The following is a 57,671-nucleotide window of genomic DNA, read 5'->3' on the forward strand; positions in this document are numbered from 1 at the left end:
ACAGGATGGATGACAGTGATGAGGACTTAGGTTTTGATGAGTTTTTTGAAGGAGAGGGTGTCACTGTTGTTGAATGGGCACATCTTATTCAGGAGCAGCTTCCTCCCGATCGTCTTGGTATTCGTATCCTTCGTGTGGAAGATGAATCCCGTGAAATTATCTTTGAACCTATCGGGGATCACTATTTAGGTATATGTAAGGAGCTTATAGATGAAAGCAATAGCGATTGATACGTCCAATTTGACGCTTGGTGTTGCCATAGTGGATGACATCAAAGTGATTGGAGAATATATAACAAACATTAAGCAGAATCATTCGGTCCGGGCGATGCCGGCTGTTGAATGGCTTATGCAGGAATGCGGGATCAGGCCTGAAGAGCTGGATCGTGTCATTGTTGCTTGCGGGCCTGGATCTTATACCGGCCTCCGAATTGGTGTCAGCATAGCTAAAACGCTTGCATGGACGTTGAATATACCGCTTGCCAGTGTTTCAAGTCTTGAGGTCCTTGCAGCTGGCGGAAGCTATTTTAATGGCTATATCTGCCCAATTTTTGATGCACGGCGCGGTCAGGTGTATACAGGGTTGTATGAGTATGCAGATGGGGAGCTTATTAATAGAAGAAACGATCAAAATCTCCTGCTGTCTGATTGGCTTTCAGAATTAAAAAAGGAAAAGAAGCAAATTCTTTTCATCGGGAATGATGTTAGCTTGCATCAGGAGTTAATCGTTGAAGTCCTGGGGGATCAGGCTGTGATTGCAAGTATGACCGAGCATAATCCAAGACCGGCAATGCTTGGTAAAATCGGTCTGATGAAAGAGCCTGAGGATGTACATACTTTCGTGCCGAACTATATCCGTTTAGCAGAGGCAGAAGTAAAGTGGCTCGAACAACAGAAGTAAGTGGGTGAGAAGGTTGAAGCAGGAACAGGATACAATCAAGATTCGGCTTATGAATGTAGATGATATTGATGATGTTTATGAAATAGAAACGCAATCCTTTGCAACACCTTGGCTGAAGGAATCCTTTCACAATGAATTAACTCAAAATCATTTTGCTAAATATCTTGTTGTAGAATTTGATCAAAAGATTATCGGGTATTGCGGACTTTGGATCATTATGGATGAGGCCCAAGTAACGAATATCGCCGTTTTGCCTGGTTTCAGAGGGAATAAGATTGGTGAGACTTTGCTGAAACAGGCAATCGGAATGGCAAAGGAGTATGGTGCAGGAAAAATTTCTCTTGAAGTAAGAGTCTCAAATCATGTAGCGCAATCTTTGTACACCAAGCTCGGTTTTCAGCCCGGCGGGATTAGAAAACGGTATTATACAGATAACGGGGAAGATGCTTTAGTAATGTGGGTGAATCTAAAATGACAGAAAAAGATCAATATATATTAGGAATAGAGACAAGCTGTGATGAAACGGCCGTATCTATTGTAAAAAACGGGCGGGAAATCATTTCGAATGTTGTCGCTTCTCAAATTGAAAGCCATAAACGTTTTGGCGGTGTTGTACCTGAGATCGCATCGAGACATCATGTTGAACAGCTTACACTTGTGCTTGAAGAAGCGATGGAACAGGCGGAAATGACATTTAAAGACCTGGATGCCATCGCCGTTACTGAGGGACCGGGTCTTGTTGGAGCACTTTTAATTGGAGTCAATGCAGCAAAAGCACTTGCATTTGCCCATCAGCTTCCATTAATAGGCGTTCACCATATTGCAGGGCATATCTACGCAAATCAGCTGATCTCCGAATTGCAGTTTCCTTTGCTGTCGCTTGTGGTATCCGGTGGACATACTGAACTAGTTTATATGAAAGAACATGGATTGTTTGAAGTAATAGGAGAAACGCTTGATGATGCTGCAGGAGAAGCGTATGACAAAGTGGCAAGAACTCTCCATCTGCCTTATCCGGGAGGTCCTCATATAGACCGGATGGCAGCGGAAGGATCTCCAGTCATCAATTTACCTAGAGCCTGGCTAGAGCCTGATTCTTACAACTTTAGCTTCAGCGGTTTAAAATCAGCTGTCATCAATACTCTTCATAATGCAGAGCAGCGAGGTGAAGTGATTGATCCTCATGATTTAGCCGCAAGCTTTCAGGCAAGCGTCATCGATGTTCTTGTCACTAAAACAGCATCTGCAGCTGAGAAATACCAAGTAAAGCAGGTTCTTCTTGCTGGAGGGGTAGCAGCAAATCGCGGTTTAAGAGCAGCTTTAGAAGAAAAGTTTAAAGAATTTAAGGACGTAGAATTACTGATTCCTCCATTATCTCTATGTACAGACAATGCTGCTATGATTGCTGCAGCAGGAAGTGTACTTTATAAAAAGGGCCATAGAGGCAATTTGAGAATGAATGCAAATCCTGGACTGGAATTACCGAGTTAATATGGTGTATTAACATGTTATCCACATGCTGTCTAATAACCTTTTTCAGATTTTAGAAAAGCTTGTTGAATAAGCATTGAATAACCTGTGGACAATGTGGATAAAAAAGCTCTATTTTGTGGATAATGTGAATAAAAGAGTGGAAACCTTATAAAATAAGATTTTTTAGTGTGGATAACTAAAAAACTCAGTGCCATAATAGGCACTGAGTTTTTTAATTTGTGTACAAAGCTGTTAATCCTCCTGAAGCTGTTCCCATTCATTCATTAGATTTTCGAGTTCTTCGTGATAACCGTCGTTTTCTGTGTTTATTTCCTGTACCTTTGTATGATTTTGATAAATCTCTGGATCACATAACAGCTCTTCATTCTTCTCGATCTGCTGTTCAACGAACGAGATTCGCTCTTCTACTTCCTGCAGTCTTCTTTGTTTTTGTCTTGCCAATTTTTTCGCTTCTTTATCTTGTTCATAGGATAGCTTATTTTGATTTTCTTTCGGCTTTAGATCAGGGACTGCATCAAGAGCTGCAAGCTCCAGCTGTTCTGCCTTTTTAGATTGATAGTAATCATAGTCCCCCAGGTATTCATTAACGCCGCTTGCTGAAAGTTCGTATACTTTTGTAGCAATGCGATTAATGAAGTATCTATCGTGGGATACAAATAGTATTGTGCCAGGGTAATCAATCAGGGCATTTTCCAGCACTTCTTTGCTGTCCAGATCTAGATGGTTTGTCGGCTCATCAAGGATAAGCAGATTTGCCTTTTGAAGCATTAGCTTAGCAAGAGCCAATCTTGCCTTTTGCCCGCCGCTTAAAGTAGAAACATTCTTTAAAACATCGTCACCAGAAAAAAGGAAATTGCCGAGCACAGTCCGGATTTCTTTTTCATTCAGCATCGGGTATTCATCCCACAATTCATCAAGCACACGTTTATTCGAAGTTAAATTCGCCTGCTCCTGATCGTAGTATCCAATCTTCACGCCTGAACCTATTTCGAATGATCCTTTTAATGGAGCCATCTTATCAATGATTGTTTTTAGAAGCGTCGATTTGCCGACTCCATTTGGTCCGACAAGAGCAATGCTGTCACCTCTTGATATGGAAAAAGAAACGTTTGAAATGATTGGGTCTGAGCCATTATAGGAAACAGCAATATCCTTCGCTTTCAGTACATCGTTGCCGCTTTGCCTTTCAATATCAAAGCGGAAATGAGCTGATTTCTCGTCGCCCTGCGGCCTGTCCATCAATTCCATGCGGTCCAGTTTTTTTCTCCGGCTTTGAGCGCGTTTTGTAGTTGACGCTCTGGCCATATTTTTCTGAATGAAATCTTTTAATTTGGCCACTTCATCCTGCTGTTTTTCGTACAGCTTTAATTCGCGCTCAAAGTTTTCAGCGCTTTGCTCAAGGTAGCGGCTGTAGTTGCCGATGTATTTGATGCTTGTACTCCTGGAGATTTCGTAGACCTGGTTCACCACTTTATCAAGAAAATAGCGGTCATGGGAAACGATTAAAATCGCTCCGCTGTAGCCTTGAAGATATTGCTCAAGCCAGGACAGCGTTTCAATATCCAGGTGGTTTGTCGGCTCATCCAGAACTAATAAGTCAGGACTCGTCAAAAGCAGCTTTCCAAGGGCAAGGCGCGTTTTCTGGCCTCCGCTCAAACGCTGGATAGGAGAAGAGACATCGAAATCCGCGAATCCCAGACCATGAAGAACAGAACGGATATCTGCCTCATATTGATAGCCGCCTTTTTCTTTAAACTCAATTTGCAGGCGGTCGTATTCTTTTAAATATTGTTCAAATTCCCGCTTTGCGGGATCTGTATTGGCCATTTTTTGTTCAAGATCACGCATGGATTGCTCCATATCTTTTAAAAATTGAAACACAGAAACCATTTCATCCCAAATAGATAGATTAGATTCGAGACCTGTATCCTGCGCAAGGTACCCAATCGTCACATCTTTTGGCTTGATAATCTCTCCGGATTCGTAAGAAAGCTGACCCGCAATAATTTTGAGCAGGGTTGATTTACCGGCCCCGTTCCGTCCGACAAGGGCAATTTTATCCCGTGTTTGAACTTCAAGTTTGATATTCGATAATATAAGATCAGCTGCAAAGTATTTCGTCAGCTGGTTTATTTGTAGCAAAATCATGTATTTTCACCTCAGGCTATGATAATTTAAGTGTAGCTTATAGAAGAGTGAGCCGCAATGATTGTACTTTTCCTGGTGCGAACATTTGTCACAATAAGTAAAAAGACAGATTAGTAAAAATAGTGTATAGTCTAGTATGAGGGGCGTTAAAAGATGTCAAATTTTACTCATTTTAACCAGCAGGGCAGAGCCAAAATGGTTGATATATCGAACAAACATGATTCTGTGCGCACCGCTGTTGCAGTTTCAAGCGTTGTTATGAAGGAACATGTCTATGAACAAATCGTAAATCACAAGCTTCAAAAAGGGGACGTGCTGGGGGTCGCACAGGTGGCCGGCATTATGGCTGCTAAAAACACATGGAATATTATCCCAATGTGTCACCCGATTCCGCTCAAGGGAATCGATATTGAGTTTGAATGGAAAAAAGAAAACGGGCTTTTCCATCTGATGATAGCCGCAGCTGTGAAAACAACAGGAAGTACAGGTGTTGAAATGGAAGCGCTAACCTCCGCTTCTGTCTGCGCCCTGACCGTATATGATATGTGTAAAGCACTTGATAAAGGGTTAATCATCGGACCTGCCTATCTGTCTGTAAAAACAGGCGGAAAAAGCGGGGATTATACACGAGATGAACCTGTAGCTTTGAATGTGGGGGATAGAACGTGAACAACATCGAACAATCGAAAATTCCGCAAGCTACTGCTAAGCGCTTGCCTTTATACTATCGTTTTTTAAAGAATCTGCATGCATCAGGCAAGCAGCGTGTTTCTTCTGCGGAGCTGAGTGATGCTGTGAAAGTGGATTCTGCCACGATCCGCAGGGATTTTTCCTACTTTGGAGCCCTTGGGAAAAAAGGATATGGGTATAATGTTAATTATCTTCTTTCTTTTTTCAGAAAAACGCTCGATCAGGATGAGGTGACGAAGGTTACCTTAATTGGTGTCGGTAATCTCGGCACTGCCTTTTTGCATTATAATTTTACGAAGAACAATAATACGTTAATCTCACTTGCCTTTGATGTCGACGAGAAAAAAATCGGCACTGAAATCGGCGATGTTCCTATTTATAATTTGGCTGATCTTGAAGAACACCTGCCTGATGATGTGACCGTGGCCATTTTAACGGTTCCGGCACAGGCTGCCCAGCCCATTACGGACAGGCTGATTGCAAAGGGAATTAAAGGAATTCTTAATTTTACTCCTGCGAGATTAAATGTACCGGAGGAAATCAGAATTCATCATATTGATTTAGCAGTAGAGCTGCAATCGCTCGTGTACTTTTTGAAGCACTATCCTAACGCTTAAGAATTGAGGTGAATGATATGCCTAATATCGGTTTTGGAAGTTTGCTGCTGATCGTCTTTGCAGCACTATTAATCTTTGGGCCAAAGAAGCTGCCTGAGCTTGGTAAAGCAATTGGCAACTCATTGCGTGAATTTAAGCATGCAACGAAGGGTCTGGCGGACGACGATGAAGATAAAAAGAAAGAAGAGAAGTAAGATAGGATGAAAGCTGTCATGAAACAAAACGAAATGTCGGTTATCGATCACATTGCTGAGCTTCGGAAAAGGCTGATCATTACAGTCTTTTCCCTTTTCCTCTCTGTGATTGCCGGCTTTTTATTAGCAAAGCCGATTATCATCTATTTACAGCATACGAATGAAGCTCAGAGCTTAACGCTGAATTCATTCCGAATGACCGATCCGCTTATGGTCTATATGCAATTCGCGTTTATCATTGCTTTTATTATTACATCGCCTATCATCCTCTATCAGCTATGGGCATTTGTAAGCCCTGGCCTCTACGAAAAGGAAAGAAGGGTCACACTGAGCTATATTCCAATTTCTATTGGACTGTTTCTCGCAGGCATCAGCTTTTCGTATTTTTTGCTCTTTCCATTTGTCGTGGATTTCATGGAGCGTATGTCCAATGATTTAGAGATTAATCAAGTCATTGGAATCAACGAATACTTTCAGTTTTTAATTCAGCTGACAGTGCCATTTGGACTGCTGTTTCAGCTTCCGGTTGTTATTATGTTCTTAACGAGGCTCGGCATTGTCACACCGATGTTCCTCGTGAAAATCCGAAAATATGCGTACTTCATTCTGCTTGTTATTGCAGCGTTAATTACACCGCCGGAGCTTGTCTCGCATCTAATGGTTTCCGTACCGCTGTTTATCCTGTATGAAATAAGCATTGTTGTCTCAAGGTTTGCTTACCGCAAGGCGCAGCGGACTCAGTTTGAAGAAGCAAATAAAGAAGGGTGATCCTGTCTGCAGGACCACCCTTTTTTTTATTTTTTCTTCGCTTTGACTTTGAAAGAGAGATTGAACATTCTAAATGCGACTCCAAGATCAAACGTCGCGATTAACATCAGCAGGATTGTCGGAAACGACCAAATCCCGCTTTCTGAACTGTTTACGGCGAGATAGGTAAACAGAATACCCATCGCCAAGTAAAAGATCCCCATTGAAATTGGGCTTGTTCTCATGCTTACATGCCTCCAAAAATAAATTGCATTTGTTCTGCCTGTTTCAGCATTTCCTCAAGCTGTTCCCGGTTCGATTGCAGAATGACAACAAACGTATTCATCGCAACATGGGCAAAAATAGGAACCAGGAGACGCTTTGTTTTTACATATAGAAAAGCAAACACAAACCCCATTGATCCATAAAGAAGAAGATGCTGAGGTTCACCGTGAACTAGTGCGAATACAATCGAACTGATCAGTGCCGATAAAAAGAAATTGATGCGCTGATACAAAGCGCCGAATAAAATTTTTCTGAAAATAATCTCTTCCAGGATAGGACCTATGATGGAAGTCACGACTATGAGCAAAGGCGTAACCTTCAATACTTCCATGATGACTTTCGTATTTTCAGATTCACCTTCAATGCCAAATACCTGAATCTCAATATTGGCCGCGATCACCTGAACTGAAAGTGCCATAAACACGCCGCCGACAGCCCATAAGACGGATGGACCAGCGGGAGCTGCATCGCCCCTGAGGTCATTGCTTTTAAAATGGCTGCGGAGCAGAAGAAGTACGATTACAAAGGCAGCTGCAAAGCTGAAAACCGTCCAATAGCCTGATGCTGTAATCTGGGCCATGCGGAGCGATTGATCCTCTCCGACGCCAAGTTTAAGCAGAAGCGGAATGCCGAGAATGCCTGAAAACTGCATGACTATATATGTCAAAATAATAAGCCAGTATTCTTTCTTCAATTGAACGACTCCTTTAACTTGCCGGATGATTTAAGTCAATATAAGCAAAATTTCAGCTAGGCATAATTGTACCATAAATCAGGCAAGATGTAGGAAGATAACGCATATAGGGTATGCAGGAATGGCTATAAACATGTGAAATCGGCATAAGGAAAAGGATTTCAATTTTTTTTAACATATTACTTGAATTTGCACGAGAGATTATATAATATAATACTTGTGTTAGCACTCAAGACATATGAGTGCTAATAAAATGAAAATTTAAATTAATGAAATCTTGAGGAGGTTGTTTCACTTGTTAAAGCCATTAGGTGATCGTGTCGTAATTGAGCTTGTACAATCTGAAGAAAAAACTGCTAGTGGGATCGTACTGCCGGATAGTGCCAAAGAAAAACCGCAAGAAGGTAAAGTAGTGGCAGTAGGTACTGGCCGTGTGCTTGACAACGGTGAGCGTGTTGCTCTTGAAGTTGCAGAAGGCGATCGCATCATCTTCTCAAAATACTCTGGTACAGAAGTGAAGTATGAGGGTTCTGAATACTTAATCTTACGCGAAAGCGACATTTTAGCAGTTATCGGCTAATTTATAAAAATTTCCAATATCATAGAACATCATTCTTAGGAGGTAATGGAACATGGCTAAAGACATTAAATTCAGTGAAGACGCTCGCCGCGCAATGCTGCGCGGGGTTGATGCACTCGCTAATGCAGTTAAAGTTACGCTTGGACCAAAAGGACGCAACGTGGTTCTTGAAAAGAAATTCGGTTCTCCGCTTATTACAAATGACGGTGTGACAATTGCAAAAGAAATCGAGCTTGAAGATGCATTCGAAAACATGGGTGCAAAGCTTGTTGCTGAAGTTGCAAGCAAAACAAACGATGTTGCCGGTGACGGAACAACAACTGCAACGGTTCTTGCTCAGGCAATGATCCGCGAAGGTCTTAAAAACGTAACAGCTGGTGCTAACCCAATGGGTATCCGCAAAGGTATTGAAAAAGCTGTTATTGTTGCAACGGAAGAATTAAAAGCTATTTCTAAACCAATCGAAAGCAAAGAATCCATTGCTCAAGTAGCTGCGATTTCTGCTGCTGATGATGAAGTTGGCCAATTGATTGCTGAAGCTATGGAGCGCGTTGGAAACGACGGCGTTATCACAATCGAAGAATCAAAAGGCTTCACTACTGAGCTTGAAGTAGTTGAAGGTATGCAATTCGACCGCGGATATGCATCTCCTTACATGGTAACTGATTCAGATAAAATGGAAGCTGTCCTTGACAACCCATACATCTTAATCACAGACAAAAAAATCACTAACATCCAAGAGATCCTGCCTGTATTAGAACAAGTTGTTCAACAAGGCAAGCCTCTATTATTGATTGCTGAAGATGTTGAAGGTGAAGCACTTGCTACTCTAGTAGTAAATAAACTTCGCGGAACATTCAATGCAGTAGCTGTTAAAGCTCCTGGATTCGGCGACCGCCGCAAAGCAATGCTTGAAGATATTTCAGTTCTTACTGGCGGAGAAGTGATCACTGAAGATTTAGGCTTAGATCTTAAATCTGCAAACATCACTCAACTTGGCCGCGCTTCTAAAGTTGTTGTAACAAAAGAAAACACAACAATTGTTGAAGGTGCTGGAGAGTCTGACAAAATTGCAGGCCGCGTAAAACAAATCCGTGCTCAATTAGAAGAAACAACTTCTGAGTTCGATAAAGAAAAATTACAAGAGCGTCTAGCGAAATTAGCTGGCGGTGTAGCAGTCATCAAAGTTGGTGCTGCAACTGAAACAGAATTAAAAGAGCGCAAACTTCGCATTGAAGATGCATTGAACTCTACTCGCGCTGCAGTAGAAGAAGGCATCGTATCAGGCGGTGGTACTGCCCTTGTAAATGTATACAACAAAGTTGCATCAGTAGAAGGCGAAGGCGATTTCGCAACAGGCGTAAACATTGTATTACGTGCTCTTGAAGAGCCAGTACGCCAAATCGCACACAACGCTGGTCTTGAAGGCTCAGTTATCGTTGAGCGTCTAAAGCATGCTGAAGTAGGAACTGGCTTCAACGCTGCAACTGGAGCTTGGGTAAACATGATCGAAGCTGGTATCGTTGACCCAACTAAAGTAACGCGTTCAGCTCTTCAAAACGCTGCATCTGTAGCGGCTATGTTCTTAACAACTGAAGCAGTTGTTGCTGACAAGCCTGAAGAAAATGCTCCTGCAATGCCTGATATGGGCGGCATGGGCGGTATGGGCGGCATGATGTAAGGCTTTCCTGAGCCAAACATATGAGAAATAGTTAATCCTATTTTTCGACCAATTTCACTTAATTTGTGAAGTAGTCATGTGAAAAACTTATATCAATAGCAATAACCACTTCCTATTAAAATTAGGGAGTGGTTTTTTGTGTTATTAAAATTTACATATCAAGACACGACGAAGCCAAAATGATCTGATCTCATTTCAATTACCCGGAAATCCAATTACAAGGGTTATGAAATCTAGCGAATAAGTGAGAATTCGAGAGATATTCGTACCAAACTGAGGGAGTTTAGAAGGAAAAAAAAATACCAGCGTTTAAAAAACGGTCGTGCATTTATTAAAATGCACGATTTAGTCTTCCGAAATCATCTCGATAAATTTGTCCAACAAATTGGGGGTCCAATTGCTTATCCAAACAATCTCATAAATCTTCAATGGCTTCAGCGTGTTTTTGTTTTGATAAGTTCTTTTGGTAGTAATGCATCGAAGGTATTAAATCGAATTTATAGTTTTGAATCACGGAATAATTTCAAAAACAGTGCCTTGGTTAAAATCAGTCACTTTCATAGCGCCATATACCCCTAAATATAATCTGGTTTGATTCAGATTCGTTCCTAAACTAACATAATAGGCTGATTGAGACCCAAAATCATAATCGGTTTGTATCACACTAAAATCATTTTGTTTACCATTTGGTCTTACGAAGGTATAAGCTAAACCCCCTCTAACCTGAGGTTGAGATTCTTTCTGGGCAAGATCGGTAAACACAACTCTTCCTGTTAAACCAGGGATTCTGTTCCCCATATATGGCTGGACACCTGTAAGTGCGGTTCCCGCAAACTTATCGGGTCTGGCATCTTTATGAAAATAACTAGTTAAAGGCTGAAGACGACTCCCTGAAAGTGTTATTGCTTCATTGTAATAAGCGATTGTTTTCTCATCCAAAGTTGGATTTATAGTGCAGCCTCTCATAATTGAAGCAGGAAAAGCACCTTCCCAACCTCGCCAGCCAAAGTTAATAATTCCTTTTTTGTCAGGTTCAGAATCCATGAAAGAAGCTTGAATAAGCTGAGTAACCGGTATTGGTTTATAATGAACGAATGAAAAAATTGACTCGACCAAAGCCTGGCCGACATTTCCTGCATATTTAATATACTGATTATAAAATTTTTGAAATGAAATGCCTGGTATATTGCGAACCCCTTTGGCCATCACCATGAGTGTTTCCTGAATAGTTGTGGGAAGTTCATTAAAACGTGTGACAATGGGTGGGTTATTGATGTATGTATTCTTGCCTACATCAATTTCAATTATTTTACCTGCAATTTCTAGATCGTCCTGGCTTAAGTTAAATGGATCATAGGCAGATCCTCCATCTCCGGTTGTTAAAACAAGTTTTCTTGTTTCAGGTGAAAAGTTTAAACTATTGAACCCATTATGAGTTGAAAATGGTCTTCTTAAGTTCAGTAATGCCCGGCGTTTTTTGGGTTGACCATTCGATTGTAAAATCCATTCTTCAATTGTATCAATATGATCATATTGAGTTTCTCTATTTATCCACCTTAGGTTTAAAGTTTTAGGATCACACGGGTTAGGCCTAAAAGATTCAGGAAGAGCACCTGGACCTTGTGTTCCAGCTACTGAATAATGAAGATAAAACAGACCGTTATAATAAAATTCTGGATGAAACGCTAGCCCTAGCAACCCCCGTTCATCATATCCACCACCAGAAGCACCTAGTTTTACGATTCGCGGGCGAATATCTAAAAAAGTCCGTATAACTCCGTCTCTTACGTAAAAAATCTCTCCTACCTGGGTTGCAATAAATAATGTTTCTTTTGAGTCACCCGGAAGTATCGCTGTTTTCAAAACAGTCGGTAAATTCACCTTGCTTACAATAGGCCGTAAACTAACCTTAACTTTTATCAATAAATTTTACACTCCTTCTAAGTTTTCTTTTATAAGAATATGATTAGAGCTGTTTTATTAATACCGAATTAGGGCCGATGAATCTAACAAGGAATAGACCATTTTTCACAACAGCGTTGGAGGAATCGAGGCGGCCATAAAAAGGACTATAATTTCATAAATCAATTATCTAAATAGTTGATAAACATACAGTGATTTTTACTTAAAACAGTGAATAGCATAAGGTTAGTTTAGTATTGTTGGAGGTGGGATTCATGAAAAGGATAAAAAGGAAAGCCGTACAGTATTGGCAGCAGCCTTTCTTTGGAATCAAACACGATTTTATGGAATTGTTGCCTACCACCAAACTAATACTTACCGCGATAATAAGCTCGTTTGCAGCCATATTCCAGTCAGCTGGGGGATATATGCCCGGCATCGGTTTTTTTGTAAGTGCCATGACGACTTTACCAATATTTTTAGCAACGATTGTTTCCGTCAGGCACGGATTCCTTTCCTATTTTGTTACGATCCTCCTTTTATTGTTTATCCAGCCTAGCGAACTAATTATTTTTTCCTTCACAACGGGTATTCTAGGATTGGTACTTGGTGTTTCCTTCTATAAGTCGAAAACAAGATTTTTGGTTGTTTTCTTGGCGGGAGCTGCCTTATTTATGGGAATCATTACGATTCTTTTTATTTTCCGCTTTCCTGTGTTAGGACCAGGTGTTGGTGCGTCTTTTCATTTTCATTCTTTATTGCTCGTAGCGATATTCAGTATTCCATATGCATGGATAGCAGCAGAAGCTTGTTCGTTTACTCTGAAACGATTGGCTCACACCCTGCCGGATAGAGTAATCAAGCCGGTATCTGACCAGCAGGAATTGAACCATCTTAAGGATGGTAAAGAAAATGTCGAAGCGAAGAAATAGATCCGAAGCGGATCTGCTTGGGCTCTATTTCCTGTGATACTATAAGTTAAATGGTTGGTTATAAAGAATCGAAATAGGGTTGTTCGAGCATATATACTCCTGGAGCACCAGTTGATTCAGCTTCTTTTCATAAAGAATGGGGACAGCAATCTGTATTCATGTTTAACTAAACCTCTAGGCACTGGGATTAGAGAAAGCGTAAAGATTCTGTGAGAAGGATCTTTACCTTTTTTTTGTCTAATTAATGAAGTTTGTTACCGTTTCCTAAACGATAAGGAAATTTATTAATTTTTATTTTGGCTTTAAACTAGGTAAAATTCAAAGTGTAGAAGATAACGTTATCTATTGTAAGGGTTTTCATAAAGAAACTTTTGATTAGAAAAAATTCAACTAGATGGAAGGTGAAGTGTTGGAAATCAAATCATTGATTAATGAAGACTTGATTGAGTTAAACTTGGTTGCTGTAACCCAGAAAGAAGTGATTTCTCAATTAACTTCGTTGCTAGCAAAACAAGGAAGAATTGATTCAGAGTCTGTATTTTTCCAAGGTGTACTTGAAAGAGAAGCAGAATTTACGACTGGTTTTGGCAATGGATTTGCCATCCCGCATTGTAAAAGTGATACCGTTAAAACAGCAAGTATCATTATCGGGAAAACTACAAATGAAATTGACTGGAATTCCTTAGATGATAAACCTGTAACTATGATTATCATGCTGGCAATACCAGCAATAGAAGGTGACACGACTCATCTGCAAATTTTAGCAGCATTGTCAGGCAAATTAATGGATGATGAGTTCCGTTATCAGCTGATGCATGCAACGCAGCCCAAACAAGTTCTAGAACTAATGGATGAATTAGTTACTCAAAAATCAAACTAAGAAAAGGTGGATATAATTATGAAAATTATCGCAATTACGGCTTGCCCAGCAGGAGTAGCACATACAAATATGGCCGCAGCGGCTTTAGAAATGACAGCAAAAAAGATGGGACTTCAAATCAAAGTTGAAAAACAAGGTGCAATGGGATTGGAAAATTCGATTTCAGCGAAAGAAGTTGCGGATGCGAATGTTCTGATTTTAGCTGTCGATACAGCGATTGCAAAAGCAGATCGTTTTAATGATATTCCAACTGTAAAGGTTCCGGTTGCGGAAGCAGTTAAAAATCCGCAGGGACTTATCAACAAAGCTCTTGAGCTAGTAAAGTAAAAAGGGGGAGAATTCGACAATGAAAAAGATCCTTGAAGAAGCTAAAACACATTTAATGACTGGTGTTTCCTATATGCTGCCATTTGTTGTTGCGGGAGGTCTTCTTCTAACAATTGGTTTACTTTTAGGCGGCGGCGAACAAGAAGCAGGTTTTGCTAAACAAACTGTTGAAGTCGGGGTATTGATTTTCTCCTTAATGGTTCCCGTAATGGCAGGTTATATGGCTTATTCTATCGCAGACCGTCCGGGTATTGCTCCAGGTATGGTTGGTGGATTGATTGCTCATGAAATCGGCGCAGGATTTTTTGGTGGTATTGTTGCAGGTTTCCTTGCAGGCTATATTGTTAATTTTATTAAAAAGCTTCCTATGCACTCATATATTGCTGCACTAAAACCAATTATTGTTATTCCGTTATTAGGTGTTGGAGCTGTTTCCTTATTAATGTATATCATTGGTCAGCCAATCGCGTTAGCTTCTAAAGGTTTAGAAGGCTGGTTATCATCAATGAGCGGTGGAAATCTAGCGTTACTTGGATTGATTATTGGCGCGATGATAGCGTTTGATATGGGAGGCCCTATTAATAAAGTAGCGTTTGCCTTCTGTGTTGGTATGTTAAATGAAGGAGTTTATGGTCCAATGGCAGCATGCTGGATTGGAATTATGACACCACCGATTGGGCTTGCCCTTGCAACAAGACTTGCTCCTAAGAAATTTACGGCAGCAGAAAGACAAAGTGCTCTTCCTACAACAATCATGGGGGCTACTGGGATTACTGAAGGTGCGATTCCATTTGCGGTAGGTGCACCGCTACAAGTTATTCCTGCGATTGTCGTTGGTTCAGCTGTAGGTGGCGCATTGGCAATGGCACTGGGTTCAGCAGCTCCTGTACCTAGTGGTGGTATCTTTGTAGTTGCATTCTTTGAAAAACCAGTTATGTTCTTGATTGCTTTTGCAGCTGGTATCCTTACAACAGCATTAATGACAATACTCTTAAAGAAGAATATCGAAGAAGAAGTAGCTTACACTCAAGAAGCAGTATAAAGATAATAGCTTGAATTTCACTGAGGGGACTGTTACAGGACCCTCATTCTCTTTATAAACATCAAAAACTAATGGTTATGGAGGCTTTTATTATGAATTTTCATGTCATCTCCCATACACATTGGGATCGAGAGTGGCACCAAACCTATCAGGAATATCGTGTGAAGTTAATTCGCTTTATGGATGAATTGCTTGATCTTTTAGAAACAAGTCCAGCCTATACTTCCTTTTTACTCGATGGACAAACAATTGTATTAGAGGATTATTTAGAAATTAAACCGAACAACCGCGATCGAATAGGGTTGCTTGTGAAAGAAGGCCGTCTGATTATCGGTCCTTGGTATATCCAGCCGGATGAGTTTATCCCAAGTGGAGAGTCGCTTGTTCGAAATTTATTAATTGGTCAGCAAATTGGCGATGAGTTTGGCCCTTCGATGCAAATTGGTTATTTGCCAGATTCCTTTGGCCAAGCTGAGCAAATTCCTCAAGTGTTAAAGGGGTTTGGAATCAATCATGCGCTGTTTTGGAGAGGGATTACCGATGAAGAAACAGAAAAAACGGATTTTTGGTGGGTAGGTCCGGATGGTTCGAAAGTGCTGACCACTCATCTTCCATTAGGTTATGGAAATGGACGCATGCTTTCAAAGGATTTCGAACAGAATTTAGAAATCATTAATGAGAATAACAGCAATTTAAAAGATATGGCTACTACTTCCAATATGTTATTGATGAGTGGCTTTGATCAAAGAAGCGCTAACAAAGATCTGCCAGAAATCATTGATGAGCTAAATCAATATTATGCTGAACAAGGAAGCGATTTTCATGTAAGACTCAGTCGCTTACAAGATTATTTTGAAGCGATTTCGTTGGAATCAGAAAAATTAGAGAACCTTTCTGGTGAATTTAGAAAAGGTAAAAATATGCGGGTACATGTCAGTATCGCTTCTACTCGTTTGGATTTGAAGAAGAAAAATTTTGAGGTTCAAAATCTATATGAAAAATATGTGGAGCCTATCAACTCAGTGTCATACTTATTCGGCAATCATTATGATAATGATATCATAAATAGAGGCTGGAAATACATGATGCAAAATCATGCTCATGATTCCATTTGTAATGTTTGTACAGATGACACTCATCAAGAAATGAATATGAGATATGAATTCGCCAAGCAAATTGGCGAGTCTGTACAGAAAACAGCTGTCGGAGACTTGCTTGGCAACATTAAGTTCGATGAGAACAAGGGCATGCCTTTGGTGGTCGTGAATACACTTGGAGAAAAAAGGGAAAATATCGCAGAAGTAACCTTGCATTTAAGTTTTAAAGAGTTTACCCTTGCTGATAGAAATGGCAATGAGGTTCCTTATCAGGTTGTTGAAACGAAAGAAGAAAATTTAAATGATAAACAAATTGAAATTGGTGTAAAAAATGACGATCAGTTTGTATTTACCACTACAATCAAATTTGCTGCGGAAGTAGATGGATTTGGGTTCAGCACGTATTACGTCAAAGAACAAGCTCCAATGACTAATGCATTTGCCGATGTGTATCAAAATGGCGCCTTCGAAAATGAGTTCATCAAAGTGAACATTGAAAAGAATGGTTCATTATCGATAAAGGAACAAACAACGGGAACTATTTTTAAAGGGTTAAATGTGTTTGAAGAAGGTGGAAATGCCGGTGATGAATATGATTTCTCTCCGCCTAGGGAAGATATTCTTATCATCACAGATAAAGCTGCTCCAGAAATATCGGTTGTTCATAACGGACCTATTTTTGCAACAGTTAAGATTGCTTATCGAATGGAATTTCCTGTCGATACAGATGTGAATAGCCGTTCAGCAGAAACGAAAGCTGCAACGATTGAAACTTATGTGACAGTTAGTCGATATGAAGAACGGGTCGATGTTAAAACATTGATTGATAATACTGTTAAAAACCACCGTATTCGCGCCTTATTTGATACGGGAATTACTGCGAAAACCCATATTGCTGACCAACAATTTGGCACGATTCGCCGTGATAACTATCTAGAGCAGGTTGAATACTGGAAGCAGGAAAATTGGGAGGAAAAATATTACCCAATTTATCCGCAGCAGAAATTTGTGGATGTTTCTGATGATCACAAAGGTATTTCTATTCTTAATAAAGGCCTGCCGCAATACGAGATCCTGAATGGTGAAAAACCGACGATTGCTCTAACGCTGCTTGCTGGAACCGATTATATGGGGAAACAGGAATTAGTGGATCGTCCAGGAAGACGTTCAGGTTTACATGTAGCAACTCCGGATAGTCTTTTATTAGGTAAGCATGAAATGGAATATTCCATTATTGCGCACCAAGGGAATGAAATTAAGGCAGGTATTGGGGTTAAAGCCAGTGAATTTACTACACCGTTTATGACGGTCCCTCTTTCAGTTAAGAGTGAAAGGGGTTCTCTAAGCGACAACTGTACGTTTATTCGCGTTGAAGGAACAGAAATGGCTATTAGTGCTGTGAAAAAATGTGAAAATGATAATAGTCTTTTAGTAAGAATTTATAATACAACCAACCAGCCAATTGATTCTGCAAAGGTAGAAATCAATCAAGAGTTTTTCAAAACTATTAAAGTAGTTAATTTAAATGAAGTTCCGATCACTGAGCTGGATGAGCGTATCCTTTTCACTGCTAATGCAATTCACTTAAAGGATATTCGTCCGAACGAAATCTTAAGCTTTACAATATCTTAGAATGAAAGAAGATACCCAAGGATTAGAGTGATAAGGTCAACTCTTTTTAAGGGTATCTCTTTTTAATAACGGAGGGATTTTGAAATGTGTGATAATTTAGTTGTCCTGCCAGATTCCACAAGTCAAACTCGGATGCTTGTTGCGAAAAATAGCGATCGACCAGCTTATGAAAGTCAGCCGCTCGTGTATAATAAACGGCAAACCTATGAAAATGGGAAGAATGTAAAATTAGCTTACTTGAATATACCGCAAATTAAAGAAACCTATTTAACAATTGGGTCGTCTCCGTTTTGGTGCTGGGGCTATGAGCAGGGCATCAATGAACACGGCGTCGCCATCGGAAACGAGGCTATTTTTACAAAGGATTTGAAAGACAGTGCGGCAAATCCTGAAAAACAAAAAGGGATTTTAGGGATGGAGCTTGTCCGGCTTGGCCTTGAGAGAGGGAAAACAGCGAAAGAAGCTTTAGAAGTGATTACGAAGTTAATTGAAAAGTATGGTCAATGGGGCAGTGCCGTTGTAGGCGAAGAGAAGCCTTACAATAATTCGTTTATCATCGCTGATTCAAAGGAAGCATGGGTTCTTGAAACAGTGGACCATCATTGGGCAGCAAAGAAAATTCAAAAAAAATGCCATTCAATTTCGAACGAAATGAGTATTCGCAATGACTGGGATTTAAATAGTGAGGGCTTTATGGAAAGGGCGATTCGATCTGGCTGGGCTGACCGAGCAGAGGATTTTGATGCTGCCCATGCTTATACGGACTTTACGAATGCGCTGCAGGTCTCGCATATTCGTGTCCAGCGTACGAAGCAATTGCTTCATAAGAAAGCAGGGGAGATTGATGTCCCTTGGCTGAAACGAATTTTACGGGATCATTATGAAGATACATTTTTAGAAGGGCCATTTTTTAATGCGGCACTGCCGGATTTTCAAACGATTTGTATGCACTCCTCCCCTGCGAATTTTACTTGGGGAATTACCGCTTCTTCCACGGTGTTTGAACTTCCAGCGGATGAATGGCATTTTCCGGTAATTTGGTGGTCGCCGGCAACCCCGTGTACAGGTCTTTATCTGCCGTTATTTATGTGTGAACAGGAGTTTCCAGTGATTCTTTCTCAGTCGGGAACGGTGAGAGTGAAAACAGCTGATCCGACCAAATCAGAGCAGGATCAATCGGCAAAAGACTCATATTGGTGGATGTTCCGGGATTTGCTTGATGAATTAAAAGGTGATGAAAATGGAATATTATTCACTAAGAATAAGGAAATTTTTAGAAAAACCTTTGACGTTTTAGAGCAAAAATGGTTGAGGTTAATTCGTGATATTGAAGAAGAGGCTGCCGTCCTAAATAAGGCTGGTAAACAAAAGGAAGCCATTGCCCTTGTTACGTCCTTTTCAAATGAATGTTTAAAAGAAGCTTTAGAAGCTATTGAAAAAATTCGAACGCAAATAAAAACTGCCGTTTTGTCATAAAAATTTCTTACTTGGTTAGCAGGGGTGTAAGATATGATTGTTTTAAATAGCCGTCTTAAGTCATTGATTAAAGAAATTCTATCACATAAGGTGCCTGTGACAAGTGAATACCTAGCAAAAGTACTAGGTGTCACATCCCGGACAATTAGAAATGATGTGTTAACAATAAATCTTGAACTCAAAAAAATCGGTGTCCAAATCGAAGCGAATAGAGGTGTTGGCTATTTTATTGATCCAACCCTCGGACAGCCGGTTACTGAAATAATCGAAGAGCTTTTTATGCTTCAGGAAGAGGAACAAGGCAACGTCCCTGTTCTGCCAGAGGAACGAGTATTGTATATTTTAAAAAGCATTATTATGGCGGAGGATTTCATTGCAACGGAACAGATTGCCAATGAATTGTTTGTGAGTAAATCCACCGTTGATAACGACTTAAAGCAAGTAGAGAAGCTTTTAGAAAAATATGACTTAACCTTGTATAAAAAGCAAAACTATGGAATCAAATTGATCGGAAACGAAATGAATATTCGTTTTTGCTTCTCTGAAAGCTTGGCGAATATGAGAAATGAACAAGCCCAGCTTGAAAATGAGATTATCTCAGATGTAAATGTGGAAGTCATTAAGACGATTACCAAGAAACATCTTGAAGAGCTGCCCTTTTGCATGGCTGAACTTCAACTCAATAATTTAGTGACGCACATTGCGATTGCCATCCAGAGAATTAAAAAGGGTAAAAATATTGAGGTCGGTACGATTGAGCTCGATCAAATTGAAACGCAAGAGGAATACGTGATAGCCAATAGAATTGTCACGTCCCTTGAAGAAACATTTTCGATAAAAATCCCTGAAGGTGAAATAGCTTATATCGCGATTCATTTGCTTGGAGCCAAACATTTTGAAGATAAGAATTTACAAGAGGTCGATTTTGCTGGGAAGGTAGGGGAGCGCCACTATCAATTAGTGGTTGATATTCTTTCGGAAATTAATAGGGTTTATCACATTGATTTGCGGGAGGATCGAGAACTCATTTATGGCTTAGGGGTCCATTTGCGGTCAGCCATGAACCGTTTAAAATATCGAATGAACCTAAGGAATCCCATGTTAAAGGAAATCAAAAATCATTATCCGTTTTCTTTTGAGTTAGGGATTCTTGCCTCTGAAATCATCCAGAAAAACAGCCGTCTTATTGTAAATGAGGACGAAATCGGTTATATCGCGATTCATTTGGAAGCTGCTGTTGAGCGGATGAAGAATAAAAAGCGGCGTGAAGTGAGACGAGTTGCCATCGTCTGTGCTTCCGGATTAGGCACGGCTAAGTTATTAGCAGCTAGTATCGAGAGTAAGTTTCCTGGGATTGATATTGTGGGGACCTATCCATTCTATTCAATTAAGAATATCAAAAATGATGCAGCCGATTTAATCTTAAGTACCATCCCTGTTAAAGAAGAAGGCCCGATTCCGCTCCTTCATATTAACACGATGTTAACGGATCAAGATGTTGAAAAGGTTAAAGAACACATATCAAGCAAGTATCTAAATGAAGATAAGAATAAATCATTAAAAAAGCTGCAAAATCTCTTTAATGAGGATTTGTTTTTCACCGAGATTGATAAGAAAAATCCAAAGGACATTATCAAATCCTTAACAACTATTCTAAATATTAAAGGATTTGTCGATGATTCTTTTCAGCAATCTGTTCTAGAGCGGGAGGAAATCTCACCTACAGCAATCGGTAATCTTGTGGCCATTCCCCACCCCCTAAAACCCAATGCGTTAGGCTCCTGTATCGGCATTGGGATTCTAAAGAAACCAATAAAATGGGGAGAGAATTCGGTTCAATTGGTCTTTTTACTGGCATTGAATGAAAAGGATAAAGAAGAATTCAGCCACCTTTTTAATCATTTATGGCAGCTGGTCCAAAATAAAAAATTAGTGTATGAGCTTTGCTCTAAAGAGAATTTTGCTGACTTTATGAGTCAATTTTACTCGACCAAATAAAGTTAGAAGGAATGAAACCTATGAAAATTGTAATCGCACCAGATTCTTTTAAAGAAAGCTTATCGGCGACAGAGGTTGCGGGAGCCTTTGAAGAAGGATTTCTGAAAGTCTTTCCTCATGCTGAGTTTGTTAAGGTCCCCATGGCTGATGGGGGAGGGCCTTGTTTAATCCTTAGTGGATTCGCTAAATGGACAAATTTTTCAGCAGGAGGTAACCGGTCCGCTTGGTCATAAAGTGACTGGTTTTTTTGGTTGATTCATAACTGAAAAACGGCTGTCATTGAAATGGCCGCTGCTGCTGGATTACATTTGGTTTCGCATGGAGATAGAAATCTGTTTCATACCACAACCTTTGGAGTAAGAGAACTAATATTGGCTGCTCTTGACCAACATGTAGAAAAAATTATTTTAGGTCTCAGGGGAAGTGCTACTAAGATGGAGGGGCAGGGATGGTTCAGGCGTTAGGAGGGAAATTACTACATCCAGCGGCCATGAATGAATGGGCGGTATGATGTAAGGCTTTTAAGCCATTCATCTTGAGAAATAATTAACCTGTTTCTCACCCAATTTTCACTTCCTTCTGGGAAGTAGTAATATAACTAATTTATACCTATAACAAAAACCACTTCTCTATAAATTTGAGAAGTGGTTTTTTTGATGTGGACGTTTTATTTTAAATTCAATATTGAAATCCTATAAGTTTTCCCAAATGTGAAAAGATGGAAATACACTCCTCGAATGTGTACAATTAAACTAGCTTTATAGTTATAGCGGGATAGTGCATTTGTTCCATGCTTAAGTTGTTAGGAGGCATTCTATGTTTTTTTTCAAAAAGAAAACGCAAATTTCGGAGCAAAAAGTGAGAGAACTCATTCAGCGGTTAGAAGCTGCCTACACAGAAAAGGATATAGAGAAATTGAAGAAATTGTTCCATCCAGATTATCGCGATATCTCCTTTTTAAACCATTTTACTTTGATGATGAATTTTCAAATTTACAACATTCAATCTGAAATTATGAAGATTGAAATCTTAGGTCTCTCAGAGGACGAAGCGACGTTTACCTACACTAGAAAACACATATACACGTGCGTAAATAAAAACGATGAAAATGGAGAAAATCCAAGCAATCTCACAAGTTATTATATCCAAACCAATAGAGAGGCTAACTCTATCTGGATTACAAGATTCTCAAAATACAGCGAATTATTTTTGGACAACGAAGGAGAAATCTTGCCGCATGAAAAGGCAGTAGTACCATCCAGTGCACAATTTTTTGAGAATATGAAACGCTTTATTGAGTCGTTTCAGCTAGATGGTTTCAAACCGGCGACATATCTTCTTTATAATGATAGTGAATTTATAGGGTACTATCCCGAAATAGAACGTTTTTCATATAAAACAACAGAAAAATTTACGATAGATTATTTTGTAGAGATGGATGCGGCTTCCGTGGAAGAGCATACAGAAATATACATACGGGAGAATAGCTTGGAATATAGCGATGTCATAGAAATAGAAGGGAATTATTCAATTATCGAAACGAAATTTATTAGTAATTCTCGTTTGCAGCATGAGCTAGTACTAAGCATGTTGGCACCCGACGGTTTTTTTATGATTCGCTATTTAAAAAATAGTAACAGTCCCATGGATCAACAACTGCGGCAGAGATGGATTGATCAAATGGCGGCAGCAACTTCTTATCTTAATCCTAATTGAATAAAGTTTTGATTTCTAGGATTATAAAAGTTTGAAAGAAAAGAGGATACAGTTTACTGAGAGCTGAAAGCACATAATATAATGAAAAACTCGCCAAAAGGGACGAGTTTTTTGCGTTTTAAGATACCAATGATAGTGCAAACTGATTTGTTATTTCCTAAACTAGTCTCTAACACAAAACGATTATTCTATAAGGTGCAGTTTGAGCTGGAATACTTTTGGTGGCAGGTCCATAAATAACAATAAGATCCCGGTTCGCAGGATTTCGTGTAAATGATTGCCCATTCGTTAATAACAATTGAGTGTATGGAGATAATTTTAGTTGCAATCGTCCATCGCTGCTCACCAGCTGGCTATTAAAATAATCTACTTTTACATTCTGATTGGGGCTTTCTTTTACCATAACCAGTGCTTGGTATTGAGGAGGGTATATTAGGGGTACAGGTGCATTTCCATCGTAATATCCAGTTACCAGGTCTCCTTTTGCTATCATTGCATGGTCCACAAAGTATGTGGAAGGTGAGATAGCAAAATTTACTGAAGCGCCTGATCCGTTTTCTACAGAAATTAATTTATTACAGCCTTCACCATTTTGTCCTGTATTAAAATCACTGATCATCGTAACGATCCCTTGAAAAGAATAAAAATTTGTCATACCTATACCTCCATTGAACATAAGAACACTTACAAAATAGGAGCTGATACACCTATGTACTATATGTAGGTTAATACCTATACGACTGTGCGAATGCCCATAAACATAAAACTTGACTGATTCTCCCCTCAAAAGATATTATAGATATATTAAGTCTATAATTAGAAGGTGAGAAAATGAAATACTCCAAGGCAACGAATTATGCGCTTCACACGATTGTTTATCTGGCACTTTTACCGACTGAAAAAACAATTGGGGTAAAGCCTTTGGCCGAGGTTCAGAAAGTGTCGACTACGTATCTTTCTAAAGTATTAACGAATTTAGTTAAAGCTGGTTTTATCGAATCAAGTACAGGAGTTAATGGCGGATATAAATTAATTAAGGATGTAAGAAGTATAACGTTCTCAGATATCATAAATGCCATTGAGGGGACAACGTCATCTTTTACTTGCAGTTTGGATAATCATGTACACGATCGGCAAAATTGCTACATTGGAAAAGTAATGAATGAAGCTGAACACAAAAAGGAAGAGTATCTAAGGTCTCAAACGATTGAACATGTCTTGCAAAAGGTTGATAAAAATATCATTCATTATATAACTTCTGCAGCAAAATAATTTTTTTCGTTTAATTATAGATTATAAGTATCTTTAATATCTTTAAAAGAAAATTAATAAATAAAAGAGGTGGGAAAATGATATTAGATTGCGCAATCATAGGCGGCGGCCCAGCAGGCTTAAATGCTGCACTTGTATTAGGAAGAGCCAGAAGAAGCGTTATCCTCTTTGACAATGATCAGCCGAGAAATGCCGTTACACATGAGTCACATGGATTTATTACTAGAGACGGAGTTTCGCCAAGAGAGTTCAGAGATTTGGCACATCAGGATATTAGGAAATATCCATCAGTGCAAACAAAAAAAGTTGAAATTGCAGAAATACAGAGGGAAAGCAGTTCTATATTTAAACTCATAACTCAAGAAGGCATGTCCTATTTAAGCAGGAAAATCATCGTCGCAACCGGCCTTAAAGAAAGCTTGCCGAATGTGAAAGGGATTAGGAATTATTATGGGAAAAGTATATTCAGTTGTCCTTATTGCGATGGCTGGGAATTAAGAGAACAGCCTCTGGCGCTCATTTCTGAAAGCAAAAATGCTATTCATATGGCAAAGATGATTTATCAATGGAGTAAAGACTTAGTTGTCTGTACGAACGGCAACAAAATCATGACAGAAACAGAGGAGCAGTTATTTAAGAGAAAAGGAATTCGTATTAAGGAAGAGCCCATAGTAAATTTAAGGGGTTCAGATGGGAACTTAGAAAAGGTAGTGTTTGCTGACGGTACAGAATTGGACCGGGCAGGCGGATTTGTTACGACTGAACTTGAGCAGCCCAACGATCTTGCTCATTCACTTGGGTGTGAAATGAATAAACAGGGCGGAATCATTGCTGACGCTTTAGGCAGAACGAATGTAGAAGGTGTATATGCAGCAGGAGATGTATCTGTAGCGGGTCCTTCACAGTTAATCATTGCTGCGAGTGAAGGGACCCGTGCCGCAATGGGGGTAAATAGCGATTTGACAATGGAAGAATTTAAATAAACTTCAGCCGAAAAATGCGCCAAACCTTGATGTATAAAGGTTTGGCGCATTTTTAATTTCGTTTACAGGTTTCTCTCCAACAAAATCCCCACTTGCTCTGCCATAACGAGGGTGGGAGTTTAGTCAGTGGAGAACCTTGATCAAAAACTAGCGTTTTCAAAAAAATTTCCTCAAGAAGCGGCTAATCGCCTCTTTTTTGTTTCGTATCGCTTGGCGATATAACTTGCAAATAAGTTTAAAAACCTTCATATTTAATAGAAAAGGAGGTCCGATATGCGACGTGATATACAACCGAATGAACGAGCTTTCTCTTCCAAGGAAGCTGCAGAAGAAGTAGGGATTGCAACTCCCACTGTCCGTAAGTATGGGCAAATCTTAGAGCGGAATGGATATGAGTTTTTGAAAGATGGCGAACGGCGTATCTTTGTTCAATCTGACATCGGAGCGCTTATAGCGTTACGCGATACGGACAAGCCCCTGGACGATACAGCTAAAGACCTTGTGTATCAACAAAAAGAAAGACTAGAAGGATCCAATGAAACAGAGATTGCGATACCCGATACATATGAAAATTTACCCCATGACCCCAATCAATTAAAAGAGGTCTTAATGTTTTTAGCTAATGAACTCGCTGCTACACGGGAAATGAATGTCCAACTGACAAACGATATGTCACAGCTTAAAACAAAGGTTTCCCAACTTCAGCAAGATCATCATGTTATTAGTTCTACTATTGGAAATTCAGCGCATAAAACGAATGTTAAAATTGAAAGATTAACTGAACAACAAAATACCTATTATGAAACATTGCTGCAGCAAGAAAAACAAAAAAGTGAACTCTTACAAAAAGAAATACAAAATATGAGGGACGAACAGAAAAAAGAATGGAGTTCACAAAATGACTTTAATAAACGTTTAGAAGAAGCGATACAAAAACCTCAAGAAAAATGGGAGTGGCTTTTCTCCATATTCCGAAAATAAGATGCCTGTTAAGTTTTTTTGATTAACTGTGTAAAGATTTGCGGAAGTAAATTTTTGATGTAGTAACATTTGATAAATCATCATTGTACACTTAACAGGATTTGGAACGAAGGCACAATTAAAATTTATTGGAGATTTGTTTAAGCGATATGCATCCAAACAAAATACACACCTTGAAGCAAGTAAAAAATCATGCTCGTTAAAATAGGAGTTGAGGTGGTTGAAAACCTAATTCAAAAACAAGAGTCTTCCTTAATAGATTTACCCCAGAAAGAGGCTGATCGGCTCTTTTTTTGGTTTCGTATCGCTTGGCGATATAACTTTTAAATACATTCAAAACCTTAATATTTAATAGAAATGCGTTCGATATGCATCAAGTGTAAGAAGTTGGAATGTGATACCCTTTTTCTAAAGTATGGTCAAAACTTAGAGCGAAGGGGATATGAGTTGTGATTGGCGTATCTGTCCAATCTGACATCGAAACACTTATAGCGTTATGCGATATGGACAAGCCCCTAGACGATAAAGGTGAAGACATTGTGTATCATCAAAATGAAAGATTATAAGGAATCAATGAAACAGAGATTGCGATACATGATACATATGATAATTTAATCCCAATCAATTAAAAGAGATCTTAATGTTTTAACGCATGAACTCGCGCTGGCGTGAAATGAACGTTCAACTGATAAACGATATGCCACAGCTTTAAAACAAAGGTTTCCCGACTTCAGTAAGATCATCATGTCCTTAATAGTGTTCCTCAATAAAGGGATTGATGAGTTCTTTTTTATGTTTCGTATCGCTGGGCGATACAACCTCCAAATAAACCCCCAGATCCTTTATGAGTTTTTAATGGCGAATGACATATCATTTCCAGTCCGCCATCGAAGCGCTTATAGCGTTACGCGATATGGACAAGCCTCTAGACGGTAAAGCTAGAAACCGTGTGTATAAACAGAAAGATTAGAAGCAATCAATGAAACAAAGAGCGATACATGATACATGTCAAAATTTTATCCCAATCAATAAATAGAGATCTTTTTAAACCTAAGGTAACTAAATATAAGCAGAAAAATCCTTTGGTCTGAATATTCCAGATTCACTATTTTTCATATTTCACTAATTCCCGGGAAATATCTACAAATTCTGAGTAGATATCGACAGAATTAGAAGCTTCAAATTGCCATTTGTTTTGCTGATAAACTATTCATTGTTTCTTAAGAAATATCTCATTAAAGGAAAGAAGCTTTAGGATGTAATTTTATCTCCTGAAAAAGCGCCAAACCCTGATTTGTAAGGGTTTGGCGCTTTTTTATTTTCTGTTATTTTTTAAAAATGCAATATGAATTATTTCTTTGCAGATGAGGTGTTCAATTGATCGAATCAAAATGCTTAACCCTCACATTCTCAAAAACTGCTTTCCCGCCTTCAGAAAAGAGAGTAATCCCTTTATCATCAGGTTGAGGGAATACCAAATTTGAATGAGCAACCTTTCCATCATCCACAAAAACTTCAATGCTAGTTTTATCAACGAGAATTTTTAAATGAACCTTCTTCTTATAAGCATCAAATGGTGCAATACTTTCAACGTACTGATTTGATTTATCAGGATGCTCTGTAAATGACCGATTAACAAACGAGTAATTTCCTTCTGATGATATCCCTACGTCAATGTGCCGTTTCTTGTCTGCTGATTCTCTTAGCCTAAAGCCTGCATGCTGAAGATCGGACCATGAAATGTCTGCGTCCAATTGATAGGCATCTGCCTTCAATTCAAGCGTTTTTGAGCCATTCACTTTGATTTGGTCATAAGCATTCGATACTTTTGACAATTCATCTAATGCTTCTATGGGCTGGGAAGAAAGATAATACTGATTTTCTCCTTCGTGCTTCAGTTCGATTTCACGGACGATGGAATCCAAGCCATTGAAGCCTTCTTCCATTGTCGGTGCATTGTCTGCATAAGCCCAGTTATTCATCCAGGCAAGACCATAGCGTTTGTCTAATTTATCTCTTTCCTGACCATCTTCGAATGTTACTCCTCCATACCAATCGAAGCCATAGTCTAACCATTCCGGTTCTTGCTGATCCGGGATAAACTCTTTTCCGTTAAACGTTCCGACCCAGTAGGCATACGTGTTTGGCTTGCCTGCTGCTTTTCCGTTTGCGCTGAAGCCCAGTACCCACTTTTCAGTGCCGTCATCGGCGCGCATCCGGTAGAGATCCGGGCATTCGAGGACACCGAGGTTTTCGGTGGAAAAGCTGCTTGTGTAACGCCAATCTTTCAAGTTATCAGACTCATAAAAGCCGATTTTGCTGCCTTCTGCCATGGTCATGACCCATTTACGGCGGGTGTCATCCCAGATGATTTTTGGATCTCTGAAATCCTTTGGGCCTGGGTTCTTCATGACTGGTTCTTCGCTGTATGGCTTAAACGACTTTCCTTTATCTGTACTGTACCAGAGGAACTGTTCCTGCTTCTGGCCGTTTTTTGATGGCTGGGTTACGACGGCGATAAAAGCGTCTTTTCCAAACCCGGCTGTGTTTTCTTTATCTATGACAACAGATCCAGACCATGGATCTCCGTTTTCATTCGTGTATTTTGGGATGGCGACGCCTTCGTCTTTCCAGTGCATAAGGTCTTTTGAGGTGGCGTGGCGCCACTCTGTTCCGTTGCCATCCGGATAGTCCCCGTTATACAGGTAGTAATAATGATAAGTTCCTTCATAGTAAACAGGCTTCTGCGGATCGTTTTTCCAATGATCAGGTGCCGTAAAATGATAGGCTGCCTGGTAGGAGTGCTCTTCTTTTTCCTCTGGCGGCACTTCTTTTGTTTTAAAGAATGTTTGAATTAAAAAGCAGGTGCTGATCACCATCCACAATCCAATCATAATGATTCCGGCAATCTTGTATCCTTTCTTGAAAATTCTTTTTTTCTTCATTTAAATTCACCACTTTTTAAAAAAGAAAAAGAAAATGCCAATTGACATTTTCTTTTTCTTTTTTTTTTTTGGTTCTTACTTTTCCGTAATTTGACCTTGTTCAAGAATGCTGTTTTTAACGACCGATGTTTTGTCTCCTTTGATGTTCAGCTTGAAGCTTGGAGCAAACGTTGATTTGTGGTCTTCAAAGTACCCTCTGTTCGTCATATAGCTTGTAACAACTGTATTGTCACTGCCTTCTTGAGGAATGGCATAGTGAGCATAGTTCCATGTGATATCGTATGGATCAAGGTCCTGATGCAGCACCATACCAGTTTTATTTAACGGCTTATATGGGCCAGTCAGTGAGTTGGACACATAACCTAACAAGTAGATGTCTTGATTATCAATGCCGTCAATTGTCATTTTTGAACCGCGTGAGCTTGTGAACAAGTACCATTTTCCGTCCTTTTTGAAGATGTTCGGACGCTCAATTTCATCTGTTACCGTGTTTGATACAAGCAGCGGCTTCATTTCTTTTTTAAGAGTATAATCATCATTGATTTCAATAATACCCATTGCACCGTTTGCAACTTCAGCCAGTCCTTTTTTATCGCTGTTCAGAAGCTTGCTTTTTTCATCCTGGAAGAATTTATTGCTGCTGCCGTAGTAGGCTTGGTTGTAAAGAGAATCTTCCCCTTGGTAGCCATACTCAGTGCCTGTATTGGCTTCAAATACAAGATACTTGCGGCCATCTTCTTCAATGTAGTGAGGGTCTCTGAATGTATGATTATCAGAAGGAGCTCCGTCCTCTACAAACTTGTCCACCGTTTGATAGTACTTGCTGTCTTTGCCTTCATAAATGGATTTGTAATCCTCAACGCCGTCAACTTTCAGCGTTTTTGTGTCAGGCTGCGATAGGTTTACTTGTGCAGTCGTTAACGTTTGTTTTCCGTAATGTCCTGATTCAGGTGTAAATGGTTCGCGGTTTGTGTAGAATAAGCGGACTTCACCATCTTCAGTGAATGTTGCAGAACCGGACCATTCTTCTGCTTGATGCTTTAAGTACGGATCGTTCGGAACGTTTTTGTCGTTGTTATCGAATACGCGTCCGGCATTTTTCCAAGCATCAATAGAGTTGTCTTCGACTTTTTTATAGAACAAGTAGATGAACGTGTCACCTGGATTTTTAGGATCACCGGCTAATCCAAAAACGATATGATAGCCTTTATATTCTGCAACAGTTCCATCAGCGTTTTGCAATGGCCATGTATCCCACACATCCATATCAATCGTTTCGCCTGATTCGGTTACTTTTTTGGCAGAAGGGATGTTTTTAATCGTGGTTTCGTCAAACTTAGGGATGGTATACCTTGCATCACCGTGCTGTTTGATCATGTCTTTCATAGCGGAACGAGTGATTTGTGAAGTACCGTACGTTTCTTTGTAATCTGCCGGATCTTTTGGAGCCGCAAATGATTGGGTAACAGTACCGCTTAATAGAATGCCAGTACTGAGTGTTACTACTGTTGCCTGTTTGGCAAGCTTGCTAAAGTTCATAAGTCTTCCTCCTCGTTTTATGTTTGATTGCTTGTACAAATAGAATTATAGGGGAGTCCTGAGAGGAGAGGTATGGCACATATTGATTGGAATTTAGTCGTATATTGATATTGGCTCAGGAGAAGGGCTAATGATCTTTTTGTTGAATGTACAATGACAGTGAGTTTTAACCAAATTTTTAAGGAGGCATCAAATGGATAAAAGAGTTCAATTCGACTTTGAAATCGAGTTTTCTAACGGGGGAGGACTTCAGGGGCAGGAATTCCGGCTAGATATTGAAGGAGATGATATCTCTGATGAGGATCTGGCCAAATATATCGTAGAAGATATGAGGCTGCTTATGGTTGGCGAAGTGAGGATTTTTAACAAAAAAATCATTACGGAAAAACACAAACGAAAATCTGTTGAAGATAACGCCGGTCAGTAAATATTCTCGATCGTTGATGAAAGGAGAAAAAATGGCGGAGCCCATATGGCAGCCCAGGATCGAGGAAAAGCGGAATGGTACAAATCGTTTTCTCTAAGGGTGTGCAAAGTGGAAAGGCAGATTCTTTTTGGGATGTGATAGTGTAGCGCTTTTATCAGCGGCTGATAAGAAAAAGTACGTTGATCGCCGTATTGTATTGGTTTTACAGCGAATGCGCGGAAGAAAGTGCGCCAAAAGCGGTTTTGAAACACTTTTTTCACCTGAGATGTGGAAGAAAGTGCGCTAAACAGGGTTTTGAAACACTATTTTCACCTGAGATGCAGAAGAAAGTGCGCCAAACACGGTTTTGAAACACTATCTTCATCGGAAATGTGGAAGAAAGTGCGCCAAACAGGGTTTTGAAACACTTTTTCACCTGAGACGCAGAAGAAAGTGCGCCAAAAGCGGATTTGAAACACTATTTTCACCTGAGCTGCAGAAGAAAGTGCGCCAAACAGGGTATTGAAACACTATTTTCACCTGAGCTGCAGAAGAAAGTGCGCCAAACTGGGTATTGAAACACTATTTTCACCTGAGCTGCAGAAGAAATTGCGCCAAAAGCGGTTATGAAACAATATCTTCATCGGAAATGCAGAAGAAAGTGCGCTAAACGCGGTTTTGAAACACTATCTTCATCGGAAATGTGGAAGAAAGTGCGCCAAAAGCGGATTTGAAACACTATCTTCACCGGAAATGTGGAAGAAAGTGCGCCAAACGCGGTTTTGAAACACTATCTTCACCGGAAATATGGAAGAAAGTGCGCCAAACGCGGTTATGAAACACTATCTTTATCGGAAATGCAGAAGAAAGTGCGCTAAACGCGGTTTTGAAACACTATCTTCATCGGAAATGTGAAAGAAAGTGCGCTAAACGCGGTTTTGAAACACTATCTTCATCGGAAGTGCCAAAGAAAGTGCGCTAAACGCGGTTTTGAAACACTATCTTCACCGGAAATACCAAAGAAAAGTGCGCCAAACCTGATTTTGCAGCACCTTTTTCAGCATTTGTGAAACAACTTTGTCTTCCTCAGGAAAAAGCATACCACCCGCAACATGGTATGCCTATTCCTTCGAAAATCTCTCCCAGGACTTCTGATATTCATTGAGCAGCTGCGTGCGGTTCAGCTGTTTTCCGACGTAGAGCTGTGTGGCGGCGCCGAATTCTTCCCGGATTCCGACGGGAAAGTCGAACCAGTTAGAAGGGACGGTGTTGCCTTTTTTGTAATTTTGAATCGTTTCTTCTGCAAGTGGACCAAGATCATCCGAGTTGATGTGATGGAAGGCGGGAATGAATTTGAATTCTTCCGTCATGTACCGTTTGCCCTGCTCGGAAGACACCATCCAGTTTAAAAATTTTTTGGCTTCTTTTTTCTTTTCAGGGCTGGCCTGCTTGTTCACGGCCCAATAGTTTGGAACGCTGACGACAAGTGCTTCCTTTACAGGCCGGTCATTAATTGGGATCGGCATAAAGCCGATGTTCATGTCCGGCGCAGCCTGATCGATCATCGGCTGAATCCAGTTGCCCTGCTGAATGATCGCTGCTTTACCGGAAGTGAAAAGATTTACTTCCATCGTGTAGTCTGTAGTCAGCGGGTTATCATTTCCGAACTTTAAGGTGAGGTCGAGCAAGTTAAGCAAATCGTTAAAATTTTGATTGGTCGTAATTTTTTCCGTTCCGTTATTCAGGTTTTGGATAAACTCCTCTGTATTTTCCTGCTGGGCGAATGCGACATTCATCAGGTGATCACCAAGCTTCCAGTCTTCATAGTAGCCTGTTGCAAACGGAGTGATGCCAGCCTTCTGCAGTTTTTCTGCAGCTGCTGTCAGCTTAGTTAGAGTGTCAGGCGGTTCTGCAATGCCGGCTTTTTTAAACAGATCCTTATTATAAATAAACCCATAGCCTTCAAGGTTAATCGGCATTCCGAAAACCTTACCGTTCAATGTCACCGGGGTCAGTGCTTCCTGGTAGGCCTGATCCACCCAGGGCTCACCGGAGAGATCCTCTAGAAAGTTCTGCCACAGTATGGTATTTTCAAAGCCGGTGTTTGTGAAAATATCCGGCCCGGTGCCAGTCGCCATTTCCGCCTTCAAATCGGCCAGGTCATCCATCGCGCCCCCAACGGTATGCACCCGGATATTGACATTGGGATTCTCCCGCTCATAAGCACGCGTCATTTCCTCAAATTGAGTGGAGACCTCTATTTTGGGATTCCTAAGATCAAGTGTGATTTCCGGGTCTTTCTTTTCTATTTTTTCTGGCTGGGCTTCATTTTGGCATGCCGAAAGAAGCAGACTGACCATTAAAAAGAGGGATAAGAACGTGTTTTTCATCATGTCGTTTCCTTCCTGAACTCAAACGGCGTCATGCCGACAACCTTTTTAAACAGTTTTGAAAAGTAGATTTCATCCTGATAGCCGAGCATGGTTGAGATCGAGTAGATGCTTTTGTCCGTTTCCTGCAGCCAAGATTTTGCCTGGCAGATTCTAAGCTCTGTAATGTATTTGGAAAGGGTCATTCCAGTTTCCTGCTTAAACTTCCGTGAGATATGCTCGCGGCTTAAAAAGAAGACATTCGACAGTTTTTCCAGACTCAAATCCTCCATATAATAGGTTTTAACATAAGAAACGATGTCCTCCATGCGCCGGGCAGCATCGATTTCATCCAAACGGTGGATTGATCTGAAATTTTGTTCCTCAAGCTTTTTCTCCAAGGTCTGAAAAGCCGCCCTGATTTGTGATAAAGACTCAATCGGTTCTCCTGTTACAAGCCTTACAGGCAGGTCGAACTCCCGGCTGATATATTCTTCAACAGACAGCCACTGGTCGCAGATCGTGATCACAAGGCAGAGGTTAAGATCTGTCTGAAGGGAAAAGGCATTTCCCACTCTGCGGTCCATCAGCTCATCTGAAAGGTTTTCTATATAAGAATCCGGATTGTGCATCTGGTAAAAAGAAAGCAGTGAGAGCTCATAGCCTGCTGATTCAGGAAGAAACTCGGCCAGGCTGTCGGCATCTGAACGGTCACCAAGGCAGATTGCAGTCGCCAGCTGATTTCTCCGCAGTTTTTTTGCATCTTCCAGCACTTCTGCATGCTCGAAGTCGTCTTTCCATGCTTGTACGGATTTTTTCAGCGTGTGATTGAACGCTTCATACTCAATCGGTTTCAGCAAATAATCGAAGCTGCTGTGCTGGATGGCCTTGCGCATATAGGAATAATCATTATATCCAGTGATAAAAATCACTTTTCCCGGATAGGAAATCGAATCAAGCCACTCAATCAGTTCCATACCGGTCATACCGGGCATTTTTATATCTGTAAAGATCAGTTCAGGCTGCTCTTTTTCAATCCATTTTTTCGCTTCCTTGCCGTTGCTTGCCTCGAGCAGCTTGGTGATTCCGTATTGTTCCCACTGGCCTAAATGGCGGAGGACGTCCCGCACATTGAATTCATCGTCGACAATCAGTGCTTTCACCGTGTTCAACTCCTTGCCTAAGTCTTCATGATATTGGGGAGACCTCTATCGGAATTTTCATGCTGACGGAAAAACCTTTTCCGTTTATTGAATCAACCATCATTTCGGCACTTTGCCCATACCGCAGGAGCAGTCTGTCGCGGATATTCTTAAGGCCGATATGCTCGTGTGAATAGGTTCCTTCGTAAGGCGGTGTATAAATATGGTTCCGCAGAGTTTGCAGCTCCTCTGCTGTGAGACCAGGGCCATCGTTCTCAACAGTAAAGTAAAGATATTCTTCATGTTTCTTCCCGGTAATGGACAAATGAGCGCTGCTGTAGCCTTCCTCATACGTGTGTTTAAAGAAATTCTCAGCGAGCGGCTGCAGAATCATGCTTGGTATAGTCATATCCAGAATAGATTCATCCATCTCGACCGAATAGCTGACGTCTTTGCCAAAACGTTCGGTTTGAAGGGAGAGATACGCTTTTGTGTAATCTGCTTCATCCCTGATCCGCACCCATTGATCCGCCTGCAGAGAGTAGCGCATCATTTTGGACAGGGAGGTCAGCAATTGGTACACCTTTGGAGCATTCGACCTTAAGGCAACTGCACCGATCGATTGCAGAGCATTGAATAAGAAATGCGGATTAATTTGTGATTTTAACGCTCTGAACTGGTTTTTCCTGTTTTCAATTTCAAGCTTATATTCACGGTCAATGTGGGAATTGATCCGGTTCATCATATCTTTCATGTGCGACTCCAGATGACCGATTTCATCTTCTCTGGCATCGTCAAACGGAACATTCATATTTCCGCCTTCAATGGAGCGGACTTTGCTGCTCAGCTTTGCGATCGGGCGGGTAATTCGGTTTGAGATAATACCTATCATCAGAAGACCAAGCAATCCAACGCCAATGCCGACAAGAATATTGGTGTATGCGGTTTTCCGGACATCTTCATATAAGGACTGACTTGACGTAATTTTAATCAGCTTCCAGCCGTTTAATGAGCCTGATAGCTCCTTAGAAAGCAGAATATCGTCATCCTGCCTGCTCCTGTTTCCGTCCAGGCGCTGCTTTTCACCTTCAGGAAGGGGCTTTCCAATCAAGGAACGTTTATTTGCATATAGGACTCGATCTTGTGAATCTATCAGCAAAACAGAAGATGCATCACCTTGGACAAGGTTATTGCAAATGCGGGCATAGCCCCCTAAATCAATGTCGATGGTGATAATACCGAGGAATCTCTTAGAGAGAACGTCTGTAATTTTATGATGAAACGTCATCACCATCGTTTTATCTGACTTTGGAACAATCGCTGCGTTGTTGTAATTGATAAGAGGGCGGGGCGGTTCAATCAAATAGTTCAAGTCAGAAGTATACAGCTCTTTGATCGGACTCTGATCAAGAAAATCCGGCTGGTGTCTGCGTGTGCTGATCATCGCATTGTACAGCGTGAACGATTCTTTGTTTTTATCAATATAGAACCGGATTTGCCGGATTTCGTTTCTCATCAGATAAAAGGTTTCGAGACTCTTTTCCATTGTCTTGGGGCTGAAATAAATGGAGTCTTCAAAGCCGTTGTTAAAAATCCGGAACAGATCAGGATCCCGGTAAAGGATATAAGGGAAATCAATCATGCCGTCAAAATACTGCTCCAGCTCCTCCGCATTCTTCTGAAGCTGATCCCGGCTGTTTTCAAGTTCATGCTGCTCTACACTATTTTTTGTGTAGGTATAGATGAAAAAAACAGATAGGAAATACGGCAGAATGATGAAAATCAGAAGCATAATCAACAGGCGGCTTTGTATGCTTTTCACAGGAGTCACTCCTTTGGCAGATACTCAAATTCTGCTTTCTCTCTTTAGCATCCTAAAACTATATCAAACCAAAAAACCAAGTCAATCCTGCACAAGTAGGATTTGTAAAAGGATAATTATCCTTTTATTTTTCGCAGAGAGGGCCAATATTATGTTCCTATCCCTGTATGAGACGCAAACAAAAAAGCTGAAGAGATCTTCAGCTTTTACATGTTGTTATGCTATTTATCCTACTTTTTCATAAGCAAATACATAAAATAGGGTGCGCCGATAAGCGCAATCATAATCCCCGCAGGTATACCCTCGGGTTCGATAATGTTCCGTCCAATCGTATCCGCTAATAGCAGGAGAAAGGCACCAATCAGAATGGCCACAGGCAGAAAGAGCTGATTTCGAGGTCCGACAAGAGCCCTTGCAATATGCGGAGCCATGAGCCCGACGAAAGCGATGCCGCCTGTAACCGAGACGGCTGATGCTGCCAATGCAATTGCTGTCAGCATCAGGATGATTCTTTCTTTTTCAATGGATACACCGAGGCCGATTGGCACAGCTTCACTCATGCCGAGAAGGTTCAGCCTGTTTGCTTTGTACAGGGCAAAGGGAATGAGGATGGCTGCCCACGGCAAAGTGGCCCAAATAAATGGCCAGTCTGCGCCCCATATATTTCCCGCAAGCCACTTGGCAATAAAATCAACTTTTTGACGTTCCGCAGATGAAATAAGGACGATCATTAATCCTGAGAGTGCCATAGAAAATCCCACACCGGTCAGAACAAGCTTAACAGGCTGCATGCCCTCAGAACGGCTATACGAAAAAGCATAGATAAGCACGGCAGTCAGTAAAGCTCCTGCAAATGCAACTAAAGGAAGCATATAGACAAATGACCCAGCATCAATCGGAAAATATAAGAAGAAGACTGCAATCGCAGCTCCTGCTCCAGAATTTATGCCGATAATGCCTGGATCTGCGAGGTCATTTCTTGTGATACCCTGTAAAATGGCACCTGAGAGAGCAAGTGCCATTCCTGCAAGAATCGTGATGATGATCCGCGGCAGGCGAATGGAATAGAGAATAAAGTCTTCTTTAAATGTCCCTTGCCCGAATAGCACCGGAAGCAGCCTGTCATAAGAGAGAGAGGCATAGCCGAGCCCCATTCCCGCAGCGATTGTTGTTAAAAGCAGGACAAGCAGGATGAATATAATAATGCGCTGTTTTTTAATTAGTGCAGTATGAATCATGTGAAATGACGGCCTCCTTTACGGACAATGAAGAGAAAGAAAGGCAGACCAAGAACGGCAACCACCGCAGCGACTGGTGTTTCATACGGGGCATTGACGGTACGGCCGACAGTATCTGCAAGCAGCATGAATGAAGCGCCCATGATGACGGACATCGGGATGATGTACCGGTAGTCCGTCCCGACGATTGCCCGCACGATATGAGGAACCATCAGTCCGACAAAGGCTAAATTGCCGGCAAGGGCAACGCCTGCACCTGCAAGCAAGACGATAACAACAAACAAAATCCCCTTAATGGCAACCGTTTTTTGCCCTAGTCCGACGGCTACCTCTTCACTTAAACTAAGAATGGTCAGCTGTCTGGAAAGCATCAGGGAAATGAGGATGCCACCTGCAATAAACGGAATAATGAACTGCAGCTGGCTCCAGGATGTTCCAGCCATACCGCCGGAAGTCCACATGGACACATCCTTTGAAAGCTTAAAGGTAATCCCGACTCCCTCAGAAACCGCAAAGAGAAAAGCAGACACGGCTGCTCCGGCCAGAACAATCCGCATAGGAGAGAAACCGCCCTTTTTCATAGAGCCTATGCCTAAAACCATCGCCGCTCCAACGGCACAGCCAATAAAACAGGCAATCATAATGCCGAAGTAGTTCACGCCTGGAATGAAAGCAAGGGTAATGGCAAGCGCAGCTGTACCGCCGGCTGTGAGCCCGATTAATCCAGGATCAGCCAGAGGGTTTCTCGTCAGCCCCTGCATGATGGCGCCAGATACGGCAAGAGCTGCCCCGACAGCAATAGCTGCAACCTCCCGCGGAAGGCGAATTTCACGGATCATGGTGGCTTTATCGCTAAGTTCTGCTCCCGTCATGGCGAGCCATACATCATTTAACGTTGTATCTGCTGCTCCGAAGATCATCGCTGCAGCGAAAGCACCAAGAAACACGAGAATTCCTGCAGCCATTTTCAATATAAACATGTACGTTTTCATCATCCATCATTCTCTTCTTTTTGGAATAAAGGAAAAGGAATTCTTAAAGTAAGAATCCCTCTTCTGAATATTAGTTTTCAAGGAAGCTTTTCTTAAAGAATTCAAGCTGGTAGTCCAATGAAATTGGATCGTTGAAATAGAATTCCTTTGCGTTTGCTTCGAATACTTGATTGTTTTTGACTGCAGGAATGTTTTTGTATGTTTCTGTCTCCTGGAAGGAAGTATCCCCGTCTGAGTTTTTGCTGAAAATCATATAATCTCCTGCATATTCAGGGAGAACCTCTGCAGAGATGGCATAAAATCCGTCTTTCAATGCCATTTCGGTCACTTTTTCAGGCATTTTCAATTTCATTTCCTGATAAAGAATTTCTGTGCCGCGAGCCCAGTTGTCGCCGAATACGTAGAGCTGTTTATCAAAGTTTTCAATAACTGATACCGTTGCATCTTCGCCGATTTTTGCTTTAATGTCTTCACCTGCAGTTTGTGCGCGGTTTTTGAAGTCATCAATCCAGGCTTGAGCTTCTTTTTCTTTGTTTAAAAGTTTTCCGATTTCAAGGTGCTGTGTTAAGTAATCAACTTTTCCGTAAGTATACGTAACAGTTGGAGCGATTTCTTTTAACTTATCAATATTTTTGATGTTTGAAAGGCCGATAATCAAATCCGGATTAAGTTCAATGATTTTCTCCAGATTATCATCTGTCACTTCTTCAACACCTTCTAAACCTTCATAGCGGGGATTCATTTTTGACCATGAATCAACTCCGACAAGCTTTGTATCTAACGCCATGACATTTCCTGCGAAAGAGGAAAGGACAATAACGCGCTTGGGATCTGCCGGCACTTCAACTGGACCAGATTCTGATTCATAAGTGATGGTGATTTTTTCTTCTTTTTTATCCGCACCTTTTTCTTCTGCTGCTTCATTGCCGCATGCACTAAGCAGGACTAAGAGCAACAGCAGAAATGGAATCATTAATTTCTTCATTTTCTTTTTCTCCCTTTATTAAGTTATAGGTCATGCACATTGGTTTATTTGTGCGCGGATCATTTCCAATCACCGCATCAATATGAAAAACTTCTTTTAGCACATCGCGGGAAATGACTTCTTCACATGTTCCGGCTTTGACAATTTCCCCGTCTTTTAGAGCAATGATATAGTCTGCAAAGCGGGCCGCCTGATTTAGATCGTGAAGAACCATGACAATGGTTCGTTCCTGCTCAGCATTTAATGTTTGCAGAAGCTCAAGCACTTCAAGCTGGTGAGCCATATCAAGATATGTAGTAGGCTCGTCAAGAAAGATAATTTCCGTTTCCTGTGCGAGGGCCATAGCAATCCATACGCGCTGGCGCTGACCGCCTGACAGCGAATCGACAGGACGGAATTTATAGTCGGCTGTACCCGTCACCTCAAGAGCCCATTGAATGATCTCATAATCCTTCTTAGTTAATCTGCCGAAGCCCTTTTGGTGGGGGAATCGGCCATATGAGACAAGCTCGCCAACTGTAAGGCCGGCGGCGCTTTCAGGTGTTTGGGGCAGAATCGCCATTTTTTTTGCAAGTTTTTTTGTTTGTTCTTTAGAAATGGATTTACCGTCGAGCACGACGTCTCCAGACTGAAGAGAAATAATGCGGGTAATCGCTTTCAACAAGGTGGATTTTCCGCAGCCATTTGGACCGATGATGGTTGTGATCTTTTTATCAGGAATACAGACGCTAAGATCTTTTACTATTAGACGTTCACCATAGCCAATGTTTACTGACTCGGTAAGTAGGCGAACCATTTTTCCCCCTCCATTTGCTGAAAAATTGGAAATAATTACTGATAATGATTATCAATATCGAACAAGAAAAGTCTATAATTCTTTTTAACTATTGTCAATAGCTGTTTGTCTTGTCAAAACCAAGAAAACACGATATATTTAATTGAGAATGATAATCAATGATGATTGGGTGGAAGTGGCATCCTATTATATAGAGTCTTACGCTAAGGGAGTGTTGAGTGTGGTGGGGAATGAAATATTTGATGTGACAGTTATAGGGGGCGGTCCTGCGGGGCTTTATTCGGCTTTTTACAGCGGACTGAGAGAAATGAAAACAAAGATAATTGAATATCAGCCGCAGCTCGGCGGAAAAGTTCATGTGTATCCTGAGAAAATGATCTGGGATATAGGAGGCCTTACTCCCATTTCCGGAGCACAATTAATTGAGCAGCTCGTTAAACAGGGGTTAACGTTTCATCCTGAAGTAGTGCTGAATGAAAAAGTAGAATCCATCTCAAAAAATGAAGAAGGCATTTTCGTGCTGAAGGCTGCATCCGGACGCGCACATTATTCTAAAACCGTTATTGCAGCAGTGGGCGGGGGGATCTTGAATCCTCAGAAGCTCGAAATTGAAGGGGCAGAGAGATTTGAAGTCTCAAACTTGAACTATACTATAAAATCATTAAAGCGTTTTAAGGATAAAACCGTCATCATATCAGGCGGGGGGAATTCAGCCATTGATTGGGCGCTTGAATTAGAGCCAGTTGCCAAAAAAGTATATGTCGTCTACCGGAAGGATGCATTAAAAGGACATGAAGCACAGGTGACGCAGCTGATGAACAGTACAGCTTCGTGTTTATTTCACACATCCATTACAAAGCTGATGGCCTCTGAAGATCATGAAAGAATTGAGCGTGTGGAACTGACGAATCATGAAACTGGAGAAAGTTCTTATTTATCTATTGATGAAGTCATCATTAATCATGGGTATGAACGTGATGCGGCGCTCCTTCAAAACAGCCAGCTGAACATTGCGCTTGCAGAAGAGTTCTATATTGCCGGCAATGAGTCGAGCGAATCATCTGTTGAAGGTCTTTTTGCTGCAGGTGACATCCTCATGCACAGCGGGAAGCTGCATTTAATCGCCGGAGCTTTTCAGGATGCGGCAAATGCCGTAAACAAAGCAAAGCAGTACATACAGCCGGATGCACACAAATCAGCAATGGTGTCCTCCCACAATGAAGTGTTTAAAGAGCGGAACAGGGAACTTGTAAAAGAAATGATGAAATAGAGGAATAGTAGAAAGGGCTTTCCGTTTGGGGAAGTCCTTTTTCTTTAAGCAAAAGCTCAACTGACATGCTTGAAAATTCTAAATATGGGGTATTTATACAATTGAATAGTGCGGATATCTTTAGCTTTACTAGTTAGAAAGTATTGGCCGCTCTCACTTACAGCTGTGAGCATAGACTTATTTCCTCTCTTCAGTCCAATCCTTCATGTAAAAACCTTCCTTATTCCTATAAAATAAAAGAAAATCATTGATTCGATGCCATCCAATAGGAGGACAACTGAGTGAACTATAAAAAGAAACTAATCATATCAAGCGTGGGTTTATCATTAATGCTCGGAGGGTGTTCTGACATGAATAACGCAGGGACTGAAAAAGAGACTGAAAAACAAACAGCAGCACAACATGAAAAGCAAACGGAAGATGTGTATGTAAGTGTCCAAGATTACAAGGGAGAAGGGTATGAGCTTGATAACGGCGAGAAGACCGACAAAATTGCCGAAGCAAATCGTGAAGAGATTGACCAGGCAGTGAAGGCGTTCTTTCAGGATACATATAAGACAGAGGTGAAAGTGCACAACGTGGTAGGAGCTGTAGACGGAGCAACGGTATTTGTGGAGTCCGTTGGTGAGCCGCATTTTTATACTTTTGCCATTGTGCCGATTGATGTAAATGAAGAGAAGATTCTAACTGATAAGGTTGAGTCTCAAGAAGGTCAGGTAGAAGATGCGATCATGACTGGCTTATTCGCTATGATTTTTGATGAGGAGATAGCTGTTCTTGATCAATACATGGAAAAAGCAGTAAGTGAACATCCGGTAACCGGTATTACTCGAGAGGCTTTACAGAAAGTACGTGCTGGAGGATTTAGCACCCCGTATTATTATATAAATACTGCAGGAGATAAGTTTGACGTTCTTTTTGATGAATATTTGAAAGATCCTCAAAAAAGTTCTGAGGAATGGAAGGCTTTTTACAGCAAAGATATGTATGAGCCAGAAGATATTATTACAACGGTTTATCTTTATATGGAAGATAAAAACGCTGAACCTAACAAAGCAGTATTTGACAAAATCGTTTCTGGTATTGAAAAGACAATAGGTCTGCCTAAAGGCTCCTATAGTGTTTATTTAAATGATAATCTCGTAGATAAGACAAATTCGCGTGGAGTCAAAGACAATTCATTAGAGAGATCATTTCCAAATGACATTATTAGAGAGTGAGAGGAGGGATTAGATGTCTCGCATTACAACAAACGTTTTTGCACCGCCAACAAGTGATAAAGACTTAATGGAATTAGCTGGCTATCATGCTTATATGAATTATGATGTTAGAACCAAACTAAAGATAAATGATTCCAATTATACAGTATTGAATACAAAGAATAATGAAGCAACGGGATTGAATGCATTAACAGTTGTAAACATGGAAAATAAAGAAGTCTCCGTCGTCTACGTCGGCACGAACCCGAGTCAAAAACAAGATCTCCTGACAGATCTCCAACTGATGAGCGATCTGACACCGGCACAGATTGCTGATGCCAGAGATTACTTCAATGAAATGGATCAGAAATATCAGAGTGCCGGCGGAATCAAGTCGATGTCAGGGAATTCCCTCGGCGGAGCTCTTGTTGGGTCAATCGCCATTGAACACCCTGATGTAAAAGCAGTTACTCTGAATCCTGCCCTCCTTCCTGCAGGCATGATGGAACCTGACATGGAATACAGCAATATTACAAATTACTTCAGCAGCTATGACCCTTTAACAAAAGGACTGTCTGGTCTTGACCTTCATTCCCGAATTCCCGGCCATCAGTATGAAATTTTCAATGGAATCCCAGTACCTTCGTTTGAACATTTAGGGACAAACCATACAGGGTACTTACGAAAAGAAGACGGTTCTCAATCTTATAAAATTGGTATGCCAGGGCAGACTGGAGAGGGAGAAATTTTTATAGATGCCGATACGCATATTGTGACGAGCCTCTGGACCGGAAGTCCTCTCTATGGAGGAAATACAGATTACATTGAGATCAATAAAGAAAATCTCATCGTGCTTGCTGAAAGGATAGACAGTCAGGTAAAGGCAAGGATTGCAACAGCAAAAGATTATCTCGCAAATTCTGTAGAAATTATTGAAGATGAGGGAAGCAGGCTGTATGAACGGATTTCCATGCTGCAGCATATTTTTGAGGAGTCATTTGAAAACTCGATTGGTGATCCTCTTTTTATTGGGATTACATCTGCAGGCAGCTGTTTAAAAGGAGAAATAGATAATCTGATTTCACTGCTGGAGCGCGCGGAAGCATATTGCAGATCTCTTAACTCTGTTTTAAATTCCCCACCGGCCGAACTTGTGGAGCACATGTTTAATGTTGATGTCAATGTAGAAGGATTATTCGGAAAAGCCAGGAATCAGCTTTATGAGATAAGAGATGAAGTAGAGGGACTCTCTCGAATGCTCGGGAATATGATATCTGATCTGATTCCGGATCTGTTCAAAGGTGGAACGGACCTTTGGTATGATGCAGTAGTAGGAGAACTTAGAGCTCATTTTGACATAATAAATGGAAACAAAGATAAACTCGTTGAACATATTGAACAATTCAGTGCTCAAGTAAATGGTACAGCTGATTCATTTGAGAGCAGAGATCAATCAATAGGAGGAAACATAAGAGCAGGGACAGAGGTAGCAGATGAAGCAGTTCCTGTCCAAAAAACAACTTCCTTTGTCTTAGAGGAGTCTCCTTATTTGAAAGTGGGCATGCGCATCAAAGAGGTGCAGCTTGATGTGGCGTTCACTGCATTTAAGAGTTTTGCATATATAAAGGTTTTTCCGTTCATCGTTGCTTTAAAAACGCTCGCAGAGTTTATTGAAATAACTCTTGAGGGTATTTCTGCAGCAATAAAAGGAGCAGCGAACCTTGGAATGAACCACACACTGCCTGGAAAACTAATCGGCATTTTTACGGATTTTGATGATAAGATTACTGCTTATGTCCATAACACGCTTAAACCATTGGATGAGATGGCTGCTACTGTTGAAGGGATCAGAGATGGGGCGGAAAGGCTCATGTTTCAATTTCCATCCCTTGTTTCAAATTTCCGCCCATACCTTGATCAAGCCATTTTCAATGCAACAAGTTATGCGAATGTCCAATTATATAATCTTGCGGCGTTCGCTATTCTCAGAGAAATGGAAATGACGTTTACTGATGTAGTTACACAGCTTGGACAAAACAAAGCAAACGCCATCGAGGCTCTTTGCGACGTTTCTCAAAAGGTGACTTCCAATATGGGTCAATTGGGTGAGCAGGTCGACCGCGGGACAATGAATTAAAAGCAAAGATATGAAAGCCGCTTATAGCAAGTTAAGCGGCTTTTTTCCCTGAATCAGCTCAAAAAGTTCTTAGATTTGTATTATGCAAAAGGTTTCGTGTTATTGTTAAGAAAAGATTAAATATGTAAAAAGAAACAGGAATTTGTCGCTTCGTTCCGAACTATATTAAAGTTAAGCAACTTATCGATAAATGGTTCTAGGAGGAATAGTATGGCTCAAAATGAAACGATGCATCCTAAACTAGGTAAAGTGATTGAAAATATAGAACGTGTCATGGTCGGAAAACGCGATGTAGCAGTGCTCAGCCTGGTTGCCATATTGGCTGAAGGCCACGTTTTGCTTGAAGATGTCCCTGGTGTCGGGAAAACCATGATGGTCAGATCTCTTGCCAAATCGGTAGGAGCAGATTTTAAACGAATTCAATTCACTCCTGATTTATTGCCGTCTGATGTAACAGGAGTTTCTATTTATAATCCGAAAACGCTGGAATTTGAATACCGCCCGGGTCCTATTATGGGAAATATCGTCCTTGCCGATGAAATTAACCGCACGTCGCCTAAAACACAATCCGCGTTATTAGAAGGAATGGAAGAAGCGAATGTTACGGTTGATGGTGTAACGAAATCCCTTGGGCGTCCATTCTTTGTCATGGCAACACAGAACCCGATTGAATACGAAGGCACTTATCCGCTCCCTGAGGCCCAGCTTGACCGTTTTCTTTTCAAAATCAGAATGGGCTATCCGACTCCAGGAGAAGAGCTTGAAATTCTGAACCTTGCTGAAAAAGAAAGACCGATTCACCATATACAGGCTGTCATCACAAAAGAAGAATTAGTAGAGCTTCAAAAAGAAATACAGTCAATCTATGTAGATGAGACAGTGAAACGATATATAGTCGAGCTTGTTACAAAGACGCGCAAACATCCTTCCGTCTACTTAGGTGCAAGTCCCCGCGGATCCATCGCACTTATGAAATCCGCACAAGCCTTTGCTTTCCTGTATGGCCGTGACTATGTCATTCCTGATGATATCCAATATCTGGCCCCTTATACACTTCCTCACCGGATGATCTTAAAATCAGAAGCGAAATATGAAGGAAAATCGTCTGAACAGCTGCTTTCTGAAATTATTTCAAGAACTTCTGTGCCGGTACAAAGGTCGATGAGCAATTAATGAAATCCTTTTTTCTTAAAATCCGCTATGTCTGGAAGCTTGTGAGTCTTTTGTTTTTTACGGCTGTCACATTTGCATATGCCATGTTTCAGGGAGGATTTGTGAGCTGGTTTTTGTTTTACAGCTTTCTGCCGATCTCCATTTATTCGCTTCTGATTGCCATATATCCAATCAGAACCTTTCAAGTCACACGATCCATCAATCAGGAGCAATTTTTAGTAGGGGAAAAGTTAATTGGGACAATCACAATCAAAAGGAACGTTCCTTTTCCATTGTTCTATTTAATAGTAGAAGACATTCTGCCAGAGAAACTGTCCGCGCAGAAATTAATGAGTGAACCGAAAAAGCTTTTGTTCCCATGGTTTAAGAAGACAATCACCATGCAATATGAATTGAAGCGAATGCCGAGGGGCGAGCACCGCTTTACAGAAGTCCGGGTCCGAACGGGAGATCTGTTTGGCCTCATCGATAAAGAGATGATATTTAAGTCGGAAAATTACTTCCTCGTTTATCCCCATTCTGTAGACTTGACCTATCGTCAACATGAGAAGCAGTTTGAACAGGGAGCAACAAATTCTAAAGCGAAATTCTGGCAGGATACCACAATGGCAATCGGGATAAGGGAATATCAGCCTGGAGACCGTTTTTCGTGGATTGACTGGAAGGCAACAGCAAGAAGAGACCGCATTATGACGAAAGAGTTTGAACAAATGCAAAGTCATGATGTCGTGCTCATGATGGACAGGGTAAAGTCTGATGCTTTTGAAGAAATCGTCACGTTTTCTGCCTCGCTTGCTAGGGCGATTATAAAAAGCGGGGCCAAAATGGGGTTTGTTTCATTTGGAAGGGAAAAAACAGTGTTCTCCCTGAAGGAAACAGAACAGCACCTACAGCAGATTTACTATCACCTGGCAAAAGTGGATTGTGACAGCGGGCGTTCTTTTGCGGATGTAACTGAAAGCGAACTGCCGGTTTGGCAATCAAAAAATGTGACGCCATTGCTCGTAACTGCAAGCCTGTCACTCGATTTAGTCAGAAAACTTGAACTTATTGGAAGCCGGAATCACTCTACGTTCGTGTTCCTCATTAAGAGAGAAGGAGAAAGGATTTCAAGCGAAGAAAAAGTGATGATAGAACGGCTGATGAAACGAAGGATTATGATAAAAGCAGTTAGTGCAGGCAGATTTGAAGATGCATTCAAAGAGGTGAGTACGCTGTGAGCGAAAACTTTGATAAACTGACATCCGCCTACATCTACTACGGATTTGCATTCCTGCTGCTGTGGGAATGGCTAAGGCCGCTGCAGGACTTCACGGAAACAGGGAATACCGTGGTGTTTGTCCTTTTTATTGGACTCAGCTTCTTGTTTATTTCGGTTAAGGCTCGCTGGTATATAGGAGCTCTAGTTAAAATCTTTTACATTTTATTTGTCCAGCATCTTTTGTTTTTTGAAGGATCTTTTTTCAGCCCTGCATGGATTGGATTATTTATAGGAGATATTAGTAATAATGCAGCCTTAATGATGGAAGCAAATTGGATGGAGATTTCCTCTCCTTTTCGTACACTGCTGTTCTTTGTTCTTTTATGGCTGCTTGTTTATCTGATTAATTACTGGATCATCTTTCAAAAACGCATCATGTTCTTTTTTATCATCACAATTGTCTATGTGACTGTGCTTGATACGTTTACAGAATATGATGCGAGCTTTGCCATTGTAAGAATTGTCGTCATTGGTTTTGTTTTAATCGGTCTGCTTTATCTGGAAAGGATCAAAATCCTTGAAAGAATTAAAAGAGAGCGCTATATGACGATAAAGTGGGTGCTGCCGCTTTCCGCTTTAATAGGCTGCGCCGTGCTAGTCGGTATTCTTTCTCCAAAAGCCGAACCGCAATGGCCTGATCCTGTTCCGTATTTGACGGCATATGGGGGCTCGGAGGGAGGGCCAAACGGCACTGTTAATAAGATTGGCTACGGTCCAAATGATGAACAGCTGGGCGGAGCTTTTGTCGCTGATGATACCCCTGTTTTTACTGCGGTTGCCGAAGACCGACATTACTGGAGAGTGGAAACAAAGGATTTATACACGGGTAAAGGATGGGATGTTTCAGATTCTGAAGCCGAATCTGTTCAAATGGATCCTGAAAACATCACTATTTCATCGACGGTAGAGGGGGTAGACACTGTTCCGCTTACAGCAAGTGTAGAGATTGATGATCAATACCGGTATGACCATGTCATATATCCTGCCGGAATTAAGTCTGTCACGCTTCCGCGGGATTCAGCATTAGACGTGAATCCACTAACGGAACTGATGACACCGCGTCTGGCAGAGAACAGAGGGAACTTTTCACCTGGATCCTACGTGGCAGCCTATGAGTTTCCGGACTTTAAAATTGATGAGCTCCGTAAGGTTTCATCAAATAATGGTGTACCGGAGGATATCCGTGCGCGTTTTACCCAGCTGCCTGAGGAGCTTCCGCAGCGGGTGCGGGATTTGGCTTTGGAATTAACGTCTGGTAACGATAATTATTATGATAAGGCGAAATCTATTGAAACCTACCTCGGAGGGTCGCAGTTTACGTATGAAACGACAGACGTTGCTGTACCAAGAGGTGAAGAGGATTACGTGGATCAATTTCTTTTTGAAACCTTCAAGGGGTATTGTGATAACTTTTCGACCTCGATGATTGTTTTGCTTCGTGCTGCAGATATTCCGGCACGATGGGTAAAAGGGTATTCAGACGGAGCGTTTATCCAAAACCTTGGCGGGAATCAGAAAGAGTACAAGATTACGAACAATAATGCTCATTCATGGGTAGAGGTTTACTTCAGCGGGATAGGCTGGGTGCCGTTTGAACCGACCAAAAGCTTTACAAATCCATATGATTTTACCTTTAATTTGGATTCTCAGGAACGTGCAGAAACGGAAACACCGGAACAATCTCAGCCTGAGAAAGAGCCTGTCACTGAGGAAAACAATACTCCGCAATCGAGCAGCTCAAACAGCAGTTCATGGCCATTTTCCATACAAATTGGAAGTACAGCCTTCTATCTTATCCTGATAGCGGCTGTGATGATTGCCTTTACTTTATATAAAACCAGGTTAAGATGGATGCCATATTTAATCTTGTACACTTATAAGCACCGCAAAGACGAAAAAGTGTACGGCGATGCATATGTCGCACTGTTAAAGCAGCTTGAGCGTTATGGATTAAAGCGACATGAGGGACAAACACTGCGGGACTATGCAAGGTATGTTGATTCCTTTTTTGACGTGCGCGATATGACCAAACTGACAGCCAGTTATGAAAAGTCTCTCTACCGAGGGGACAATTCGAAAGAAGAATGGATAAAATCAAAGGAATTGTGGGAAAATTTAATTAAAAAGATATCATCTTGACCGAATGACAGGACATTGTTAGAATAGGGAAAATTAATAGTACTTATCCTTCATATATCCTCGAAAATATGGTTCGAGAGTCTCTACCGGATTGCCGCAAATAATCTGACTATGAAGGCAGAATAGACGAGTGTAAAAGCTAGAATTCTGCCTTCTTTTCTTTTTGGATTGAAGGCATAGTTCTAGCTTTTTTTCTTAATTTTAGTAAAAGATGCATCAGTGTCTGACGCATGACCCCTCTTTATTCATAAAGGGGATATCTTTCGAATGAGGTGACCACCCGTGATAAACATGCAAGATGAAATGGTTGTAGTGTTGGATTTTGGAAGTCAATATAATCAATTAATCACCCGCAGGATTCGTGAGCTTGGTGTATACAGTGAGCTTCATCCGCATACACTTACGGCTGAAGAAATCAAGAAGATGAATCCTAAAGGAATCATTCTATCTGGAGGACCAAACAGTGTGTACGGCGAACAGGCTTTCCGCTGTGATGAAAAAATCTTCGACCTTGGAATCCCTGTCCTTGGCATCTGTTACGGAATGCAATTGATGACTCATTACTTGGGCGGAAAAGTAGAAGCTGCCAACCATCGTGAATATGGAAAAGCGACTTTGAACGTTCAAACAGAAACAGCATTGTTTGCGGATCTGCCAAAACAGCAGATCGTGTGGATGAGTCACGGTGATTTAGTGGCTGACATTCCTAGCGGCTTTATTGTCGACGCGACAAGCCCTGCATGTCCTTTTGCAGCGATCAGCAATGAAGAGCGCCGTCTTTATGGGGTACAGTTCCATCCGGAAGTACGCCATTCTGAGTTCGGGAATGATATGCTGAAAAACTTTGTATTTGGAGTTTGCGGCTGTTCAGAAGAATGGTCAATGGAAAACTTCATTGAAATGGAACTTCAGAAAATCCGTGAGCAGGTCGGCGAAAAGCAAGTTCTTTGCGCATTAAGCGGAGGGGTTGATTCTTCTGTAGTAGCAGTCCTGATTCATAAAGCTATCGGAGATCAGCTGACATGTATCTTTGTTGATCATGGTCTTCTTCGTAAAGACGAAGCAGAAGGCGTTATGAAAACATTCAGTGAAGGCTTCAACATGAATGTTATTAAAGTTGATGCAAAAGAGCGTTTCATGGATAAACTGCGCGGGGTCTCTGATCCTGAGCAAAAACGCAAAATCATCGGCAATGAGTTCATTTATGTATTTGATGACGAAGCTACAAAACTTAAAGGCATCGAGTTCCTTGCTCAAGGAACTCTTTATACAGATATTATTGAGAGCGGCACGGCAACAGCTCAAACGATTAAATCTCATCACAATGTAGGCGGACTTCCGGAGGACATGCAGTTTAAACTGATTGAGCCTTTGAATACCCTCTTTAAGGATGAAGTGCGTGCATTGGGATCTGAGCTTGGAATTCCTGATGAAATCGTTTGGCGTCAGCCTTTCCCTGGACCAGGACTTGGAATCCGTGTATTAGGAGCGATTTCTGAAGAAAAGCTTGAAATCGTTCGTGAATCGGATGCAATTTTACGTGAGGAAATTGCTAAAGCAGGACTTGAAAGAGATATCTGGCAATACTTCACAGTTCTTCCTGACATCCGCAGTGTAGGTGTTATGGGTGATGCAAGAACATATGATTATACAATTGGAATCCGTGCGGTTACTTCTATCGATGGGATGACGTCTGACTGGGCGCGCATTCCGTGGGAAGTGCTTGAGCTCATCTCAACCCGCATTGTGAATGAAGTAAAACATATTAATCGCGTTGTTTATGACATCACGAGCAAGCCACCAGCAACCATTGAGTGGGAATAGACGAACGAAAACGAACATTTTTAATTAAATGTTCGTTTTTTATTGACGACTTTATACCTACGCTGTTAATATGAGGGTACACAAAATTTGTCTAAATACGTCGTATAAAGTTGGGGATATGGCCCAAAAGTTTCTACCAAGCTGCCGTAAAGAGCTTGACTACGAGGTGTTATATAAGATTGGGATTCCGGGATCCGTTCTGGAACCAGTCCTATCTAATATCGTTGTCGTCAAGCGCTCCCGCAGCAAGCAGGAGCGCTTTTTTGAACTTATTCTATTTTTTGCGGGCATGCCCCATGCTTAAAACGACGTTTAAGATAGTAGGAGGATTTTAGATGAAGAAGTATTTTCAATTTGAGGAGCTGGGCACCAATTACCGCCGCGAGATTATTGGCGGGTTAACAACCTTCCTGTCCATGGCATATATCTTATTTGTCAATCCGCTGACATTATCCCTTGCGTCAGTGCCTGATTTTCCTAATGAGCTTAGAATGGATCAGGGTGCCGTATTTACAGCTACAGCTCTTGCAGCTGCAATTGGGTCTCTGCTGATGGGGCTCATAGCCAGATATCCGATTGCACTCGCGCCGGGTATGGGATTAAATGCTTTCTTTGCCTTCACTGTTGTACTTACGATGGGTATTCCTTGGCAGACTGCCCTATCAGGGGTGCTTGTTTCCGGGTTGATCTTTATTGTTTTAACAACTTCAGGTCTTCGTGAAAAAATTATCAACTCCATTCCGGAAGAATTGAAACACGCAGTTGGAGCGGGTATCGGATTATTCATCACTTTTGTCGGCTTTCAAAATGCAGGCATCATCACAAATAATGATGCGGTGTTAGTGGGTCTTGGGAATCTAAAAGACGGAAATGCACTTCTTGCTATTTTCGGGGTTTTCATCACAGTCATCTTTATGGTTAAACGCATTAATGGCGGAATCTTCTATGGAATGATCCTAACAGCTATTATGGGCATGATCTTTCAATTAATTGATGTGCCGACTCAAGTAGTAGGAGCTGTTCCGAGTCTTGAGCCAACGTTTGGCGCAGCTTTCCAAAATCTTGATCAGCTGCTAACGCTTCAAATGCTTGTGGTCATTCTGACATTCCTGTTTGCGGATTTCTTTGACACGGCTGGAACTCTTGTAGCTGTTGCCAATCAGGCTGGTCTTATTAAAGAAAACAAGCTGCCAAGAGCCAGCAAAGCATTATTTGCCGATTCAGCAGCAACAGTAATTGGCTCTATCTTAGGTACATCTACTACTACATCTTATATTGAATCTTCTGCGGGTGTAGCAGCAGGGGCGAGAACAGGATTTGCTTCTGTCGTAACAGCTGCTCTGTTCTTGCTTGCTCTGTTCTTCTCGCCGCTGCTGAGTGTCATCACAGCGCCAGTTACAGCTCCTGCATTAATTATAGTAGGTATTCTCATGGTTTCTTCCCTTGGGAAAATTGACTGGAACCGATTTGAAATGGCTGTTCCGGCTTTCTTGACAATAATCGCAATGCCGTTAACGTACAGCATCGCAACTGGAATTGCCATCGGGTTCATCTTCTATCCGGTTACAATGATTGTAAAAGGAAAAGCAAAAGAGATTCATCCAATTATGTATGGATTGTTCGTCATCTTCATTCTCTACTTCGTCTTTTTGGCAGGATAATAATAGATAAAAAAAAGAGGTGCTCCGGCATCTCTTTTTTTTTTGTTGACTTTAGCTTAATAGATTGGTATTCTATCTCTTGTGCCTTTTAAGAGCGCCTTGCAGATAAATAAATGGCCTTTTAAAAAAACGTTGACTCTCTTAAGTTATCGTGGTATATTAATAGCTGTTGTCGCAAACAAACGACAATGTGAAATGAAAAAAGTTGTTGACTTTATCAATCTAGTATATTATGATTGGAAAGTTACACTTGATGCAAATGATCTTTGAAAACTAAACAAAACCAAAAGCGTACCAAACGTTTTAAATTTTTGAAGTCAGCAACAAATTGAGTCACAAATTTTCTTCGGAGAGTTTGATCCTGGCTCAGGACGAACGCTGGCGGCGTGCCTAATACATGCAAGTCGAGCGGACCTCTTCGGAGGTTAGCGGCGGACGGGTGAGTAACACGTGGGCAACCTGCCTGTAAGACTGGGATAACTCCGGGAAACCGGAGCTAATACCGGATAGTATCTTGAACCGCATGGTTCAAGTTGGAAAGACGGTTTCGGCTGTCACTTACAGATGGGCCCGCGGCGCATTAGCTAGTTGGTGAGGTAATGGCTCACCAAGGCAACGATGCGTAGCCGACCTGAGAGGGTGATCGGCCACACTGGGACTGAGACACGGCCCAGACTCCTACGGGAGGCAGCAGTAGGGAATCTTCCGCAATGGACGAAAGTCTGACGGAGCAACGCCGCGTGAGTGATGAAGGTTTTCGGATCGTAAAACTCTGTTGTTAGGGAAGAACAAGTGCGAGAGTAACTGCTCGCACCTTGACGGTACCTAACCAGAAAGCCACGGCTAACTACGTGCCAGCAGCCGCGGTAATACGTAGGTGGCAAGCGTTGTCCGGAATTATTGGGCGTAAAGCGCGCGCAGGCGGTTTCTTAAGTCTGATGTGAAAGCCCCCGGCTCAACCGGGGAGGGTCATTGGAAACTGGGAAACTTGAGTGCAGAAGAGGAGAGTGGAATTCCACGTGTAGCGGTGAAATGCGTAGAGATGTGGAGGAACACCAGTGGCGAAGGCGACTCTCTGGTCTGTAACTGACGCTGAGGCGCGAAAGCGTGGGGAGCGAACAGGATTAGATACCCTGGTAGTCCACGCCGTAAACGATGAGTGCTAAGTGTTAGAGGGTTTCCGCCCTTTAGTGCTGCAGCTAACGCATTAAGCACTCCGCCTGGGGAGTACGGTCGCAAGACTGAAACTCAAAGGAATTGACGGGGGCCCGCACAAGCGGTGGAGCATGTGGTTTAATTCGAAGCAACGCGAAGAACCTTACCAGGTCTTGACATCCTTTGCCACTTCTAGAGATAGAAGGTTCCCCTTCGGGGGACAAAGTGACAGGTGGTGCATGGTTGTCGTCAGCTCGTGTCGTGAGATGTTGGGTTAAGTCCCGCAACGAGCGCAACCCTTGATCTTAGTTGCCAGCATTCAGTTGGGCACTCTAAGGTGACTGCCGGTGACAAACCGGAGGAAGGTGGGGATGACGTCAAATCATCATGCCCCTTATGACCTGGGCTACACACGTGCTACAATGGATGGTACAAAGGGCTGCGAGACCGCGAGGTTTAGCCAATCCCATAAAACCATTCTCAGTTCGGATTGCAGGCTGCAACTCGCCTGCATGAAGCTGGAATCGCTAGTAATCGCGGATCAGCATGCCGCGGTGAATACGTTCCCGGGCCTTGTACACACCGCCCGTCACACCACGAGAGTTTGCAACACCCGAAGTCGGTGGGGTAACCGCAAGGAGCCAGCCGCCTAAGGTGGGGTAGATGATTGGGGTGAAGTCGTAACAAGGTAGCCGTATCGGAAGGTGCGGCTGGATCACCTCCTTTCTAAGGAAGATATGAGGACGCTTTTGGTTTTTGTTTAGTTTTGAGAGATCATTCTCTCTATGATAGAAGACAAATCATCCGATTTGTCGGTTGTTCTTTGAAAACTAGATAACGTAATTGATAACAAGTAATTCACTGAGATTTACGCTTACCATAATTAGTGATTTTCTAGACATTTATGTCTAAACAAACAACGAAATGCGAAACGCATCTTATGATGCGGTTGACCATTTAGGTTAAGTTATGAAGGGCGCACGGTGGATGCCTTGGCACTAGGAGCCGATGAAGGACGGGACTAACACCGATATGCTTTGGGGAGCTGTAAGTAAGCTTTGATCCAGAGATTTCCGAATGGGGAAACCCACTGTTCGTAATGGAACAGTATCTTTATCTGAATACATAGGATAATGAAGGCAGACCCGGGGAACTGAAACATCTAAGTACCCGGAGGAAGAGAAAGCAAACGCGATTTCCCAAGTAGCGGCGAGCGAAACGGAATTAGCCCAAACCAAGAGGCTTGCCTCTTGGGGTTGTAGGACACTCTATACGGAGTTACAAAGGAACGGGGTAGATGAAGCGACCTGGAAAGGTCCGTCAGAGAAGGTAATAACCCTGTAGTCGAAACTTCGTTCCCTCCAGAGTGGATCCTGAGTACGGCGGGACACGAGAAATCCCGTCGGAAGCAGGGAGGACCATCTCCCAAGGCTAAATACTCCCTAGTGACCGATAGTGAACCAGTACCGTGAGGGAAAGGTGAAAAGCACCCCGGAAGGGGAGTGAAAAGATCCTGAAACCGTGTGCTTACAAGTAGTCAGAGCCCGTTAATGGGTGATGGCGTGCCTTTTGTAGAATGAACCGGCGAGTTACGATCCCGTGCAAGGTTAAGTTGATGAGACGGAGCCGCAGCGAAAGCGAGTCTGAATAGGGCGTTTTAGTACGTGGTCGTAGACCCGAAACCAGGTGATCTACCCATGTCCAGGGTGAAGTTCAGGTAACACTGAATGGAGGCCCGAACCCACGCACGTTGAAAAGTGCGGGGATGAGGTGTGGGTAGCGGAGAAATTCCAATCGAACCTGGAGATAGCTGGTTCTCTCCGAAATAGCTTTAGGGCTAGCCTCAAGTATGAGAGTCTTGGAGGTAGAGCACTGATTGGACTAGGGGCCCTCATCGGGTTACCGAATTCAGTCAAACTCCGAATGCCAAAGACTTGCTCCTTGGGAGTCAGACTGCGAGTGATAAGATCCGTAGTCAAGAGGGAAACAGCCCAGACCACCAGCTAAGGTCCCAAAGTATACGTTAAGTGGAAAAGGATGTGGAGTTGCTTAGACAACCAGGATGTTGGCTTAGAAGCAGCCACCATTTAAAGAGTGCGTAATAGCTCACTGGTCGAGTGACTCTGCGCCGAAAATGTACCGGGGCTAAACGTATCACCGAAGCTGTGGACTGTTCTTACGAACAGTGGTAGGAGAGCGTTCTAAGGGCGTTGAAGCTAGACCGTAAGGACTGGTGGAGCGCTTAGAAGTGAGAATGCCGGTATGAGTAGCGAAAGAGGGGTGAGAATCCCCTCCACCGAATGCCTAAGGTTTCCTGAGGAAGGCTCGTCCGCTCAGGGTTAGTCGGGACCTAAGCCGAGGCCGAAAGGCGTAGGCGATGGACAACAGGTTGATATTCCTGTACCACCTCCTCACCATTTGAGCAATGGGGGGACGCAGGAGGATAGGGCAAGCGCGCTGTTGGATATGCGCGTCCAAGCAGTTAGGCTGAGAAGTAGGCAAATCCGCTTCTCATATAAGGCTGAGCTGTGATGGCGAGGGAAATTTAGTACCGAAGTTCCTGATTCCACACTGCCAAGAAAAGCCTCTAGCGAGGTGAGAGGTGCCCGTACCGCAAACCGACACAGGTAGGCGAGGAGAGAATCCTAAGGTGAGCGAGAGAACTCTCGTTAAGGAACTCGGCAAAATGACCCCGTAACTTCGGGAGAAGGGGTGCTTTTTAGGGTTCATAGCCCTGAAAAGCCGCAGTGAATAGGCCCAGGCGACTGTTTAGCAAAAACACAGGTCTCTGCGAAGCCGCAAGGCGAAGTATAGGGGCTGACGCCTGCCCGGTGCTGGAAGGTTAAGAGGAGAGGTTAGCGCAAGCGAAGCTTTGAATTGAAGCCCCAGTAAACGGCGGCCGTAACTATAACGGTCCTAAGGTAGCGAAATTCCTTGTCGGGTAAGTTCCGACCCGCACGAAAGGCGTAACGATCTGGGCACTGTCTCAACGAGAGACTCGGTGAAATTATAGTACCTGTGAAGATGCAGGTTACCCGCGACAGGACGGAAAGACCCCGTGGAGCTTTACTGTAGCCTGATATTGAATTTTGGTACAGCTTGTACAGGATAGGTAGGAGCCTTGGAAGCCGGAGCGCCAGCTTCGGTGGAGGCATTGGTGGGATACTACCCTTGCTGTATTGAAATTCTAACCCACAGCCCTGATCGGGCTGGGAGACAGTGTCAGGTGGGCAGTTTGACTGGGGCGGTCGCCTCCTAAAATGTAACGGAGGCGCCCAAAGGTTCCCTCAGAATGGTTGGAAATCATTCGCAGAGTGTAAAGGCACAAGGGAGCTTGACTGCGAGACCTA

The 57,671-nt window shown here is 41.8% G+C and carries 44 protein-coding genes, 2 rRNA genes, 1 pseudogene and 2 riboswitches (2 of these 49 cut by a window edge); of the genes and pseudogenes, 33 read left to right on the forward strand and 14 right to left on the reverse strand.

The window, feature by feature from the left end:
- The 4 genes in view from tsaE to tsaD are tightly spaced (at most 13 nt apart) and all read left to right on the forward strand, a layout consistent with a single transcriptional unit that may run on beyond the window.
- A protein-coding gene (gene tsaE, locus QLQ22_RS01505; RefSeq protein WP_223439029.1) for a tRNA (adenosine(37)-N6)-threonylcarbamoyltransferase complex ATPase subunit type 1 TsaE crosses the window boundary here: on the forward strand, positions 1 to 230 show its 3' portion. 244 nt of this gene lie to the left of the window's left edge; only the last 230 of its 474 coding nucleotides appear in the window; the start codon falls outside the window, past its left edge; the stop codon is at positions 228 to 230.
- A complete protein-coding gene (gene tsaB / locus QLQ22_RS01510; protein ID WP_223439030.1) occupies positions 211 to 900 on the forward strand; it encodes a tRNA (adenosine(37)-N6)-threonylcarbamoyltransferase complex dimerization subunit type 1 TsaB in 690 nt (229 codons plus the stop codon). The genes tsaE and tsaB overlap by 20 nt, the downstream gene beginning before the upstream one ends.
- Before the next feature lie 13 nt (positions 901 to 913).
- Complete coding sequence (rimI, locus tag QLQ22_RS01515) at positions 914 to 1,375, forward strand: ribosomal protein S18-alanine N-acetyltransferase (protein ID WP_223439031.1); 462 nt, start codon at positions 914 to 916, stop codon at positions 1,373 to 1,375.
- Positions 1,372 to 2,391, forward strand: a complete 1,020-nt coding sequence (gene tsaD / locus QLQ22_RS01520; RefSeq protein ID WP_223439032.1) for a tRNA (adenosine(37)-N6)-threonylcarbamoyltransferase complex transferase subunit TsaD — start codon at positions 1,372 to 1,374, stop codon at positions 2,389 to 2,391. The genes rimI and tsaD overlap by 4 nt, the downstream gene beginning before the upstream one ends.
- A gap of 234 nt (positions 2,392 to 2,625) precedes the next feature.
- Here the strand turns inward: tsaD and QLQ22_RS01525 are convergent, their stop codons facing one another.
- On the reverse strand, positions 2,626 to 4,542 hold the full coding sequence (locus tag QLQ22_RS01525; protein WP_252207902.1) for an ABC-F family ATP-binding cassette domain-containing protein: 1,917 nt from the start codon (positions 4,540 to 4,542) through the stop codon (positions 2,626 to 2,628).
- A 153-nt stretch (positions 4,543 to 4,695) separates the two neighbouring features.
- Here QLQ22_RS01525 and moaC point away from each other — a divergent pair, with 153 nt between their 5' ends.
- Genes moaC through tatC form a run of 4 tightly spaced genes read left to right on the forward strand, consistent with a single transcriptional unit; the run spans position 4,696 to position 6,811 of the window.
- A complete protein-coding gene (gene moaC, locus QLQ22_RS01530) occupies positions 4,696 to 5,211 on the forward strand; it encodes a cyclic pyranopterin monophosphate synthase MoaC (RefSeq protein WP_284015869.1) in 516 nt (171 codons plus the stop codon).
- Positions 5,208 to 5,849, forward strand: coding sequence for a redox-sensing transcriptional repressor Rex (locus tag QLQ22_RS01535; RefSeq protein WP_284015870.1), 642 nt, complete (start codon positions 5,208 to 5,210; stop codon positions 5,847 to 5,849). The genes moaC and QLQ22_RS01535 overlap by 4 nt, the downstream gene beginning before the upstream one ends.
- A gap of 17 nt (positions 5,850 to 5,866) precedes the next feature.
- Positions 5,867 to 6,043 carry a twin-arginine translocase TatA/TatE family subunit gene (locus QLQ22_RS01540; protein ID WP_223439036.1) on the forward strand — a complete coding sequence of 59 codons (177 nt, stop codon included), beginning with the start codon at positions 5,867 to 5,869 and terminating at the stop codon, positions 6,041 to 6,043.
- Between the two features lie 18 nt (positions 6,044 to 6,061).
- Entirely contained in the window at positions 6,062 to 6,811 is a 750-nt protein-coding gene (gene tatC / locus QLQ22_RS01545) for a twin-arginine translocase subunit TatC (RefSeq protein WP_284015871.1), read from the forward strand.
- A gap of 26 nt (positions 6,812 to 6,837) precedes the next feature.
- Here the strand turns inward: tatC and QLQ22_RS01550 are convergent, their stop codons facing one another.
- Together QLQ22_RS01550 and QLQ22_RS01555 are read right to left on the reverse strand one after the other, a co-directional pair.
- Entirely contained in the window at positions 6,838 to 7,035 is a 198-nt protein-coding gene (locus QLQ22_RS01550; RefSeq protein WP_223439038.1) for a YdiK family protein, read from the reverse strand.
- A 2-nt stretch (positions 7,036 to 7,037) separates the two neighbouring features.
- The gene (locus tag QLQ22_RS01555; RefSeq protein ID WP_223439039.1) at positions 7,038 to 7,769 is read right to left on the reverse strand and encodes a CPBP family intramembrane glutamic endopeptidase; all 732 of its coding nucleotides are present in this window, start codon (positions 7,767 to 7,769) and stop codon (positions 7,038 to 7,040) included.
- Between the two features lie 295 nt (positions 7,770 to 8,064).
- On the opposite strand from QLQ22_RS01555, the gene groES reads away from it, so the two are divergent.
- Together groES and groL are read left to right on the forward strand one after the other, a co-directional pair.
- Entirely contained in the window at positions 8,065 to 8,349 is a 285-nt protein-coding gene (gene groES, locus QLQ22_RS01560) for a co-chaperone GroES (RefSeq protein WP_133313877.1), read from the forward strand.
- A gap of 52 nt (positions 8,350 to 8,401) precedes the next feature.
- Complete coding sequence (gene groL / locus QLQ22_RS01565; RefSeq protein ID WP_223439041.1) at positions 8,402 to 10,030, forward strand: chaperonin GroEL; 1,629 nt, start codon at positions 8,402 to 8,404, stop codon at positions 10,028 to 10,030.
- Between the two features lie 510 nt (positions 10,031 to 10,540).
- Here groL and QLQ22_RS01570 read toward each other — a convergent pair.
- The gene (locus tag QLQ22_RS01570; RefSeq protein WP_284015872.1) at positions 10,541 to 11,953 is read right to left on the reverse strand and encodes a PQQ-dependent sugar dehydrogenase; all 1,413 of its coding nucleotides are present in this window, start codon (positions 11,951 to 11,953) and stop codon (positions 10,541 to 10,543) included.
- Between the two features lie 254 nt (positions 11,954 to 12,207).
- Here QLQ22_RS01570 and QLQ22_RS01575 point away from each other — a divergent pair, with 254 nt between their 5' ends.
- The 9 genes and pseudogenes from QLQ22_RS01575 to QLQ22_RS01615 all read left to right on the forward strand — a co-directional run bounded on the left by QLQ22_RS01575 (position 12,208) and on the right by QLQ22_RS01615 (position 23,032).
- Entirely contained in the window at positions 12,208 to 12,864 is a 657-nt protein-coding gene (locus tag QLQ22_RS01575) for a YybS family protein (RefSeq protein ID WP_284015873.1), read from the forward strand.
- Positions 12,865 to 13,273: 409 nt separating this feature from the next.
- Complete coding sequence (locus tag QLQ22_RS01580; RefSeq protein WP_252207906.1) at positions 13,274 to 13,744, forward strand: PTS sugar transporter subunit IIA; 471 nt, start codon at positions 13,274 to 13,276, stop codon at positions 13,742 to 13,744.
- A gap of 18 nt (positions 13,745 to 13,762) precedes the next feature.
- Positions 13,763 to 14,071, forward strand: a complete 309-nt coding sequence (locus QLQ22_RS01585; protein WP_252207907.1) for a PTS fructose transporter subunit IIB — start codon at positions 13,763 to 13,765, stop codon at positions 14,069 to 14,071.
- Positions 14,072 to 14,090: 19 nt separating this feature from the next.
- Entirely contained in the window at positions 14,091 to 15,113 is a 1,023-nt protein-coding gene (locus QLQ22_RS01590; protein WP_252207908.1) for a PTS fructose transporter subunit IIC, read from the forward strand.
- A 92-nt stretch (positions 15,114 to 15,205) separates the two neighbouring features.
- Complete coding sequence (locus QLQ22_RS01595) at positions 15,206 to 17,842, forward strand: glycoside hydrolase family 38 N-terminal domain-containing protein (protein ID WP_284015874.1); 2,637 nt, start codon at positions 15,206 to 15,208, stop codon at positions 17,840 to 17,842.
- A gap of 84 nt (positions 17,843 to 17,926) precedes the next feature.
- Complete coding sequence (locus tag QLQ22_RS01600; RefSeq protein WP_284015875.1) at positions 17,927 to 19,318, forward strand: C69 family dipeptidase; 1,392 nt, start codon at positions 17,927 to 17,929, stop codon at positions 19,316 to 19,318.
- Between the two features lie 33 nt (positions 19,319 to 19,351).
- Entirely contained in the window at positions 19,352 to 21,316 is a 1,965-nt protein-coding gene (locus tag QLQ22_RS01605; RefSeq protein ID WP_284015876.1) for a BglG family transcription antiterminator, read from the forward strand.
- 20 nt (positions 21,317 to 21,336) lie between these two features.
- A pseudogene (locus QLQ22_RS01610) lies at positions 21,337 to 21,780 on the forward strand (glycerate kinase).
- A 352-nt stretch (positions 21,781 to 22,132) separates the two neighbouring features.
- Positions 22,133 to 23,032, forward strand: coding sequence for a nuclear transport factor 2 family protein (locus QLQ22_RS01615; RefSeq protein WP_284015877.1), 900 nt, complete (start codon positions 22,133 to 22,135; stop codon positions 23,030 to 23,032).
- 169 nt (positions 23,033 to 23,201) lie between these two features.
- Here the strand turns inward: QLQ22_RS01615 and QLQ22_RS01620 are convergent, their stop codons facing one another.
- Entirely contained in the window at positions 23,202 to 23,687 is a 486-nt protein-coding gene (locus QLQ22_RS01620) for a hypothetical protein (protein WP_223439046.1), read from the reverse strand.
- 176 nt (positions 23,688 to 23,863) lie between these two features.
- On the opposite strand from QLQ22_RS01620, the gene QLQ22_RS01625 reads away from it, so the two are divergent.
- The 3 genes from QLQ22_RS01625 (at position 23,864) to QLQ22_RS01635 (ending at position 26,268) form a co-directional block, all read left to right on the forward strand.
- A complete protein-coding gene (locus QLQ22_RS01625; RefSeq protein ID WP_284015878.1) occupies positions 23,864 to 24,304 on the forward strand; it encodes an RrF2 family transcriptional regulator in 441 nt (146 codons plus the stop codon).
- 77 nt (positions 24,305 to 24,381) lie between these two features.
- Positions 24,382 to 25,287: an NAD(P)/FAD-dependent oxidoreductase gene (locus tag QLQ22_RS01630; RefSeq protein WP_223439048.1), complete on the forward strand. Its 906-nt coding sequence runs from the start codon at positions 24,382 to 24,384 to the stop codon at positions 25,285 to 25,287.
- Positions 25,288 to 25,560: 273 nt separating this feature from the next.
- Complete coding sequence (locus QLQ22_RS01635) at positions 25,561 to 26,268, forward strand: hypothetical protein (RefSeq protein ID WP_223439049.1); 708 nt, start codon at positions 25,561 to 25,563, stop codon at positions 26,266 to 26,268.
- Positions 26,269 to 27,641: 1,373 nt separating this feature from the next.
- Here QLQ22_RS01635 and QLQ22_RS01640 read toward each other — a convergent pair.
- On the reverse strand, positions 27,642 to 29,213 hold the full coding sequence (locus QLQ22_RS01640) for a glycoside hydrolase family 32 protein (RefSeq protein WP_423246219.1): 1,572 nt from the start codon (positions 29,211 to 29,213) through the stop codon (positions 27,642 to 27,644).
- Between the two features lie 75 nt (positions 29,214 to 29,288).
- Positions 29,289 to 30,752, reverse strand: a complete 1,464-nt coding sequence (locus QLQ22_RS01645) for a glycoside hydrolase family 68 protein (protein WP_284015879.1) — start codon at positions 30,750 to 30,752, stop codon at positions 29,289 to 29,291.
- A 193-nt stretch (positions 30,753 to 30,945) separates the two neighbouring features.
- On the opposite strand from QLQ22_RS01645, the gene QLQ22_RS01650 reads away from it, so the two are divergent.
- The gene (locus QLQ22_RS01650; RefSeq protein ID WP_284015880.1) at positions 30,946 to 31,179 is read left to right on the forward strand and encodes a cyclase; all 234 of its coding nucleotides are present in this window, start codon (positions 30,946 to 30,948) and stop codon (positions 31,177 to 31,179) included.
- 1,100 nt (positions 31,180 to 32,279) lie between these two features.
- Here QLQ22_RS01650 and QLQ22_RS01660 read toward each other — a convergent pair.
- The 7 genes from QLQ22_RS01660 to QLQ22_RS01690 form a co-directional block, all read right to left on the reverse strand.
- Positions 32,280 to 33,551, reverse strand: coding sequence for an ABC transporter substrate-binding protein (locus tag QLQ22_RS01660; RefSeq protein ID WP_284015881.1), 1,272 nt, complete (start codon positions 33,549 to 33,551; stop codon positions 32,280 to 32,282).
- Entirely contained in the window at positions 33,548 to 34,690 is a 1,143-nt protein-coding gene (locus QLQ22_RS01665) for a response regulator (protein WP_223439053.1), read from the reverse strand. Before QLQ22_RS01665 ends, QLQ22_RS01660 begins: the two co-directional genes overlap by 4 nt.
- Before the next feature lie 25 nt (positions 34,691 to 34,715).
- Entirely contained in the window at positions 34,716 to 36,491 is a 1,776-nt protein-coding gene (locus tag QLQ22_RS01670) for a cache domain-containing sensor histidine kinase (protein ID WP_252207915.1), read from the reverse strand.
- Positions 36,492 to 36,721: 230 nt separating this feature from the next.
- Positions 36,722 to 37,729 carry a FecCD family ABC transporter permease gene (locus tag QLQ22_RS01675; protein ID WP_223439055.1) on the reverse strand — a complete coding sequence of 336 codons (1,008 nt, stop codon included), beginning with the start codon at positions 37,727 to 37,729 and terminating at the stop codon, positions 36,722 to 36,724.
- Positions 37,726 to 38,724, reverse strand: a complete 999-nt coding sequence (locus tag QLQ22_RS01680; protein WP_223439056.1) for a FecCD family ABC transporter permease — start codon at positions 38,722 to 38,724, stop codon at positions 37,726 to 37,728. Before QLQ22_RS01680 ends, QLQ22_RS01675 begins: the two co-directional genes overlap by 4 nt.
- Positions 38,725 to 38,791: 67 nt before the next feature.
- Positions 38,792 to 39,706 carry an iron-hydroxamate ABC transporter substrate-binding protein gene (locus tag QLQ22_RS01685; protein ID WP_284015882.1) on the reverse strand — a complete coding sequence of 305 codons (915 nt, stop codon included), beginning with the start codon at positions 39,704 to 39,706 and terminating at the stop codon, positions 38,792 to 38,794.
- Positions 39,657 to 40,502 (reverse strand): ABC transporter ATP-binding protein, encoded by an 846-nt coding sequence (locus tag QLQ22_RS01690; protein ID WP_284015883.1) that lies wholly within the window; start codon positions 40,500 to 40,502, stop codon positions 39,657 to 39,659. Before QLQ22_RS01690 ends, QLQ22_RS01685 begins: the two co-directional genes overlap by 50 nt.
- 223 nt (positions 40,503 to 40,725) lie before the next feature.
- On the opposite strand from QLQ22_RS01690, the gene QLQ22_RS01695 reads away from it, so the two are divergent.
- The 10 genes from QLQ22_RS01695 to QLQ22_RS01740 all read left to right on the forward strand — a co-directional run.
- On the forward strand, positions 40,726 to 41,772 hold the full coding sequence (locus QLQ22_RS01695) for an NAD(P)/FAD-dependent oxidoreductase (RefSeq protein WP_423246220.1): 1,047 nt from the start codon (positions 40,726 to 40,728) through the stop codon (positions 41,770 to 41,772).
- Between the two features lie 281 nt (positions 41,773 to 42,053).
- Positions 42,054 to 42,992 (forward strand): DUF1672 family protein, encoded by a 939-nt coding sequence (locus QLQ22_RS01700; protein ID WP_284015885.1) that lies wholly within the window; start codon positions 42,054 to 42,056, stop codon positions 42,990 to 42,992.
- A 13-nt stretch (positions 42,993 to 43,005) separates the two neighbouring features.
- The gene (locus tag QLQ22_RS01705) at positions 43,006 to 45,108 is read left to right on the forward strand and encodes an SA1320 family protein (protein WP_284015886.1); all 2,103 of its coding nucleotides are present in this window, start codon (positions 43,006 to 43,008) and stop codon (positions 45,106 to 45,108) included.
- Between the two features lie 210 nt (positions 45,109 to 45,318).
- Positions 45,319 to 46,281, forward strand: a complete 963-nt coding sequence (locus tag QLQ22_RS01710) for an AAA family ATPase (protein ID WP_284015887.1) — start codon at positions 45,319 to 45,321, stop codon at positions 46,279 to 46,281.
- Positions 46,281 to 47,501 carry a DUF58 domain-containing protein gene (locus QLQ22_RS01715; protein ID WP_284015888.1) on the forward strand — a complete coding sequence of 407 codons (1,221 nt, stop codon included), beginning with the start codon at positions 46,281 to 46,283 and terminating at the stop codon, positions 47,499 to 47,501. The genes QLQ22_RS01710 and QLQ22_RS01715 overlap by 1 nt, the downstream gene beginning before the upstream one ends.
- A complete protein-coding gene (locus QLQ22_RS01720; protein WP_284015889.1) occupies positions 47,498 to 49,681 on the forward strand; it encodes a transglutaminase TgpA family protein in 2,184 nt (727 codons plus the stop codon). The genes QLQ22_RS01715 and QLQ22_RS01720 overlap by 4 nt, the downstream gene beginning before the upstream one ends.
- 30 nt (positions 49,682 to 49,711) lie before the next feature.
- A riboswitch (purine riboswitch) is annotated at positions 49,712 to 49,813 on the forward strand.
- A gap of 159 nt (positions 49,814 to 49,972) precedes the next feature.
- Complete coding sequence (guaA, locus tag QLQ22_RS01725; RefSeq protein WP_420828850.1) at positions 49,973 to 51,505, forward strand: glutamine-hydrolyzing GMP synthase; 1,533 nt, start codon at positions 49,973 to 49,975, stop codon at positions 51,503 to 51,505.
- Positions 51,506 to 51,585: 80 nt separating this feature from the next.
- Positions 51,586 to 51,687, forward strand: a riboswitch (purine riboswitch).
- A gap of 153 nt (positions 51,688 to 51,840) precedes the next feature.
- Positions 51,841 to 53,166, forward strand: coding sequence for an NCS2 family permease (locus QLQ22_RS01730; RefSeq protein ID WP_223439065.1), 1,326 nt, complete (start codon positions 51,841 to 51,843; stop codon positions 53,164 to 53,166).
- Between the two features lie 343 nt (positions 53,167 to 53,509).
- A 16S ribosomal RNA gene (locus QLQ22_RS01735) occupies positions 53,510 to 55,047 on the forward strand.
- A gap of 234 nt (positions 55,048 to 55,281) precedes the next feature.
- Positions 55,282 to 57,671 (forward strand): 23S ribosomal RNA (locus QLQ22_RS01740); it runs 541 nt beyond the window's last position.
- The 16S and 23S rRNA genes sit together here, the layout of an rRNA operon.

The organism is Metabacillus hrfriensis, from assembly GCF_030127205.1.
Classification (GTDB): domain Bacteria; phylum Bacillota; class Bacilli; order Bacillales; family Bacillaceae; genus Bacillus_P; species Bacillus_P dongyingensis.

Excerpts from the sequence above, each read along its gene's own strand:
- QLQ22_RS01600 (WP_284015875.1), top strand. The coding sequence starts at position 17,927 with ATGTGTGATAATTTAGTTGTCCTGCCAGATTCCACAAGTCAAACTCGG.
- QLQ22_RS01540 (WP_223439036.1), top strand. The coding sequence starts at position 5,867 with ATGCCTAATATCGGTTTTGGAAGTTTGCTGCTGATCGTCTTTGCAGCA.
- QLQ22_RS01550 (WP_223439038.1), bottom strand. The coding sequence starts at position 7,035 with ATGAGAACAAGCCCAATTTCAATGGGGATCTTTTACTTGGCGATGGGT.
- QLQ22_RS01615 (WP_284015877.1), top strand. The coding sequence starts at position 22,133 with ATGTTTTTTTTCAAAAAGAAAACGCAAATTTCGGAGCAAAAAGTGAGA.
- tsaB (WP_223439030.1), top strand. The coding sequence starts at position 211 with ATGAAAGCAATAGCGATTGATACGTCCAATTTGACGCTTGGTGTTGCC.
- tatC (WP_284015871.1), top strand. The coding sequence starts at position 6,062 with ATGAAACAAAACGAAATGTCGGTTATCGATCACATTGCTGAGCTTCGG.
- QLQ22_RS01685 (WP_284015882.1), bottom strand. The coding sequence starts at position 39,706 with ATGAAGAAATTAATGATTCCATTTCTGCTGTTGCTCTTAGTCCTGCTT.
- QLQ22_RS01650 (WP_284015880.1), top strand. The coding sequence starts at position 30,946 with ATGGATAAAAGAGTTCAATTCGACTTTGAAATCGAGTTTTCTAACGGG.
- QLQ22_RS01625 (WP_284015878.1), top strand. The coding sequence starts at position 23,864 with ATGAAATACTCCAAGGCAACGAATTATGCGCTTCACACGATTGTTTAT.
- moaC (WP_284015869.1), top strand. The coding sequence starts at position 4,696 with ATGTCAAATTTTACTCATTTTAACCAGCAGGGCAGAGCCAAAATGGTT.
- QLQ22_RS01705 (WP_284015886.1), top strand. The coding sequence starts at position 43,006 with ATGTCTCGCATTACAACAAACGTTTTTGCACCGCCAACAAGTGATAAA.
- QLQ22_RS01645 (WP_284015879.1), bottom strand. The coding sequence starts at position 30,752 with ATGAACTTTAGCAAGCTTGCCAAACAGGCAACAGTAGTAACACTCAGT.
- QLQ22_RS01715 (WP_284015888.1), top strand. The coding sequence starts at position 46,281 with ATGAAATCCTTTTTTCTTAAAATCCGCTATGTCTGGAAGCTTGTGAGT.
- QLQ22_RS01710 (WP_284015887.1), top strand. The coding sequence starts at position 45,319 with ATGGCTCAAAATGAAACGATGCATCCTAAACTAGGTAAAGTGATTGAA.
- QLQ22_RS01675 (WP_223439055.1), bottom strand. The coding sequence starts at position 37,729 with ATGATTCATACTGCACTAATTAAAAAACAGCGCATTATTATATTCATC.
- QLQ22_RS01640 (WP_423246219.1), bottom strand. The coding sequence starts at position 29,213 with ATGAAGAAAAAAAGAATTTTCAAGAAAGGATACAAGATTGCCGGAATC.
- QLQ22_RS01590 (WP_252207908.1), top strand. The coding sequence starts at position 14,091 with ATGAAAAAGATCCTTGAAGAAGCTAAAACACATTTAATGACTGGTGTT.
- QLQ22_RS01635 (WP_223439049.1), top strand. The coding sequence starts at position 25,561 with ATGCGACGTGATATACAACCGAATGAACGAGCTTTCTCTTCCAAGGAA.
- QLQ22_RS01680 (WP_223439056.1), bottom strand. The coding sequence starts at position 38,724 with ATGATGAAAACGTACATGTTTATATTGAAAATGGCTGCAGGAATTCTC.
- tsaD (WP_223439032.1), top strand. The coding sequence starts at position 1,372 with ATGACAGAAAAAGATCAATATATATTAGGAATAGAGACAAGCTGTGAT.
- guaA (WP_420828850.1), top strand. The coding sequence starts at position 49,973 with ATGCAAGATGAAATGGTTGTAGTGTTGGATTTTGGAAGTCAATATAAT.
- QLQ22_RS01585 (WP_252207907.1), top strand. The coding sequence starts at position 13,763 with ATGAAAATTATCGCAATTACGGCTTGCCCAGCAGGAGTAGCACATACA.
- QLQ22_RS01575 (WP_284015873.1), top strand. The coding sequence starts at position 12,208 with ATGAAAAGGATAAAAAGGAAAGCCGTACAGTATTGGCAGCAGCCTTTC.
- QLQ22_RS01595 (WP_284015874.1), top strand. The coding sequence starts at position 15,206 with ATGAATTTTCATGTCATCTCCCATACACATTGGGATCGAGAGTGGCAC.
- QLQ22_RS01525 (WP_252207902.1), bottom strand. The coding sequence starts at position 4,542 with ATGATTTTGCTACAAATAAACCAGCTGACGAAATACTTTGCAGCTGAT.
- QLQ22_RS01620 (WP_223439046.1), bottom strand. The coding sequence starts at position 23,687 with ATGACAAATTTTTATTCTTTTCAAGGGATCGTTACGATGATCAGTGAT.
- QLQ22_RS01730 (WP_223439065.1), top strand. The coding sequence starts at position 51,841 with ATGAAGAAGTATTTTCAATTTGAGGAGCTGGGCACCAATTACCGCCGC.
- groL (WP_223439041.1), top strand. The coding sequence starts at position 8,402 with ATGGCTAAAGACATTAAATTCAGTGAAGACGCTCGCCGCGCAATGCTG.
- QLQ22_RS01605 (WP_284015876.1), top strand. The coding sequence starts at position 19,352 with ATGATTGTTTTAAATAGCCGTCTTAAGTCATTGATTAAAGAAATTCTA.
- QLQ22_RS01630 (WP_223439048.1), top strand. The coding sequence starts at position 24,382 with ATGATATTAGATTGCGCAATCATAGGCGGCGGCCCAGCAGGCTTAAAT.
- QLQ22_RS01690 (WP_284015883.1), bottom strand. The coding sequence starts at position 40,502 with ATGGTTCGCCTACTTACCGAGTCAGTAAACATTGGCTATGGTGAACGT.
- QLQ22_RS01660 (WP_284015881.1), bottom strand. The coding sequence starts at position 33,551 with ATGATGAAAAACACGTTCTTATCCCTCTTTTTAATGGTCAGTCTGCTT.